Origin of the sequence: Criibacterium bergeronii (genome assembly GCF_001693775.2) — a bacterium.
Classification (GTDB): Bacteria; Bacillota; Clostridia; order Peptostreptococcales; family Filifactoraceae; genus Peptoanaerobacter; species Peptoanaerobacter bergeronii.
Genome location: NZ_MBEW02000010.1, coordinates 1 through 55922 on the forward strand (window position 1 = coordinate 1; position 55922 = coordinate 55922).

The window sequence follows — 55922 nt, forward strand, 5'->3', positions numbered from 1 at the left end:
CAGTAGGTGCAGGACTTGGAGCATGGGGCGTTATTAACCTGATGGAAGGTTATGGCAATGACAATCCAGGTGCAAATGCTCATGTACGGTAAGGAAGCAAGCAACCGAAAACAAGAGATAGACCGCCAGCACTACACTATTCCGAACCAAAGACCAAAAGATAAGCATTGTGGGAAAATCTAAACTTTTGGATTTTCCTACAATGCCGACTACGGCGGAATCCTTCCCACTCCTTATATCTTTATTTCCGTATACATTGAATTTGTATTTAGTAAATGCTATAATGTCCCTATTCAAATTATAAATGTGTTGAATTAGTTACATGTACATATTTTTTGTGCCGCATAAATACCCTGTTGAGGTTGTCGTTCTTTGTCCAGATGTGGAAACAATAAAAGGAAGGGAACGATACAGGGAGAAAACAGGCTATTCCGGCTTTACGGTTGAAACCTTATACGATACATTTATGCAGACAACACCACGGATCGGCTTTTGGCTGGACAATTCCAACCAAACACCACAGCAGACAGCAGAAACCATTCTGAACGCCAGAAAGTCGGTATGATTGTTACATATAAGGGGAAGAAAAATTTCTTTTAGGTACTTTCTTTCCTAAAACTAATGTGATATAATAGCATCATTCCAAAAAAGGAGTAAAAAATATGCGGCAAGGTATTCTTAAATAAAACTATAATCAAATAGTGGGAACAAAGGATTATGATAGTCCCTTTTGTGGGGGCTTGGTTTTTTGTACCCAATTTAAGAATACTTTTGCCTTATCAATTTTGACATATCCGAAAAACAGCAATCACAAACAGGTGTATGCTGTATATGTGTATGTCCGCAAATTATAATCCCCAGTGGTAAAAGTATTTTACTGCTGGGGATTTTTATGCCCTTTTGGGGCTGTAAAAGGAGGACAATCACATGAAAATAATCAATATTGGAATTCTCGCCCATGTAGACGCAGGAAAAACAACATTGACGGAAAGCCTGCTGTACACCAGTGGAGCGATTGCGGAACAAGGAAACGTGGATAAAGGAACTACAAGAACAGACACTATGATTTTGGAACGGCAGCGCGGAATTACCATTCAGACAGCGGTTACTTCTTTTTGCTGGAATGATTATAAAATCAATATCGTGGACACTCCCGGTCATATGGATTTTTTAACCGAAGCATACCGCTCTTTATCTGTCCTTGACGGAGCTGTTTTAGTCATTTCGGCAAAAGACGGCGTACAGGCACAAACCCGTATATTATTCCATGCGCTTCAGAAAATGGACATTCCGACAATTATCTTTATAAATAAGATAGACCAAAATGGGATCGACCTGCGGCGTGTTTACCAAAGCATTAAAGATAAACTTACCAGTGATATGATTGTCATGCAGGAGGTTTCCCTGTCGCCAAAGATAACCATGACCGATATTTCTGATTTGGACAAATGGGATATGATTATTTCCGGAAGCGATGAACTATTAGAACGATATGTTGCAGAGGATTCTTTGGATATACAGGAATTACAATATGAAAAGTGCAAAAGAACCAGATGCTGCTCTTTGTTTCCTGTTTATCATGGGAGTGCAAAAGACAATTTAGGAACAGAAAAACTGATTGAAGCGATTACAGAAACTTTCATTACAGAAACAGACGATATTCAGTCTGAATTATGTGGATATGTTTTTAAGGTTGAGTATACAGAGCGGAAAAAACGGCTTTCTTATTTACGCCTGTATCATGGGACGCTCCATTTACGGGATACCCTGCTGCTGTCAAAAAAGGAAAAAATAAAGATTACAGAAATGTGTATTCCGTCAAATGGTGAAATCGTCCCGGTTGACCATGCCTGTCCGGGAGAAATTGTTATTTTAGCTGATGATACTTTGAAACTGAACGACATTCTGGGAAATGAAAAACTCCTGCCTCACAAAACACGGATTGATAATCCCATGCCATTACTTCGGACAACGGTAGAGCCGCAAAAGCCGGAGCAAAGGGAAGCCCTGTTAAATGCCCTCACAGAGATTGCTGATACAGACCCTCTTTTGCATTTTGACATTGATACTGTTACACATGAGATTATATTATCTTTTTTGGGAAAAGTACAGTTAGAAGTTATTTGTTCGCTATTAGAAGAAAAATATCATGTGGGCGTGGCTATGAAAGAGCCTTCGGTTATTTATCTGGAAAGACCGCAAAAAAAAGCGAGCTACACGATTCATATTGAAGTGCCGCCGAATCCGTTTTGGGCATCTATTGGTTTGACTGTAACACCGCTTCCTGTTGGAAGCGGAACACAATATAAAAGCGAGGTATCTCTCGGCTATTTAAACCAAAGTTTTCAAAATGCCGTCATGGAGGGTGTGCGTTATGGAATGGAGCAGGGCTTATATGGCTGGGGAGTGACAGACTGCCAAATTTGTTTTGATTATGGAGTTTATTACAGCCCGGTCAGCACCCCCGCTGATTTTCGTTTTCTTGCGCCTGTCGTGTTGGAGCAGGCATTGAAAAAAGCAGGAACACAACTGTTGGAACCATACCTTTCCTTTACCCTTTTTGCACCGCAGGAATATCTTTCACGGGCTTATAATGACGCACCAAAGTATTGCGCAATCATTGAATCAACCAGACTTGAAAAAGATGAAGTTATTTTTAAGGGGGAAATCCCTGCCCGTTGTATTGGTGAATATAGAAATGATTTGAATTTTTATACAAATGGAAGAAGTGTCTGCATTACAGAATTAAAAGGGTATCAGGAAACTTCCGGCGAGCCTGTGTTTCAGCCACGCCGCCCGAACAGCCGTTTAGACAAGATCCGGCATATGTTTCAGAAGATAATGTAACATCTTGCGCAATGCAAACGTTCATTGCTGGCTATTGCGAAATATCATTGATAAAATCAGCATCAGAGAGGAGGAACCATTTTGAACCAGAAACAGACGGATATTACAACAGGAAAGCAAATACGTCATCTGCGAACACAATCGGGAATGACACAGGAAGAACTGGCTGGGAAATTGAATGTTACCCGGCAGGCGCTATCGAATTGGGAGAGAGATGTTAATGAACCCGATTTAAATACGTTGAAAAAAATTTGTTTTCTTTTTGGAGTCCACATGGACGATTTTGCGAAGGAGGTAATAACAAAAATGGAAACATGTGAAAAAAAGAGAAACGACAATTTAATAAGTATGATATGGCAATTGGACTTTTTTATGGTGTCGGGATATTTCTTGGCATTGGTATTTTCTTTGTTGGCGGTTTTATGACAATGTCGGGTGCAGGGTGGGGAGCATCACTATTTGGCGGTGGCTGTTTTTCTCTTGTATTTGGCTTGATATGCCATGCAGTTATTACATTGAGAAGAAATGACAAATGATGACATATCCTGCTTTCTAGTCTTTTCGGTCATATCGCGTAAAAAAGCCGCTGCTTTTGGCTTTCCAATAGCGGCGGCAAAGGGAAATATCCTTTGAATACCTTACAGAAGAAAAGTTTTGCAGCATTATAAAAATAAAAGCCTATACCATTTTGGAAAGAAAAGATACATAATAGTCAAGACGGCAACAATCAGAAGTTATGGAGGGTAACAATGGAATATAGTAAGGAAGATTTAATGGAAGCAAAAAGGCAAATTTTGGGAGTGGGAGAGAACATGGGAACAGAGGAAAGCAAAAAGATCTGGGAGAAAAACGCACAATTTTGGGATGATGCAATGGGTGACGAATCCAATGAATTTCACAGAGAGGTAGTACGTCCCAAAGTAACGGAACTTCTCTCTCCTGATCCTTCGGATTACATTTTGGATATTGCGTGCGGCAATGGAAATTATTCTTCGTATCTTGCACAGAGAGGCGCTTCGGTCGTCGCTTTTGATTACAGCAAAAAAATGATAGAATTGGCTAAAAGACGGCGATCACAATATGCAAAACAAATTGAGTTTTGCGTAGCGGATGCGACCAATAGAGAAAGCTTATTAGGATTAAAAAGAAATCGAGCCTTTACGAAAGCAGTTTCTAATATGGCAATTATGGATATTACGGATATTGAACCGCTTTTTATGGCTGTTTATGAACTATTGGAGGAAAACGGGATTTTTGTCTTTGCAACGCAGCACCCTTGTTTTATCACATTGACTGAAAAATATATGACACCGCACAGTTACTATGATATAGCGATCGAAGGGCAGCCGGAGGAGCAGATTTATTATCATCGTTCCATACAAGATATTTTTAACCTTTGTTTCAGAGCTGGATTTGTCATTGATGGATTTTATGAAGAATGTTTCAAAAACAATAAAGAAATTCCTATGGTAATGATAGTAAGGCTTAAAAAGGTAAAACGTGATAGCTTAAAATAAATTCAAGTTTGCCGGATAAATAGCAAACCCGGCCGAGCCAGTCAACGGTCAAGATGAACGGGCTTCGCCCGCCGTTGACAGCCCCGCCCGGTTTTGCAGTTAGGCAGTCAAGGAGCGACAGCCTAAAGTGCTGCCGCCCCTTACTATCATAAAAAGCAACTACTAACCAGCCACAGCCCTTTTGGGAGGAAAGGGGGATTTTCCATGACCTGTACAGAAGAATATCGGGAACATATCGAGTACACTTTCCATGCCTTTTGCAAAGTCGTTATCCGAAATGCAACGATCAACGCAGCGAGGACACGGAGCAGGAAGCACAAAAGAGAAATATCCCTTGAATACCTCACAGACGAAAAGCACTACCCTTTAGGCACGACAGATGAATATTTCCAAGCCCCGGAGCCGGACGAGGAATACATACTTACCCTTTGCGGCGATACGGTCATTTTCAGCAGCGGTTTACTTGCGGAAGCCCTGTCACGGCTGGACGAACGGGAGCGGGAAATGATTTACCTGTCCTTTTTCAAGCGTATTCCACAGCACGAAATTGGCAGACAGTACGGGCGCAGCCGCAGCACAGCGGGCTACCATATCCGAAAAGCCCTACGGCAGCTCCAAGCGGAAATGGAGGGAATGGCATATGAGAAATAATAGGCTTCTCCCCTATGAAACAATCGTCCAAGCCGCCAGCGGGGAGCCGGAAGCGGTGGGAACTGTATTGCAGTATTACCGCCGCCGCATACAATGTGCCGCCCGTGTGAATGGACGGGTAGACCAAGATACAGAGGACTACATCACCCAGACGCTTCTCACAGCTATTTTCAAGTTCCGCTTTGGGAGATAGCCCTACCGCCTACAACTGAATAACCGCCGCTTCGCCGGCAACCAGAAAGCAGTAAATCTATTCAACAGATTTGCTGCTTTTTTTCGTTCCTGTTTGGCATTTTTGAAAATCCCCAGTATGAAAAAACAAAAGGGAAAATAGCCGCCGCAGTTGGCAAAATCCCTTACTTATCCGTAGAGGGTATCAAAGAAAAAAATACTGCCATTGTCCGCCTATTCCGGCTTGCGTGGTGTTGTAGGGAATAGAGGGGAAATTCTAAAAATCTCCGTCCATTTTGCTTTGCGTGGTGTTGTAGGTAGTGAAAGGAAAATTTTCAAGATAAGCCGGAATAGCGGGTAGCAAAGCCCTTTTGAAACGTTTTGTTAGCGGAAAGGACGGGAGCCGGGGAACGCCGGAGTTTTTCAGAGCAAGATTCTACCGAGGTGCCAAAATTCGCTCTCCGCTTATTTTTGCCCCTGCGGGAATCTTGTTGGGGAGTGCCTTCCCCAAACCCTGCTATGCGCCCTGTCGGGCGAGAAAGGAGGTCACAGACCATGCGAAAGAAATACAATACGCCCCACCGCCGTCATGTGGTAAAGACCCGCATGACCGATGAAGAATACGCCGACTTCACCGGGCGGCTGGCGGCTTATGAAATCAGCCAGTCCGAGTTTATCCGGCAAGCCATACGGAAAGCGACCATACGCCCCATTGTCACCGTTTCCCCGGTCAATGACGGGCTGCTTGCCGCCCTCTCCAAGCTCACGGCAGAGTACGGGAAAATCGGCGGCAACTTAAACCAGATTGCCCGGAGCCTGAACGAATACGGAAGCCCCTACCGGGGGCTGGAAAAGGAAGTGCGGGGAGCCGCCGCCGACCTTGCCGCCTTGAAGTTTGAAGTCTTGCAGAAAGTAGGTGAAGCCGTTGGCGATACTCAAACATATCAGCTCTAAAAATGCCAACTACGGGGACGCTGAAAAATACCTCACATTCGAGCATGACGAGTTTACCATGAAGCCCACCCTTGACGCAGACGGGCGGCTCATACCGAGGGTAGACTACCGCATATCCTCTCTGAATTGTGGCGGGGAGGATTTTGCCGTTGCCTGTATGCGCTCCAATCTCCGCTACGGCAAGAACCAGAAACGGGAGGACGTAAAGAGCCACCACTACATCATCAGCTTTGACCCACGGGACGGCCCGGACAACGGCTTGACCGTTGATCGGGCGCAGGAGCTGGGCGAGAAGTTCTGCGCCGAGCATTTCCCCGGACACCAGGCCCTTGTCTGCACCCACCCGGACGGACACAGCCACACCGAAAATATCCATGTGCATATCGTCATTAACAGTCTGCGGATTGCGGAGGTTCCCATGCTGCCCCACATGGACAGGCCAGCGGACAGGAAAGCAGGCTGCAAGCACCGCTGTACGGACGCAGCTATGAACTATCTGAAAGCCGAAGTCATGGAGATGTGCCACAGCGAGGGGCTTTACCAGATAGACCTTTTGAACGGCAGCAAAGAACGCATTACCGAGCGTGAGTATTGGGCGCAGAAGAAAGGACAGGCTGCCCTTGACAGAGCCAACGCCCCTATTGCTGCGGACGGTATCGCGCCCCGGCAGACCAAGTTTGAAACGGATAAGGCGAAGCTGCGCCGGACTATCCGGGAAGCCCTTGCCGCTGCTTCCGGCTTTGATGAGTTTGCCGCCCTGCTTCTCCGGCATGGTGTGACTGTCAAGGAGAGCCGGGGGCGGCTAAGTTACCTCACGCCGGACAGGACGAAGCCAATTACCGCCCGGAAGCTGGGGGACGATTTTGACCGGGCTGCTGTCCTCTCCGTTTTGGAGCAGAACGCCGCCAGAGCCGCCGAAAAACCCGCAGCCATAGCGGAATACCCCGGCAGTATCAAAGACCGCTTACGGACGAAAAAAGAAGCGAAAAACGCCCCGAACAATGACGCTGTACAGCGCATGGTAGACATAGCCGCCAAGCGAGCCGAGGGGAAAGGACGGGGCTATGAGAAGTGGGCGACCATGCACAACCTCAAACAGATGTCGGCTACCCTCATGCTCTACCAGCAGTATGGCTTTTCTTCCCCGGACGAGCTGGACGCTGCCATTTCCGCAGCCAACACCGCCACGCAGGAGAGCCTTGCCGGACTGAAAGGGCTGGAAGCCGCTATCCGGGAGAAAAAGGAATTGCAGCGCAACCTTTTGGGCTATATCGGCACGAAGCCCGCCCGTGACGGTCTGAAAGCGCAGAAATCGGAGAAAGCCCGGAGAGCCTACCGGGAACAGCACGAAAGCGATTTTATCATAGCGGACACAGCCGCCCGTTATTTCCGGGAGCATGGAATAACCAAGCTGCCAGCCAGCAAAGCCCTGCAAAGGGAGATTGAGCAGCTTACCGTCCAGAAGAACGCCGGATATAACGACTACCGGGAGAAACGCCAGCGGGCGCAGGAGCTTCAGACAGTCAGACGCAATATCGACCAGATTTTAAGGGGCGCACCGAGCCAGCAGAAAAAGCGTGAACAGGAGCGTTAAAGACCGCCCCGAAATGATACCGAAACCCTACAAAAATACAGGTATGATATGAACCCTTACCGCAATACTCCCCGACTTCCAAACGGGGCTTACAGGGCAGAAAAAGCCCGAAAATGATACCGAGAACATACAGAAAATGCCCCCTATCCCGCTACACCGATAGGAACGGCAGAAAGGAGCTTACCATTGCCGAGAATGAGCAAGAAGCGGCGGCTGGAATGGTCTTTCTTCCTCAACCACCGCAACCGTATCACTTACAACGACCTATGCCGGGGCTGCACCCGTGACTGCAAACAGAGCTTCCGGGCGGTTATCATACTATGCCCTCGCTATTATTCCAAACGCTGGAAAAAGGAGGACGCAGCCTATGGCAGATAACCGCAAATATTACTACCTCAAGCTGAAAGAGAGCTATTTTGACGATGATGCAATCGTTCTGCTGGAAAGTATGCAGGACGGCGTTATCTATTCCAACATTCTCTTGAAGCTGTACTTGAAATCGCTGAAAAACGGCGGGAAATTGCAGCTTGACGAGAATATCCCCTACACCGCCCAGATGATTGCGACCATTACCCGCCAGCAGGTAGGTACCGTAGAGAGAGCTTTGAAAATCTTTATGAAGCTGGGGCTTGTGGAGCCTTTGCCAAGCGGCGCACTCTACATGAGCAACATTGAGCTTTTAATCGGCCAGTCCTCTACCGAGGGGGAGCGCAAGCGCAGGGCGCGGCTGGCTTTGCAGGAACAAAAAGCCCTGCCGCAGACAGGGGCGGACAAATGTCCACCATATCGAGCGGACATTTGTCCACCAGAGATAGAGATAGAGAAAGAGATAGATATAGAAATAGAAAAAGAGAGAGAGTTAGAAACGGGACACCCCGCCCCCGCCGCCTATGGCAGATACCACAATGTCATTCTTTCCGATACGGAGCTTGACGGGCTGAAAACAGAGCTTCCCGGCAAGTGGGAGTATTACATTGACCGCCTATCCTGCCATATCGCTTCCAGCGGGAGGAAATACAAGAGCCATGCAGCCACGATTTTCAAGTGGGCGCAGGAGGACGCAGCCAAGAAAGCCCCGAAAAAGGGCATACCCGATTATACCTGTAAGGAGGGCGAGAGCTTATGACGAATGGATTTGATGAAATGATTTTGAATATGACCGACACCACGCCGGAGCCGGAGGACTACACCGGCGAGGACGGGCTTTTATACTGCGGGAAGTGCCACAAGCCCAAAGAGGGCTATTTCCCCAAAGAAACCGCCGCATGGCTGGGGCGTGACCGCCACCCGGCAGAATGTGACTGCCAGCGGGCAGAGCGTGAGGAACGGGAAGCCGCAGAGAAACAGCGCAGTCACCTTGAAACTGTCGAGCGGTTGAAGCGGCGGGGCTTTACAGACCCGGCTATGCAGGGCTGGACGTTTGAGAACGACAACGGCAAGTGCCCGCAAATGGAACACGCCCATTTCTATGTGGAGAACTGGGAAACCATGAAAGAGCGCAACATTGGCTATCTGCTATGGGGCGGCGTTGGCACAGGCAAGAGCTATTTTGCGGGCTGTATCGCAAATGCCCTTATGGAGCGTGAAATCCCCGTGTGCATGACAAACTTTGCATTGATATTGGGTGACCTTGCCGCCAGCTTTGAGGGCAGGAATGAATATATCTCCCGACTTTGCAGCTTCCCGCTGCTTATCCTTGACGATTTTGGAATGGAACGGGGAACGGAATACGGCTTAGAGCAGGTCTACAACGTGATTGACAGCCGTTACCGCAGCGGCAGGCCGCTGATCGTCACGACTAATCTCACGCTGGAGGACTTGCAGCACCCGGAGGACACCGCCCACGCCCGCATTTATGACCGTCTGATTGAAATGTGTTCTCCTGTCCGCTTTACCGGGAGCAACTTCCGAAAAGCCACGGCGCAGGAGAAAATGGGACAACTGAAAAAGCTGATGAACAGAAAGGAGAGCCGCCTATGACCAACACCCCAAAGAATGACCGCAGCACCCGCCGCCCGGATTGCGTGACGGAAATCCGCATAGGTAATTCTGTCCTTGTCGTTTCCGGCTATTTCAAGCAGGACACCACCGCCACCGCCGCCGATAAAATGCTGAAAGTGCTGGAAGCGGAAGCTGCTACACAAAAATCGGCAATTTGACGGGACGTAAAGAAGCAGAAAGGACTGTACAGCCAGCCCCGGCGTGTGGTATGATAGTCATACGGAATAGTGGGGCTGGCTGTCGGAAATGGAGGACACTATGTTAAGACAGACCACCCGAAACCTTATTACCGCCCTTTATCCGAGATTATCCCACGAGGACGAGCTGCAAGGTGAGAGCAATTCTATTTCAAACCAGAAGCGTATTCTTGAAACCTATGCGAAGCAGAACGGCTTTTCCAATCTGCAATGGTACACAGATGACGGTTATTCTGGGGCGAACTTTGCTGGGGTTAGATAGCGATACTTTTTACATCTACCATGTTGCGGCGGTCATGGTTGACAACTTGCGTCGGCTCCTGCTCGGTATCAACCTGTCCGACAAAGCTATAATGGATTTCGATTTTCCGGGTGTTGGTTTCCCGGTCTAATTCATGTATCAAAATACGGTCGATAAACTCATGGACGTTTTCATAGGTCAATTCCTGTATGTCGCTGTATTTCCCGACAATCTGAATAAACCTTGATATATCCCTTTTTCGCTCGGTAACGGTTGCGATCTGCTGTTGTAACTCGTCTATCCTTGCGGCAAGGGATTTCTTTTCGTCCTCATAGCCGGAAGTTAGAAACACAAACCGTTCATCTGTCAGTCTGCCTAATGCGTTGTCCTCATACAGCTTGCGGAAAAGCGTGTCAAGTTCGGTCATACGCGCCTGTGCTTTGAAAAGTTCCTTTTGCTGCTGCGCTAATGCCTTTCTCGCTTCCATGTCGCCGTACTCGGTAGCTTTACAGATAAAGTCCTGTTCGTGTTCCTTAACATACCGCAAAACCCGCCGCATATCTTCCAGCACTAAATCAAGAAGTACGTTTTTGCGGATATAATGAGAGGTACACTCGCTGCCTGTCCTTGCCCTGTTGCGCCATGCGCCGCAAGAATAGGAAAACTTGCGCGGCTCGATATTTACGCCCTGTTGGTAATACATCTTATGTCTGCAACCAGCGCAAAACAGCAAGCCGGAAAAAATATCAATCTCCGCTGCTTTTGTCGGGCGGTGGCGGGTAGCAATCCGCTTTTGCGCAAGTTCAAAGGTTTCCTCGTCAACAAGCGGCTCATGGGTGTTTGGGAAGAAATAGCGTTGTTCTTCTTCGTTCTTCCGGGTCTTTTTCGACTTGTAGGATACCTTGTGAGTTTTCGCGGTTATGGTATGCCCTAAATATTCCTGCCTTGCTAATATGTCATAGAGCGTTTTGTCCGGCCAAGTATAGGGGGCGATCATTGCCCGCTGATACCGCGCCTGTCCTGTACGCTGATAGCGCAACGCTCCAATCGTCAAGACTTTGTTTTCCGCAAGCCATTTTTGGATTTCGCACATACGCACGCCGCTAACAAACATAGCGAAAACCTGTTTGACAATCGGCGCGGTTTCCGGGTCGGGTATAAGGTGGTGGCGGTTGTTCGGGTCTGGGATATAGCCGTATGGATATTCCCCGTTGACGCGCTCGCCTTTTTGCGCCTGTGCCTGTTTAACTGCGCGGATTTTCTTGCTTGTGTCGCGGGCGTAAAACTCGTTAAACCAGTTCCGCAAGGGGGTAAACTCGTTATCCTCCCGCGCTGTGTCAACTCCGTCGTTGATCGCGATATAGCGTACTCCGTTTTCGGGAAATACAATCTCTATGAGTTCGCCCGTTTTCAGATAGTTTCTGCCAAGACGGGAAAGGTCTTTGGTAATGACCGTCGCCACTCGTCCGGCTTCCACTTCCTGCAACATCGCTTGCAGCCCCTCGCGCTCAAAACTCACGCCGGAAAATCCGTCGTCCACAAAAAACTTTGTGTTCAAAAAATGGTGTTCGTCCGCATAGCGTTGAAGTATCATTTTTTGGTGCTGTATGCTTCCGCTTTCTCCGGCTTGCATATCCTCTTGACTTAAACGGCAGTAAAGGGCGGTGATTTTATTCGACTGTAACATTAGTCCTCCTTTCCGACAGCCGAATAAACAGGTATAATGTGTTGCTATCATTATACCATATCCCGCCGCCTAATGCACTACTCGGACGCTAAAAATCCCGGATTTCCGGGCTTTTTCTGCAAATCCTTTACAATGAGTTTCTCAATCTTTTTATGGATTGTATCGGTTGCCTTTTCACTCGGCAACGCTTGAACAAGATAGGTGATTTTCCCTATTTTGCGTTCGGTTGTAATTGTCTGTTTTTTATCCATTAGAAAAACCTCCTTTTCCTGTATGGATAAACTATATTCGTCAAAAGGCAAAAACGGGCGGTTGTTAGCTGCAACCTCACGGGAGTTTCACCCCGGCCCATGCTTATGGGTGCGCCGCGCAATACTTTGAGGGTGTTCAACGCGGGAGTATCATTGTGCCGCCTTGTATGTCGTCGCCCACAAGCTGCTAAACCTGTTTTACGGCGCGGTAGTTCTCGCTCGGCTTTTCCCCTATGGGGAAAAGCTGTCATGGCGTACCCGCCGACTGGCTCGGTACAGACGGAATGTACCCGTTTGCCTGTTATGCTGCGCACCAAAGGCCGCTTTCTTTGTCAAAGAACAATAGGCTTTGTCGGCCTGCAAAAGCACATCAACAGCGGATATGCTTTTGCGGAACGACAAATAGCCCATAACGGGAAGCGTGGAAAGGGGACACGCTCCCCGCATGGGCTAAAAGATTATCCTACATGAAAAGCAAGGGTGCGGGTAATAAGGCGCACTTGCAGCCTGTTACGCATTTCCTCGTCCACATAGGAATAGGTATTGCCCGCGTCGTCTTTCAGCGTGCGGGTACAAAGTTTCGCTATGTAACCCTCGTAGTGCTTCAAGATCGCGCACATGGCGGTTGTGTCGCCGTTTGCCGCTGCGGAAATGACAGGGAACGGCAACAGATTTTCAGACTTCCTAACGGTATTCATCATCTGCTTTTCCCTCCAAATACTGTTTGATTTTCGCAAGCGCGGATTTCCTGTGCCGGAAAACCGTCGTGCGTACAACATTCAGCAGTTCGCCAATTTCCGCGTCGCTCATATCCAAGAAGTAGGACAAAAGGATAATGTCGCGTTTCCTTTCGGGCAAAGCGTTAAGGGCTTCGGCAAGCAGTTCATTTTTGACGAGTACATCAAAGCCGGACACTTGAAAACGGAAATAATCGCTTTCGTATTCGTCCGTTGTGAAAAGCTGCGCGAGTTCGCTTTCGCTCAAATCCGAAAAAGTAACTTCGCGTGCTGCGCGTTTCGCAAGAGTGCGGCGGTGGCTTTTCGCTTCGCCGACCAAAGTTTTCTTTGCTAATGCGTCGTACTGATGTTGTATTCTTTCCTTGTCGGAAGAAGATAGCTCCATAGAGTTCACCTCCTTCCCGCGTGGAGTAGAGGACGGGAGTTAAGGGCTTGTCCTCTCTGCCCCTTTCGCTCCGTACCCGTTCGGGAGATGGCTCTTGAGTGCGCTTTTCAGAAAAAAGTTGAAAAAAGCAAAATGCGCCCGTCCGCAAGACGCGGACGGGCGCAAAGGAAATGTAAGCAGTAGCTAAATGTATTGACAGTTCACATTCATAGCCGGAATATCCCGCTTGCGGAGCATAGCTTTTTTTGACCGCAAAGCATTAGGCGGGTTACAGTAAATAAAAATGGACACGGCGATACCTCCCCGATACCGCCGTATCCTTAAAAAAGGGCGACTTTAATACACTACCCGCAATCCATTCTATAATAGGGAACAGCGGCTTTTGCGCAATATTAAATAAAAAAGCCGATAACACATAGGTTTTTTGACCTAATGCGTTATCGGCTCTGCGTCTATGCGTCTGGCACTTTTAATCATTTTTTTTTGAATTTATTATATGTGTTAGCTAACTGTCCACAAGCCGCGTTAATCTCTCTGCCATGAGAAACTCTCATAGTAACTTCAAGTCCTGCTTGCTCTAATTGATGTTTGAATGCAACTATTTCCCGTTTCTGTGGTGCTTTAATTCTTGAATTGCTTGTTGGGTTGTATTGTAACACGTTAATCATAACTTTTTTGCCCCGAAACCATTTTGCAAGTTGTCTTACATCTGAGGGCCGGTCATTTATACCCGGTAAAAGCAAATACGCAAAGACAATTTTGCGATTATGCCTTTCAGAATAGGATAAGGCTTGCTTAACAACATCTTCAATAGCATATATGCGCATGTGAGGAATAATACGATTTCTTGCAGATTGTGTTGCTGCGTGTAAAGATATTGTCAACTGAATTTTAAGATGTTCCTCGCGCAATTTTTTTAATTGATCGACCGGACCAACTGTTGATATGGTAATGCCGTCGGTTGGAAAGTTGAGCCCATATCTATCTCGGAGAATATGGATTGCTTTTATCAAGTTGTCATAATTGAATAAAGGCTCTCCCATACCCATAAAAACGATACGGTTTACTTTTCGACGCAACAATATAATCTGTTGTACGATTTCTGACGATGTTAGATTACGAACAAAGCCATTTCGCCCGGACTCACAAAAAATACAACCAACAGGACAACCGACTTGTGTGCTCACGCAAACAGTTCCACCATCTCGCCGCTTGATAAAAACCGTTTCAATGTATTTGTTGTCTTTCAGTTCGTAAACATACTTTTCAGTATCACTGCTTTTGCAAATATTTTTTACCAACATTGATAGATTTTTTTTGCGTGGTAATTGCTTATATAATTCTTCATATAAGGCTTTTGCTTCATTCTCGCCAATAACTTCCGACATTTCTTTGTAAGTAAATCCGTATGGATCATTCCGTACTTCCGCAGGCGTATATTTAGGTAAACGTTTCATTTTTATATCCTTTCTTCTAAATAATAAAAGTTTGTTTTTCTGTATTTTTGATTACAATCTCTAATTTTTCTACATCAATGATATGCGTCAATTTGCATTTAGGGCAGAAAAGAGGAAAATCTTTTAATACAGTATTATGAAATACTTGAACTCTCGTCTTTCCGTTACAAATCGGACATTTTATCCAATATTTTTTAAGCATTATATTTCACTCGTCCTTTTTACACAAAAAAATGCAGGTCAATCCTCAACATGAGCATTGACCTGCATTTATAATGCACAGAGCAGTACAACAAAACTAAGGCATAGCTTGCACTATGTCTATACTATATCTATACGTCGTTAGTTTTTTGTATAGCATCCGCAAAATAAGCATGACAAAAAAGCCCATGTTGAAAATGGGAAAATCCTTTTTTTCAATGCTTATCTAATACGCATGCTATGCAACATAAACGCCGCCTCCTTTTACATAAATTTTATTTTATCAGAAAATCAGTCTACTGTCAATACACAACAGGAAGTATTTAACCTAATGATATGAATTGTGTGGACATATCCAAAAAGAAAGGTGAACTGTAAAATGTAACAGGGTGAATGAAAATGGCAAAAAGACCCGTACCATTGTACGACTTTAAGGCTTTCGGGGCAGCTATAAAAGCCGCGAGAAATGAATACGGCGAGAGCCGCAAAAAGGTAAGCGACGAGTTATATATTTCCCCGCGCTACCTTGCGAATATCGAGAACAAGGGACAACAGCCGAGTTTACAGGTATTCTATGACCTTGTAACCCGGTATCATATTTCGGTAGATCAATTTTTCTTCCCGAACAGCAATGCGGAGAAATCCACCGGGCGGCGGCAGCTTGACGCGCTGCTGGACGGTATGAGCGATAAAGGCATACGGATTGTAACCGCAACAGCAAGGGAGATAACGGAAGTCGAAAAAGCAGAGGATTAACCTCACAATATGAGAAATCGGGAGATTGCAGCGCATGGCGGCTGCAATCTTTTTTTGCGTCCAAAATCAAAGGAACGCGCAACAAATACCGCCTTTCGGTGGGGGTATGGAGTAGATAGCAAGCACAGCAAACGAGTACCCGTTTGCGGAAAATGCTTGTTGGGATAATCCCAAACCCTTATACCGAAAGGCGGTGCGGAAATGGAAAACCGAAAGAGAAATATACAGATGAAGTTTTACGTTACGGAAGAAGAAAAGCGGCTGATCGACGAGAAGATGAAGCAGCTTCCCATAAAGCAGTATGGGGCATACTTCCGTAAAATGGCGATAGACGGGTATATTCTTGTCGTTGACCGAAGCGACACAAAAGCATATATCCGGGAACTGCAAGCGGTGAGCCGGAACATCAACCAAATTGCAAAACGCGCCAATGCGACGGGGACGGTTTACAGGCAGGATATAGAGGACATTAAAAAGGCGGTGGACGAGATATGGCGGTTACAAAGACGCACCCTATTAAATCAACCTTAAAGGCTGCGATAGACTATATCTTAAATCCCGAAAAGACAGACGGGAAGCTGCTTGCGTCCTCTTTCGGCTGCGGGCTGGAAACCGCCGATATTGAGTTTGCATGGACGCGGGAAGCTGCCGGAGATCGCGGCACACATTTAGGGCGGCACTTGATACAATCCTTTGCGGTGGGAGAAACCACACCGGAAGAAGCGCACAAAATCGGCATGGAACTTGCCGGGGCGGTATTAGGCGGCAAGTATGAGTTTGTTTTGACAACTCACGTCGATAAAGACCATCTGCATAATCACTTGATTTTCAACGCGGTTAGCTTCGTTGACTACAAAAAGTACCATTCCAACAAGCAAAGCTATCACTTTATCCGGCGCACCAGCGACAGGATATGTAAAGAGCATGGGCTATCCGTCGTCGTACCGGGACAGGACAAGGGAAAAAGCTATGCAGAATACACCGCCGAAAAGCAAGGGACAAGCTACAAAGCAAAGCTGAAAACGGCGATAGATACTCTCATTCCCCAAGTGAAAGATTTTGACGAACTGCTGCGCCGCTTGCAGGAAATGGGGTATGAAATCAAACAGGGCAAATACATTTCCTTTCGCGCTGCCGGACAGGAACGGTTTACCCGCACAAAGACGCTCGGCGCGGCCTATACGGAAGAAGCGATAAAGGAGCGTATCAAGGGCGTGTATGTTGCCAAAACAAAAACGCTGCGGGAAGATAAGAAAATCCGGCTTGTCGTCGATCTTGAAAACAGTATCAAAGCCCAACAGTCGGCGGGCTATGAACGGTGGGCAAAAATCCATAATCTGAAACAGGCTGCTAAAAGCATGAACTTCCTAACCGAAAACAAGATTGAGTATTATAGCGAACTTGAAAGCAAGATAGCCGATATTATGACCGCTCATGACGCGGCGGCAAAGGCGGTTAAGGAAGTGGAACAGCGTATGTCTGATTTGTCGCTGCTTATCAAGCACACCACCACATACCGACAGTTAAAACCGATTTACGATGAATACCGAAAATCGCCGGACAAGGAAAAGTATCTGCGGGGGCATGAAAGCGAAATTATCCTGTTTGAAGCTGCGGCAAGGGCATTAAAGGAAATGCAGATAAAGAAGCTGCCCGATCTCGCCGCGCTGCGCAAGGAGTATAGAAGCTTAAACGACAGGAAAACCAAATTGTATGAAGATTATCGGCAAGCCAAGAAGCAAATGCAGGAATACGGCGTTGTCAAAAAGAACGTCGATAGTATTCTTTACCCGTCCCAAAGCAGGGCGCGGGAGCAGGAGCGATAAGGCGCAAAACATGGGGTGGCAAGTGGAATGTTAAGGGCTGAAAACGCCTGTGTTTCTGCGGCTTCCAGCGCATGAAAACGACATAGACGATAAAGTATATTCAAACCCGCAAAAACGGCTTTCTAATTGTCCACGCAAGGACAAAAAAAGAACAGGGGCGCGGTGCCGGAAATCGGCAACCGCGCCCCTGTTCTCTATGGGCTATTCCTCGTCGGTCAAGATAAACTCCCTTTCGGAAAACTCGCTGTCCGTCATGGCTTGCAGCTTGTTCACCGCTGCGGCGGCAAGCTGGCGCATATCCTCGTCCATGTAGGGCATGGCGGCAAGGATATTTTCAAGCGTTGTTTCCCGGCTGTCCTCGGCGTAGATCGCAACAATGTTTTCTTCCTCAATGGTAAAGCGGGTATTCATGCTATCAAACCTCCAAATCCTTTTTATGCTCTTTCTGTTTATCTTTCGGCTGCTGCGCCGCCTGTTTCTTGTATTCGTCCAGCTTCTTCAAAATGGACGGTTTTTTCTGCGGCTGTTCCCGTTTCTCGGCTTTTACCGCTTTTGCAAGGTCGGTAACGGAAATCGCTTCCCCCGCCTTTGCCCGCTGCTCAAAATCTGCAACGGTGGGCGTTTGCGGCGTATTGTTGATAAGCCCGTCAAAATTGTTGTCGTTCTGCTCTATGGTGTCCTCGACGTGCTTTAAGGGATTATCCCGCTGCGGCTGCTCGGCGGCTATGGCATAAGCCTGTGTGCCATTCCCCATAATGAGATACTTCCCGTCCTCCGACGCATGGTGAAAACCAAATCCCGCCGCTTCGATCTGTTCACGGCTCATATCGGTAATATGAAAATTGCCCCTCGGCGTTCTAACGGTTTCACCCGTCAAAAGGCTGTCGGGGGTCGCTTCCGGCTGCTGCTTTTCAAGCTGCCCGTCCTTGTAGGAATATCCTTGCGCCGCGATTGCTTCAAGGGTCTTGCCCGTAACGTCGCCATAAATCCGCTTGTCTGCGTCAACCAGCATTTGCAAAGTGTCTTGTACGGTGTCGGACAAGGCTTGCTGCTGTTCGGGCGGCAGCTTGTCAAATACGGGGGTCTGCTGCTCCTGCAAAAACTCCGGCACTTGCTGAAAACCGATACTGTCTACATAGTGGGCGGTGTCCTCGTCGTTCTGATGAAGCACAACAATGTCGGAAACGGAAAGGCTATGCCCCTTAAAGTCGGCGGGGTGGTCGATATTAAACCTTTCCCAAATGTCGCCCAGCGTCATATCCTTTGTAAGCGGTGCAGTATAGACGAGTTCATAATTTACCCGGTCAATGGTAAGTCCAGCCGCTTGCAGACGGTCATAAGGCTCAAAGCGCAAGTCCCTTGTTTCGTCCCCGCGCTTTAACTGATAAATGGAAAAGGTATCGCCCTGCTCCTGCTCGGCTTGCCGCTGCTGCTGCAACTCGGTAAAATGCCCCTCAATCTCGGTAATGAGTTCCTTTGCGGTGGTCTGTATTGTTTCAAGGGACGCTTTTAACTCGGTCATTTCCTTGCCGCTGCTCCAACCAGCCACATAGCCGAAAGAGTAATCGGAAGTATCAAGGCCGAAATGCTGGCAAACCGTATAAGCGACGCTTTCCGCTTCTACCTCGCAGGTATGGCGGTCAACGCGGTTTTGCTGCTCCGGCGGGGCGTTTAAGTCTACGTCGTGCAGCTTCGCATGGGCGATTTCGTGAATGGCGGTCTTTACCGCCTGTAATTCACTCACGCCCTCTTTGATTGCAATACGCTTGTCGGTCAAACTGAAATACCCATTTGCGCCATTTGTGATCTGCTCAAATGCAATCGGGACGGGGGACGCTTTTTCAAGGGCGGCGAAAAAATCCTCGTACTGCTCCACATCGGCAAGCAGCGGTTTAACGGAAAGGTCGGGAAACTCCTTGCCCTCGGTCTGCGAAATATCAAAGACGGTTATAACCTTAAAGGCGGGGACGGTGATTTCCTTTTCTTCCTTTACCACTTTTCCCTCGCGGTCAAGCATGGGCTTTCTCGTTTCGGGGTCGATTTTATCAACCAGCTTTTTCACCTTGTAGGGCGCGGGGGCAAAGATTTTAATGCCTTTCTCGCCTTTCTTTACATGGCGGTCAAACTCCTTTTCCCATTGACGGAAGCCCATTACCAAATTGCCGCCCTGCATAGCAATTAGGATAGTGTTATTCAAACTATAATCATGGAACTTTGACATAGCGGTTAGAAACTCTTTGTAGCGGTCGCTGTCAAAAATCGCCTGTACGCCCTGTTCCAAACGCGCGGTGATCTCCTTTACCTTTTCGGCGGGCTTTTCGGAAGTAAGGATAATGGGGACGACGGGGCGGGGCTGCTGCGGCTCTGCGGCCTGTGCGTCTGCTTGCTGCGTTTCGGCTGCGTCCATATAGGCTTTGTCCTGTTCGCCGCGCTCCGGCTGCGGGTAACTCATAATGCGGTATTCTTCCGGCACTTCGCGCCCCTCAAACTGCCGTTCCCACTCGTCGCCGCTTTCCACGATATAGCCGTACTCGGTAAACGCGCCTTTTTCCTGCGCGGCAGCGTTCCTGCCAAAAGTAGAAAGGTCAATGCCGCCTTTCCATTCTTCGGGCATTTGTACCATGCCGGATTGATTTAAGTAATAGTCGCCCAAATCGTGGTAGTTATGTACTTCGGGGATATGGACGTAAAAATCCACGTTGTAGGTGAAGTCAATTACCTGTCCAATATTTGCAAGCCCGTTTTTCTGCTGCAAAGCTGCGTTCAGCTTGCCAACCTCGGCGGGGTCAAGCTGTTCGAGCCGCGCCGCAAGAAAATTGAGTTCGTCCACGTCGGCGGCGCATACCATTTCATAAGGCAAGGCAATATGTTTCTCCGGGTCGTCGGAATAGCCGCGAATGGAAAAATCCTGCGGGTTGTCGGCGGTAATGCCGACGTTCCGCATAGCTTCGTGCAACTGCTCCTTTGTGGCGGGCATATCCAACCAATAGCCGCCGGGGTCGCCCGCGTCAAAGCGGCTGCGGTTGCCTATCATAATAGAAAACTGTTCGCTCATGTGTTCACGCTCCTTTTCCTGCCCGGTATTTTCGGGGATAGCTGCCGCCTGTTGCTGCTGCGGGGGTTCTTCGCCCTCTATGGTGTAGTCCGGCATGAGCATACCGTTTACTTTGAAATAGTCGGCGTACTCCTGCGGGATAGGCGGGGAGATTTCCGTAAACAAGCGGTCATACGCTTTGATACGCCCATTCAGATACTTTTCCATAGCTGCCTTGTCGGTGAAAACCTTTCTATCTTGTCCGGCAATCTTCGCTTGGGTTCTGCTTGGGCTGTTGGTGCGCACGCTCCATGTAAGCGTCCATGAATACGGGATAGATTTCTGCGCTTCTTTGTCGTAGCGGGTATTCTCGTAAATGTAGTAATTCATCTGATATACCCGATTGCTGCGAATATGGCGGTTATGCTCGGTGGTCTGCCACTCGTTAGCGGTGTGCTGGACGTGCGGCGTTCTCACATATTCAAGTGTTTTATCCAGCAAAAGCGTTCTTCCCGCCTGTTCTTCCCATGCGGCGGCGCGTTCTTTAAGGTCGTCAAAAATCGCCTGTTCTGCCGCCGCGCTTTCGCTGCGCATGGAAAGTAGCTGCGCAATCGGCAAGGAAGCATAAGGGGCAATCTCCCTGTCCTTTGCTTCAAAATATATCCGGCGTTCTATCCGCATGGTTTCGGCGGCTTCTAATTTGTCATGGTCGTATGAGGAATACGGCATATTCTTTCATCACGTCCTTTCTCGGTCATATAAGGGTTTGGGACTATCCCAACAAGCAAAATGCCCGCGCTCTCTATGGGAAGCGCGGGCATTTCTCGCAAACGGGTACTCGTTTGCTGTGCTTGCTATGTAGTTGTTTTTATCCGTAAACGCCTGTTTCTCTCGCTTTGGGCTTTCTGTCTGCGGCGTATCTTTGCCGCGCAATCGGGGCAGTATTTCGCCCGGTTGCTGCCCGCCGCAAACGTGCTGCCGCATACCGCGCAACGCTTCAAATCGGTTTCCCCGCTGCGGGTGATCTGTTCGCAAAGCTGCCTGTCGGCGGGTAATACCGCTTCGCGGAAATAGCGGCATAGCAGCGAATAGCTGATACTCTGCACACAAACGCAAGTTTCCCCGTCGTCCAGCAGCAGACAATTCCCGCAATCGTTGTTTGCACAAGCGGCGCGGGTCATTTTCTTTACGGCGCGGTATTGCTTTTCATCAAGCCTTATCATTTTCGGTTCTGCTCGACGCGGAAGTTTACATACTTGCCGCCTGTGTCGGCAAGCAGCACAACTCCGTCAAAGGTCTTTCCCGTCTTGGTCGAGTACATACCTTTGATTTTTACCTTTCCGTCTTTCAAAAGGGCGGCGGCAATCGCCTTTGTGAAAGCCTTTTTGCGCTGCTCAAAAAAGCGGTCATTCTTCCACATCACAAAGCTGCAAGCCCTGTCGGAGCAGTAAAAGTTTTTCTTGCCCTCGTAAACCGCCGCGCCGCAACGGGGGCAAGTGCCGATTGCTTCCCGCTGCGGGGTAAACAGCTTCGCTTTATCCTCGGAAATCGCGGAATAGGTCTTGACAAGCCCCGCTGTCATTTCCTCAATCCCGCGCATGAAGTCGGCGGGGCTGTCGCTGCCCTTTGCAATCCCGGTAAGGCGCGTTTCCCATTCTGCCGTAAGCTGCGGGGACGTAAGGCTGTCGGGCAGAATAGCGACAAGGTTATACCCGTCCTTTGTGGGGATTAGCTTTTTGCCCTTGCGCTCGGCAAAGCCCGCGCTAATGAGTTTTTCAATGATACCCGCCCGCGTCGCGGTGGTGCCTAACCCTTTGCGCTCCGCGTCCTCCGGCGTGTCCTCCTTTCCCGCACTCTCCATAGCCGAAAGTAACGTATCTTCGGTAAATGCCTTTGGGGGCTGCGTGTAACGTTCGGAGATCTCCGCTGCCGGATTGTCAAAGGTCTGCCCCTCGGCAAGCGGGGGTAAAACCGCTTCCGGCTCTGCGTCCTCGTCCTGTTCCCCGGACGCGGCGCGGGATAGTCTTTCAATCTCGCGCCAACCCTCGCAAAGCGTCGTCCTGCCCTTTGCGGTAAAGGTATAGCCGCCGCAAGTGAAAACCGCCGTAACCGCTTCATACTCATAGGGCGCGGCAACGGCGCAAAGCAGTTTTGCGCACACAAGGGTCATTAGCTTTTTCTCACTTTCGGCAAGGGAAGAAAAGCCCGTTTTCACAAACTCCGCTGTCGGCAAAATGGCGTGATGGTCGGTTACTTTGCTGTTGTCGCAAATCCTCGCAAGGTCGGCTTGCAGCTTCACGCCCTGCATAAAGGGGAGAGCAGCGCAAAGGCCGGTGATAAGTTCCTTTGTGCTGCCCTCCATATCGGAAGTGATATATTTGCTGTCGGTGCGGGGATAGGTCAAAAGCCGTTTTTCATAAAGGGCTTGCGCATAGTCAAGGGTCTGTTTCGCCGTAAACCCATACAAACGGTTTGCTTCCCGCTGCAAGGCGGTGAGGTCAAACAGTTTCGGCGGGGCTGCGGTCTTTTTCTCTTTTTTAAGGGAAGTACAAACGGCCTGCGATTTCTCGCAAGCCGCTTTCATCTGCCGCGCCGCCGCTTCGTCGTCCTGCCTTTCGGAAAGGGCGGCAACGCCGCCAACGTCCAGCCGGACGACATGATATTTCTCTTTCTTAAAGCTGCTGATTGCATAGTCGCGGTTTACCAGCATAGCAAGGGTGGGCGTTTGCACTCTGCCGACATTCAATGTTTTATGGTAGAGGATAGAGAAAAGGCGGGTCGCGTTAATGCCAATGAGCCAATCGGCCTTTGCTCTGCAAAGCGCGGATTGATAGAGGTTGTCATAGCCGCGCCCGTCTTTGAGATTTGAAAAGCCCTCGCGGATTGCACTTGCTTCCATGCTGCTAATCCAAAGGCGGGAAAAGGGCTTTTTGCAATTCGCCTGTTCATAGACAAAGCGGAAAATGAGTTCCCCCTCGCGCCCGCTGTCGCAAGCATTGATAATCTCGGTAACGTCGCTGCGGTGCATAAGGTCTTTGAGAATGGAAAACTGCTGCTCCTTGCCGCTGGCAACAATAAACTGCCACTCCTGCGGGACAATGGGAAGATCGTCGTACTTCCATTTACGGAATTGTTCATTGTAGGTCGCCGCGTCTGCAAGGCTAATCAAATGCCCGATACACCACGACACAAGGTAGCCGCCGCCCTCAAAATATCCGCTGCGCTTTTCATTCGCGCCCATAACGGCGGCAATCGCCGCCCCGACGCTCGGTTTTTCTGCAATTACAAGTTTCATAGATTATCGTCCTCCTGCTCGGTCTGTTCGGTTTCGACTACTTCCGTTTCCTCGTCGTCCTCGTCAAAATCAAGGTCGTCAAGGCTGCTGCTGCCTTTCGCCGCGTCCTTTTTGGGCTTCAAAATCTTAAAGTAGTAGAACGCGCCGCCGCCCGCTGCGGCAACAAGCAGCACGACAAGCAGAATACCCATGCCGCCGCCTTTTTCTTCTTCCGGCGGCTGCTCGGTTTCTTCCGGCTCCGGCTCGGCTTCCACACCCGCGCACTCGCTCATGTTGACGCTGCAAACCGGGCAAGCGGTGTTGACGCTTCCGGCAACGCATTTATCGGTGCAGCTACAAACGGGGGCTTCGGTCTGCCCGTCCTCCATAAGGGCGGTTAAATCCGCTTCGTCCACTTGGTTAAGGAAATGGACGGTATTTTCCCCGTCCTCGGCGCGGTCAATGATGATGTAAAAATAGTTGCCACTTTTGGTAACGACGGTGATAAACTGCTTGTCGCCGGACGCTTCACCCGTTATATCGTCCACAAGGGACATATTCCCGTCCGGGGTAAGGGGCTGCGGCTCATAGCCGCCCGTCGTTTCTTCCGGCTCGGTTTCCGGCGCGGGGGTTTCCTCGGTTACGGGGGTAGGCGTGTCGTCGCTTTCATCGCCACCGCCCGCATAAGCGGTAACAGAAAAGCCGCACATGATAACCAGTGCGGCAAGCAATACGGTAAACTTTCGGATTATCTTTTTATTCTTCATTGTCGTTGTCCTCCTGTTCGGCGGGGTAAGTGGCTTCCGGCTGCGGCAAGGTGATTTCGCCGCTGGCGTAAGCGGAGAGGAACGCGGCAAGCTGCGTCCCGTCAAGGTGTACCGCCTTTACCATTTGCACGATCTGCGCGTTTTCTTCCTCGACTTTCTGCGCTTCAAGGTCTTTCAGCTTCTTTTGCTGTTCAAGGATTTTTGCCCTCGTTTTCTCAATATCCCTTTCGATACGGTCAAGTTTCGTGTTCGCCATAGTCATTTACTCCTTTCCAAACTGTTCTTTCCATGAATAGCTGCGCCCCAATCCCTTAACGGTTTTAAGATAGGGCATAGCGTTTTCTTCCAAAGTCGCCGCCCGGTTAAATAGATCGGGATAGTGTTCTTTGAGATATAAAATCTCTTGTTTCTTCATGCTCGGACAAAAGAAACAGGACGATTTACCCGGCTGCGGCAATCCTGCCGCTTTGATTTCCCGGATACAATCGTCCCTGTTCCAGCCCCATTCTTCAATGAGGGGGTAGCGGTTATGATATTTTTTGTCGGCTTCGTTGTACTTGCGGGAATGTTCATACCGTTTCACTTCTCCCGCGTCATAGCCGATATAGCGGTTGACTTTCTCGCCGCGCTGCCATACTTCGCGGCAAGGCGCATAGTGGTTGCAAAACTTTTCCTGCGGTGCGATTTTGTGTTTCTGCGAACAACGCTTATGCCCGTAGGCAATCGACGGGAGCGTATGAGAGCGCAAGCACTCGGTTTCAAGAGATAGGCGGTTGCCGTAGCGGTCAACATACTGCACAACGGTAATCTGCGGCATACCGTGTTCCGCAAGCCATTGATTGATTATCTCGATAAATTGATAGGTATGCGGGTGTTCCGCGCCCGTATCGGCAAAGGTGATAAGGTCAATCGGGATTTTGTGCTTGTATAGGCCAATAAGTAAGGCGGCACTATTCGTGCCGCCGCCAAAAGATACAATATTCATTTTTCAACTCCTTTTAATTGTAATTTAACCGCCCGTAGGCGTAAAAGTGGGATTGCCAATAGCTGGTGTCCAGCTTTGAATACTGGATAGGGTCGCCACAATGCAGCATGACGGGGCTTCCGTCCCCGTCCTCGCCCACATAAATCCCCACATGGGAAACGCCGGGGGTGTCGTATGTACCCGTAAAGAACACCAAATCCCCCGGCTGCGGGTTAGAAACAGGGGTTGAGATGTTGTAAAGCCCTTGCGCCCCAAGTCTGCCCGTATTGTATAGGCCGCTGTTCGTCAACACATAACTCACAAAGCCGCTGCAATCAAAAGAGGTTTCCGGGGTGCTGCCGCCCCACACATAGGGAAAACCGACGTATTTATCTGCTTCCTCCATGAGCCGCGCAAACTTTTCATCGGAACCCAGCAGCGCGGCGGGTACTTCATAATCGGCGGGCGGGTTTTCATAGTATTTAGACACATAGCCGGATTGCGGGAAAAGGTCGGGTCTGTTTCCCAGCGACGACATATACATAGCGTACATGGATAGCTGTTCTTCGCCCATGATGTAAACGGGGACATGGGAGAGGTTGAAGTTTTCCAAATCCACATGAAGAATGTAATAGTTATAGGGGACTTCAACCGTATAGGGGTTGCCCTCGCTGTCCGTCCTTGTTTCGGTGCGGTAGCGTACCTGTACTTCTTCCTCGACCGTCAAGATATACTGTTTCTCAAAGAGCATTTCAAGGGTGCTTTGCACTTCATCGAGTGTAAACACGCCCTCATGCCACGCGGAAAGGATAGAAATTAGCACATAGGGGTCATGCTCGATCTCGTCCGCGTTTACCCGGTATTCGTCATAGCCGGGGTATTCGCTTTCGATATTGTCCAGCATATCTTGTAACTCGGCTTCCATAGCGGCATACGCGCTTTCCGCGCCCGTTATATCCGCGTCCTCGGAGAGATAGGACGACGCAATCAAGCCGCTGCCGCTGTTGCCGCCAAAGAGGGAGCAAGAGGACAGCCCGCCGAAAAGCAGCAGCACGATAAAGGCAATCCCGCCCACAATCAAGCAGCCTTTCCAATGCCGGACAACAAAGAACGTCGCCCGTTTGGTTTCCTGCGCGGTTTTCTTCGCCGCCTTTGCGGTGGCTTCAGCGGTTTTTTTCGCTTTGCCGCCCGCTTTCAGCGTTTTTGCATACTGCTTTTTAATGCGCTGCTTCTGCCAAAAACGGGAAATGGGGTTGGAGTGCGCAAGCGCGGGGTTATCGTGCAACGCCTTTTGATAGAGAAAATCTGCGTTTGCCTTTACCGCTTGTTTTTCCGCTGCCGCCGCTGCCCGGTAGGGTTTCAGCTTATGGCGGCGTATGCCGCCCTTAACTGCCCGCGCCGCCATGCCGCCCGCTTTCTCTCCGGCAAGTTCTACCCGGTGCCCGCTTTCCACACCGACGTTTTCTTTCTCTACCTCGTAGATTTTCCCATGTACGGTACTGTTTAACTCCTGTGCCGGACGGGATAAGGGGTTATGCCGCAACTTGCCGTTTGGGGGCTTATCCGTCTTTTCAAAGGAAAGGCGCGTCTTTGCCTTGCCTTTCGCTTCGTCAAAAACGCGCTCTTTCTTGATTTTGGTCTGCTTGGGGATAGCCGCCCGCGCTGCGTCTAAACAGTCTGCCGCCTTATCCGATTTCTTGATCGCTTTTTGAAGTTCCGGCGTTGCCCGTTCCGCTTCGGAAAACTGCAAGCGGGAAGAATGGGTTTTAGGCTGCGTCGCGTCAAGGGCTTTTTTCTCCGCGCCTTTTGCTGCGTGTCGCTCAATCTCTGCGCCGATATGCTGCACAACCTTTTCCGCTGCCACCCCTGCGGGGGCTGAATAGTTTTCTTCCTGCGGCCTTTCGCTGATACTGGACGTTTCGCCCGTCGTGAGGTTTTCCGCAACCGCACCGTCGCGGGTCATTTTTTGCGTTACCTTGTCGGGGGCTTTCAGTTCCTTGCTCAATCTTCATCACCTCCAATCCGCTGTTTTGCAAGTTCGCAATAGTCGGGGTTTAACTCAATGCCGATATAGCGGCGGTTAAGCCGTTTTGCTACCATGCCCGTCGTGCCGCTGCCGAAAAAGGGGTCAAGGACAATCCCGCCGATGGGACAGCCCGCCAAAATGCACGTTTCCGCAAGTTTCGGCGGGAACGCTGCGAAATGCCCGCCATGATAGCCGACATTGTTAATCTGCCAAACGTTGCGGCGGCTGCGGACGGGAGAAATCAACTCGTCGGCGTATGCGCCCTTTTCGCGGGGGCGGTTGATTTTCTGCGGTTGGTTTTGCCCCGGAACAGTAACGTTATACTTATTTCCTTTGCTAACTCCGCTTTTCAGCCGCCCCGCCGTTGTGGGGGCTATCGGCTCGGCTACTGCTTGCCAATCGTAATAATACTTCTTTGACTTGGTAAGCAGAAACACATATTCATAGCAGCGGGTCGGCCTGTCCCGCGTGCTTTCCGGCATGGGGTTTGTTTTGTGCCAAATGATAGAACTGCGCAAATACCAACCGTCGCCCCGCAAGGCGAGGGCTACAAGCCACGGAATACCAATTAAATCTTTGGGCTTGCAGCCGGGGGCGCGGTGGTTAAACGCCACTTGCTGCCCGTTCCTGCCTTTGGGGTATTTGGGGTCTTGGTGGTCGGCTTTGCTGCCTGTGCCGCAATAAGTGTCCGCGATATTCAGCCAACAAGTACCCTCCGGCGTAAGCACCCGCTTTACCTCATGGAATACCGCCGTAATACGGGAAACATATTCCTCCGGCGTTGCTTCCCGTCCGATCTGCCCGTCTGCGCCGTAGTCCCGCAAGGCATAGTAGGGTGGGGACGTTACGCAACAATCAACTGCATTTTCCGGCAAGGTTTGAAGCACCTGCAAGCTGTCGCCGCAATAGATTTTGTCCATTTCTATCCTCATGCCGACACCTCGCCGGGTTTGGTCGTCATTACACGATAGAGTTCCGTATCTTGCGGGAAACGGTCAATAAAGGGCAAAATCACGTTGCCATAGAAGATAAGCCCCTCGCCCGCGTCGGAATGGGTTACATAGGTCATTTGCTGCTGCGAAATGTTAAGCTGCTTTGCAAGGATTTCCCTGTCGCCCTGGGCTTGGTTGAGCATATACACAAAATCGCTGTTTTCAAAAATGTTCTCCACCTCGCGGGACGATAACAAATCTTTCACGTTTTGGGTGATACCTGTCGGAATACCGCCCCATTTTCTAAAACGCTTCCAAATCTCAACGCTGTACGCTGCGGTCTGTTCCTCTTTGAGCAGCAAATGAAACTCGTCGATATAGTACCGCGTCGCCTTGCCTTCGCTGCGGTTTATGGTAACTCTGTTCCAAACTTGATCTTGGACAATGAGCATACCGAGTTTTCGTAGCTGGGTGCCGAGTTCTTTAATATCAAAGCAGACAAGGCGGTTGTGAATGTCAACGTTTGTTTGGTGGTTAAACACGTTCAAACTGCCATTTACATAGAGTTCCAATGCCGACGCGATACGCTGCGCTTCCTTTTCCGGCTGCTTCTTGATTTCATTGTAGAGGTCGCCCAAAATCGGCATATTCTCCGGCTTCGGGTCTGCAAGGTAGCTGCGGTACACGCTGATAACGGCGCGGTCAATCAAAGTCTTTTCAACCGCTTCCAGCCCGTTTTTGCCGCCCATAATCAACTCGCAAAAGGAAAGGATAAAATCGCTCTTTAAGGCTATGGGCGTGTCGCCCTCGCTGTAATTGAGGTTTATATCCATCGGGTTAATGTACTGCGTGCTGTTCTGCGAAACCTTGATAACCTGCCCTTTCAGCCGTTCCACAAGGGGGTAATATTCCGCTTCCGGGTCGCAAATGATAATATCGTCTGCGGTAATGAGAAAAGCGTTGGTGATCTCGCGCTTTGCCGAAAAACTCTTGCCGCTGCCGGGTGTGCCGAGTATCAAGCCGTTAGGGTTCTTCAGCCTTTTCCTGTCGCACAAAATCATGTTATTCGATAATGCGTTTAAGCCGTAATACAACGCTTCGCCGCTTTGGAACAGCTCTTGTACCGTAAAGGGGACGAAAATGGCGGTGCTGGAAGTCGTCAAGCCCCGCTGGATTTGGATTAGGTTTTCGCCCAATGGGATAGAGGACATAAGCCCCTGTTCCTGCCGGTAGTCAAGGCGGGTGAGCATACAGTTGTATTTCTGTGCGATACTTGCGGCCTGAAATACGTCGTTGTCCAATTTCTGCTTTGTGTCTGCCACATTCAAAACTAACAGCGTAAGCAAAAACATTCGCTCGTTCCGGCTCTGCAAATCCCGCAAAAGGTTTTTCGCTTCGCCGCCGTAGGTGGCAAGGTCGGACGGAATTATATCCATATCGTAGCCGCTGCGGATTGCCTTTTTCTGTTCCTCGATTTTCATACGGTCAAGGTCGGTGATTTTCCGCTTGATCGTCTTGATCGCTTCGTTGTGGTCGATACTCTGAATGTGCAGATTGACGACAATCCCGTTTTCCGCTTCCATGAAGTCGGCAAGCATACGGTCTGAAAGTTCCGGCGCGGCAATCTGCAAAAAGGAAACCGCGCCAAACTTCCCGCCCATTTGAAACATTCGCCCGTCGCCAAAACGGAAAGAGGACGGGGCAATAAAGTCTTTGACGGAAAGGCCGCTTACGGGTAGCCATTCCCACGCAAAGTTGAAGCGTTCCCCGTCCGGGTGGAAAAGCCCATGCAGCACTTCAAGCCGCTGCTTCCCGTCCAATACCCGCGCCGCCGCGCCGATCACCTTAAAATGGTTGAGGGTGTCCGTTTCGATACGGGCAAGCCGCGCCCGCGCCGATTTAATATCTTTTGCTTCAATGGTAAAGGTGAGAAACTTTGTCTTGATAAGCCCGTTGTTGCCGCGTTCAAGCTGTGTTTGCAGCATTTCGGTGTATTCGGCTCTGATACTGTCAAAGTCGTCATTCTGTGGGGCAATCGTGATACTGCTCTTGAAATCCTCCTTGTTCGCATGGCGGCTGATTAAGGAAAGCTGCACACTGATAGAAGCGTCAAAAGAGTTATACATATCGCAAAGGGCTTCAAAAATGGCGGTCTTGTCGTCCGGCTGCGCAAGCTGATAGTTAATATCTTCAAACTCAATGCACTTGGAATACCGCCCGTTTGCAAGGCGGCAAATCCCGTCCTTATACATTCGTTCAAACGGTATGCTGTCCTGCGCCGTATGGGGCTTCCCGTCGCCCTTTGACTGCCGGATAAGCGCGTCGATCTGTTTCTTTTCCTGCCGCGTAAGTTTACGCTTTTTGTTTTGGGTCTTTCCCTTTTCCTTTGACAATCGCCCGTACCTCCTTATCTAATCGCTCCTGCCGCGCAAGGGCGGTATAAAAATTGTTGGTCTGATAAGGTCGCTCTTTGGGGCGAAGAAACTTCACTTCCACAAATTGCCGTATAATCACTTCCAGCGGTTGCCCGTTCTTCTCGTACATAGCGAGTAGGAACATGGGCAGCATGGCAAGCACCATGCACAAAGCCGCCGTTGTCGTTCCCGCGCTGTCCTTTGTCAAAAAGAATAGCGGTAGCCCGATAGCCACCGCCGCGCCGAAACAGAGTAATTGTCTTTTGGTAAGGTTGAACATTACCTTGCTCTTGATTTTGGTTAAATCCTTTGGGACGGTTACATACGCCATTTCAAACCTCCTTTCCGGCAAACCGTATGTCGCTTTTGATTTCATTTCCCCATACGTCCCAACCAGGGGTATGCTGCCTTGCAAACAGTTCAATACGCGGTAGGTCGCCCATAAGGGCAAGTATCTTTTCCCGCGTTATATCCGGCTTTTTGCTGTGCTGCTCAACAGGGGAAATAATAAATTGATGTACCTTGTTTGATTGTCGCTTCGGGTGTCCTTTGGTAGCAAGCAAGCAGATTTCCGCATTTCCTCGCGTCCAAAAGCCCAAGCCATAAAACCAAGTGGGCGATTTCCGATTTTGCTTTAACCATACAAAGGCAACGGATTTATAGGTAAATCCCCAAGCCTTGATTAACTGCAACGCTTCTTTAAGCTGCGGGAACGTCGCCCATAGGAATAAAATACAGTCCTTATCCGCAATTTCTTTGACGGGTAAAGCGCAAAGTTCCTCAATACTCATAGTGGGATAGTGCTTTTCCGCTGCGCCCTGTACCTTGCTTCTCGCGTATCTCCAAGGGGGATCGGCGTAAATGATTTTGTATTTCTTCATCTGCACCCCCTTAATGCGCGCTGAATACGGATTTTGCAAGGCTTCCCGTTTTGAAAAGCGTAAAACACAAGAGGACGGTATAGCCCATGCAAGACCAGATCGCGCCGGATATGTCATCGGTTGCTGCGATTGTCTGTATCAAAACCGCATAAATACCGACGCACACAAGAATTAGAAAAGCCTGAAAACCGAGGGCAAGCAAGGATTTTAAGTAGTTCTGTCCCATGCCGCCCCATTCACGATTTACCATTGTCGCAACGGGGATAGGGGCGATACTCGTTACAAGGTATATTTCAATCATGCGCCCGTACACCACCAGCATGATACAGATAGACAACGCTTTCATGGTAAGCCCCACAAAGAGTGATTGAAACCATAGCCCCAAAAGCCCGCCGACGCTCATAGCGTCCAGCTTTGCTTCTATATCGGTGATAACGGTTGCAATATCTATGCTTGTGTCGGATATGATAACGCCCGCGCTGTCGTTGACGACGCTCTGTGTAATGTCAAATACGCCCATGACGATGTTCCAAGTATTTGTTACCAGCAGCACCGCAACAAAGGTTTTGAAAATCCACTTGAAGAAAATCCAAGTGTCGAGATCGTGCAGATTGTTTTTCTCAATTACAAGCTGGATTAGTTCGTAGCACATGACAAAGGTAATGATAACGCCCGCAATCGGCACAATGACGTTTTCCGATAGGCTGCGTATCATATTGAATATGCCCGCGTTCCACCCGGCGGGGGTTGTGCCGACTTGCGTTGCGATTTCTCCAACCTCTGTATTTACGCTGTCGAACAGCCCGGAGAGATTAGAGAGTATTCCGTCTGTCAAAATGCCGCGAAACCAATCTTCAATCATCTGCCATATCAAAAGCTAATCCCTCCTTTCCCGCGCCCTCCCGCGTGAAGCGGGAGAGCGCGGCGGGTAGTGTTAGTTTGTGGCATTATCCAAACAGGCCGGAGAGCAGCGGGACAAGGGTAAGGCCGATAAGGGCAACGCCGCCGCCCGCCATCAACTGTTTCATGCCCTGCGACTTCGCGCCGGGGTTATCGTTGCCGTACCCCTCCATGAGGTTAATGCCGCCCCAAATGCCAAGTCCTGCGCCAAGCGCGATTACCAAAGTCTGCAATACGTCAACTGCGCTGTTGAAAAAATCCATATAAACCTCGCTTTCTGCCGCTAAAACGGCTCAAAAAATGTTGTTGGAAATAAAAATGCCGCCGTTTTTATTCGGCGGCTGCGTCCTCGTCGGACAAATCTATTTCGTATATGTCAAAGGGTTCGTCGGGCTTTACGATTGCCGGACGGGTGGACATATACCGTTCAACGTCAAAAGCGTTTTTCTTGTCGAAGTCGGAAAGGTATTTGTAGTTCGGGTGCTGCGTTATATCGTACTTATCGCTGAAAAAGGGGCGCACGCCGCGCAACTGCAAAATACATTTTCCTCCGTCCATAACTGCGATTTCGTCCTGTGTCATCAACTCCTTTCCCAATTTCTGATAATTGAGGCCATGAGAAACCTGCGTGCCGCGATTTTCGGAAGTGTTGAAACTGTCGATTGTTTCACGTCCCAAGTTCTCCGAAATATCCTTTGCATTTTTCCCGCGCCCTCCCAAAAACAAGGTGCTGTCGGCATTGTCAAGTATGATTTCTGCCGCGTCCTTGTAAATGGCTTTTAGCTGGCTCTGCGATTGCAGAATGATAGAAGCCGAGATTTCCCGGCTGCGGATTGTGGCAATCAATTTTTCAAACTGCGGGATTTGTCCAATGTTTGCAAACTCGTCTAACAGGCAGCGAACATGAACCGGCAGCTTGCCGCCGTATTCGTCGTCGGCCTTGTCGCACAAGAGATTAAATAACTGCGATTGCAGCATAGCGATAACAAAATTAAACGTGCTGTCCGTATCGCTCATAATCAAAAACAAAGCTGTTTTTCTGTCGCCTAACGTGTCAAGTTCTAATTCGTCGTAGGACATAAGATCGCGCAATTCCTTTATATCAAAAGGAGCGAGCCTCGCACCGCAAGAAATGAGGATTGATTTTGCGGTTTTGCCCGCCGCCAATTTATATTTTCGGTACTGCTTCACCGCGAAATGGTCGGGGTCGCGTTCTTCCAAGTCGGCAAACAGCAAATCGACGGGGCTTTGATATTCCTCGTCGTCCTCGCGGGCTTCGCTGGCGTTGATAAGTTCCAACAGGGTAATAAAGTTCATTTCCTCGGCGGGGGCTTCGTACCAGATGTAGCCCACCAACGCGCAATACAAAAGCCGTTCTGCCTTTACCCAAAAATCCTCCGCGCTTTTTTCTCCCTCACCTTTGGTATTCGCTATCAACGTATTTACCAGCTTCAAAATATCTTTCTCGCTGCGGATATACACAAAGGGGTTGTAGTGCATAGATTTTTTGAAGTTAATCGTATTCAGTACCTTAATGCGGTAGCCCGCCCGTTGCAGCAGCTTCCCGCACTCAATCAAAACCGTACCTTTCGGGTCGGTTAAGACGTAAGAGGAATGAAGCTGCATTAGATTAGGTTTGACAAAAAATCTTGTTTTTCCGCTGCCGCTGCCGCCGATCACGACGACGTTCTTATTTCTCGCGTACTTCGGCTGCTTCGGGCGGCTGTTCATGGTAAGCCGTTCCGTCTGCGTCAAAATGATGTTGTTTTGGAAATCCGGGTCTATGTAGGGCTTTATATCTTCGGCGTTTCCCCATCGGGCAGAGCCGTACTCCGCGCCCTTGCGGTATTTCTTCGCGTTTTTCCCTTTGACATAGACTATCAAGCGGATAATCACCGCACCGACAATGCCGACAAGCAAATCCAACGGGTAAACGCTCGGCAAGGCGTTTTCAAAGGCTGCGGAAAATCCTTGTGTGATATTCAGTATCTTTGCAGAAATATCCGCGCCGGGGGCAAGCCGCACCGCCTGTCCGACTTTATCAAAGAGATAGACAAAGAACACATAGGGGATATTCGGAAGTATCAGCTTTTTGTAGTTGATCTGCTTCATATCTCGCGCCCCCTGTCCATTTTCTTTACCTTGTCGCGGGCGGCGTTAAGCTGCTTCGCCTTGTCCTTTGCAGCGGCAAGGGCTTTGCGGATAGAGGGCTTTTTCTCCCGGTTCAGCTTCTTTGCGGAAAACTCTTGAAACGCTGCGGTCATAACGTCCGCGTCCCGGCCTTTGAAAAACACAAGGTAACGGGTCTGCTCGCCCTTAACCTTTTTTAGCGAAAAATCTATGTTGTATTTCTTCGCCGTACTCTCAAAGGCTTTAATATTGCTGTCGGTGATCTCGATGTTGGAAACACCCGCGTTCTGCTTCATAAGCTGCCGCATGGTCTGTTTCCCATGCGCGGGTTTGCTTTTCTGCTCCAAAAACTTTTGGATTGCTTTCTGTAACGCCTGTTCGGTAAGCCGCGCCGCGCCTTTTCCCACTTTGACGTATAGGGCAATCGTTTTTTGGGTTACTTCCTCCTGCAAGGTATCAACTCCTTTCCCGGTAAAGTGCGGCTATGCTCATTCGCCGCCGTATAAGTCGTGATTGACAAGGGCGGTATAGTAGCTGTCAATGGTACTCGGCGCGTTGAACAGCACCGCTTTTAGATACTGCTTGATGTTGCGCACTTTGGTTGTGTTCTCCCTCATGCAATCCAAAACAAACTCAATATGGCTGCTGTTCAGCTTCAAAAACTTGGATTTCACCAATTCGGCGGGGTAGTCGTCCCCGGCAATACGGATTGTCTTTCGGGCTGTGCAGACGGTTTCCAGCATAAGGTCAACAATCTCGTCCAAACGGTCTTTGTCAATTTTGCAGTTTTGAATGAGATGGTCGTATTCGATATTGTCCTTGATAATCTCCCTGTAAATCTCTACTGCGCTATTGCTTTTCGCTTCCGTTCTTTTCCTTTCCGGCGGCGTAGCCGCTTCGCCATGCGCAAAGGGCAAGGGGTTTAGGGAATGGAAAGGAATGGAATCGGTACTTGATAAATCAGTAATTGATTGTTCTTTACTTAATATATCTTTATTTAATTGCGTTGGATTTTCCAACGTAGGTTTTTCCTGCGTAGGTTTTTCCAACGTTGGATTATCCAATGTTGGATTTTCCAATGTAGGTAAATCCAATATAGGCGGCTGTCCGCCGCTGGTAGCTGCTTCCGGCTCTCGCGGCTGCGGCTGCTCGTATATGACGTAATCTGCGCCCCGCAAGCGTCCCTTTTCGTCGCGCTCCCGGCTGCGCACGATATATCCGGCTTTTTCGAGTTCCTTTACCGCTTCGCGGATTGCGTCGATCTTCTCCCGGTTGATATGGGATAAGCCCGCAAGGGTATAATCCCAATCTTCGGGCAGCGAAAGCATTTGCGACAACAAGCCCTTTGCCTTTAAGGACAATTCCTTGTTTCGCAAGTGGTGGTTGCTCATAACGGTATATCCCGTATTTCGCTCCACTCTGAAAACTGCCATATTTCCTCACTTCCTCTCTTGGTATGCGTGGACAATTAGAAAGCCGTTTTCGGCTGTTTTGGTATTGCAATATGCCCTTTGCCGTTTTCGCGTCTGCAAAGCCGCATGGCACAAGGGCTTTTGCCCGTCTATTTGTCCATGCTGGCGTGCGTTTTCCGCGTCCTTTTGCCGGGGCAATAGGGACACTCTTTGAAAACGCAAAACTCATATTTCCACCCGGGGCGGTAGAAACGGCAAGTGCCGCAATCTTCATCATCTCCGGCACAACCGGATTGATAGCGGTCAAATCCCGGCTTCTGCTGCATGAGCAATTCAAACGCCCGCTGCTTGCCCTTTGTGAAATACATTCCGGCTGCACCTCCTTTCCTGCGGGCATAAAAAAACGGCGTTACTTTCTCCCCCAAAGGGGTTAAGGTAACGCCGTTTGTGTGCGTATTCAGTTTTTAACACATTCCCTGTCTATCCGCTGTCCGCAAAACCATTGATTTTATTAGCTTTTTGCCGCTATCGCTATCACACCTCATTATTCCAAAGACCCGGTTTTCAAGCCATGCTTGCGGACATTGAAGCCGGAAAAGTCGGCACCGTTATCGTCAAGGATATGTCACGGTTAGGGCGAAACTATCTGCAAGTGGGAATGTATACGGAAATGATTTTCCCACAGAAAGGCGTCCGCTTTATCGCTATCAATGACGGAGTGGACAGCGCACAGGGCGACAATGATTTTGCCCCTCTGCGGAACATTTTTAACGAATGGCTGGTGAGAGATACGAGCAAGAAAATCAAAGCAGTAAAACGGTCTAAGGGTATGAGCGGGAAGCCCGTCACGAGCAAACCCGTATACGGCTACTTTATGGACGAGGACGAAAATTTTATCATTGACGGGGAAGCCGCCCCTGTTGTGCGGCAGATTTACAGCTTGTGCCTTGCCGGGAACGGGCCGACCAAGATAGCCCGTATGCTCACAGAGCAGGAGATCCCCACGCCGGGAACGCTGGAATACCGTCGGACGGGAAGCACCCGCCGCTACCACCCCGGCTATGAGTGCAAGTGGGCGACCAATACCGTGGTACATATCCTTGAAAACAGGGAGTACACGGGCTGTCTGGTAAACTTCAAGACGGAGAAGCCGTCCTACAAGACCAAGCACAGCGTAGAGAACCCCATTGAGAAACAGGCGATTTTCGAGAACCACCATGAGCCTATCATTGACACCCAGATGTGGGAGCGTGTGCAGGAGTTACGCAAGCAGCGCAAACGCCCGAACCGCTATGATGAAGTGGGCTTATTCTCCGGCATACTCTTTTGTGCCGACTGCGGCAGCGTCCTTTACCAGCAGCGTTACCAGAACGCCACCCGCAAGCAGGATTGTTATATCTGCGGGAGCTACAAGAAGCGTACCCGTGACTGTACGGCGCACTTTATCCGCACCGACCTGTTGACCGCCGGAGTGACCGACAATCTGCGGAAAGTCACCAGCTATGCAGCGAAGCACGAAGCCCGGTTTATGAAGCTGCTGATCGAGCAGAACGAGGACGGGGGCAAGCGCAGGAACGCCGCAAGGAAAAAGGAGCTGGAAGCCGCCGAGAAGCGTATCAGCGAGTTATCCGCTATCTTCAAGCGGCTGTATGAGGACAGCGTGACCGGGCGCATTTCAGACGAGCGTTTCACGGAGCTGTCGGCAGACTATGAAGCCGAGCAGAAAGAACTGAAAGAGAGAGCCGCCGCTATCCGGGCAGAGCTTTCCAAAGCGCAGGAAGCCACGGTAAACGCAGAAAAGTTTATGAATGTTGTCCGCAAGTACACCAGCTTTGAAGAACTTACCCCTACCCTTTTGCGTGAGTTTGTGGAGAAAATCGTTGTGCATGAGTGCAGCTATGACGAGAACGGCACACGCAGACAGGACATTGATATTTATTACTCTTTCGTTGGCAAGGTAGACCTGCCCGAATGACCGCCCGACCTATCCGGCGCAATGCGCAAACGCCGGATAGGAACGGCAAAATTTTTTACACTTCTACTACTTCTTTATCACACATCAGCAAAGTCGCAGGGAATAAAGCAATTTATGGCAAAATAAGGACGGAATAACACAACATATTCTCTAAAACAAATTACTAAATCAATTTAAGATTGAACGAAATCAATATTTATGCTATAATTAAATAAATCTAATGAATAGAAAAAGAGGGATATTATGGCACTTAACTATAAACCATTATGGATACAGTTAGCAAAAAAAGGACTAAAGAAAACAGATGTAATAGCTATGGCAGGACTTACAACAAATGTTATGGCACAAATGGGCAAGGATAAACCAATTACATTCAAGAATTTAGAAAGAATATGTAAGGCTTTATCATGCACACCTAATGATATTATTAGTTTTGAAGATGATTTTAGTGACGAGGAATAGAAAATGACTTTAAGGACAGAAAATCAAGTTAGGGATTATGCAAAAGAAATATTAGGCTTTGATGAAATTGAAGAAAACATCAATCAAGGTACTGGACAAATAACCACTTTTAATCAATTAGGCTTTAAGGAATATTCAGATAAGCCAGATGGTTGGTATTTGCCTAAAAATATGAATGATGTAGCAATAATCCTTGAAACAAAATCAGAAGAAAGAGATATTAGCAAACAAATTTTTATTGATGAGCTAATAAAAAATATAGACATAATTTCAAGCAAATATAAAAAGACAATTGGAATTTTGTACAATGGCAAAGAAATCGCTATATATAAAAATAAGGAACTCATAAGAGTAGCTAATAAACTTCAACATATGCAATAATATATTGATTTGTTTAAAGAAAATTATATAGATAAAAACAAAATTTTCACTCTAACAAAAAGAATAAATGGTATGGATAAAATAAATGGTACAATTTAAAATCGAACATATAGGAACGCTTTGAAACGCTCACAGAGCAGGTGAAACAGGCATAGGGTATCACGGAACAGATAAAGATGGAAAACGCCTTAGAATGGACTGGACGAATGAATAACATACGAGCGTGTGCATGAGAGATTCTAGAAGTAGAAATGATCTTTGCGTAAATACAGAAAAGTAGCAGAGCTTAAAACTCTGTTGCTTTTTTAGTTTTACCTCTTGACAAATAGTACGGTTATGGACTATAATGATTTAGTACGGATATAGACTAAATGTGAGGAGGATATTATGATAAAAAATATTCAATTTATGGAACAACTAAATCAATACTATACAACATGGCAGGAATGGAACTGTATGTATGAAGAATGGGCAAAGACAAATGGACTATCTGCCAACAGTCTGTTAGTGCTTTCTGCGATTTATAATAGTAAGGAAGAATGCACACAGAAAAAAATCAGTCAAAGATGGTTGGTTCCCAAGCAGACAGTGAACATGATTTTGAAAGATTTTGAAAAACAGGGCTTGGTCGAATTGTCTCCTATGCGGACAGACAAAAGGCGCAAGACAATCTGCTTTACACCAAAGGGAAAAGAATATGCAAAAACCATTTTGTCTAAACTTCGAAAAGTGGAAATGAATGCAATTGATGAGATGGGGATAGAACGTATGAAGCGATTTAATGAAGATGCCGCCTTGTTTGTAAAGCTACTCGGAAAAGCAGAGGGAAAAAATAATGAAATATAAGCATGACATTAGAATTTTTTTCAATATGTAATTCCCTCCGTATTATCTTTTGCATTATCTGGAGTATATGCGATTGTTGATGGTTTTTTTGTCGGAAACAGTATGGGAGATATAGGCGTTTCCGCTATAAACATAGCATATCCCCTTGTGGCAGTCATTCAATCTCTGGGAACGGGAATTGGAATGGGAGGAGCAATTTATTATTCAATCAGCAGAGCCGAAAAAAAGGAGGCACGAGCAAAAGCGTTTACTGCGGGAGCTGTGTGGCTGTTAATTGTCACAAGTGTTTTTGTAACAATCACATTTTTCTTTTTGAGCAGTTTCCTTTTAAGGCTGTTAGGAGCAGGAAATCAGCTTCTTTCTTTGGGAGAGGACTATATTTCTATTATTGCGTTAGGCGCAGGTTTACAGATTATAGGAACTGGTTTAGTTCCGTTCATCCGTAATCACGGCGGCTCGTCTTATGCAATGTTTTCTATGATTGCAGGGTTTGTGACAAACATAATTTTAGATTATCTGTTCGTATGGGTATTAGGGCAAGGTCTTTCGGGTGCAGCATGGGCTACGGTTATCGGACAGGGTGTTACCATGTTGTCAGCACTTGTCTATTTGTTGTGGAAAAAACAGTTTACGCTGAAGATTGCATTTGGAGATATAGGTAAAGTATCATTATCCATTATAAAGGTTGGGATTGCTCCTTTTGGACTTGCTATGACACCCAACTTATCCCTGATTATTATTAATCGTTTTTCCGTATTCTATGGGGGAGAGCAAGCAATTGCAACCTATGCTTCTATTGGCTACGTTATGAGTATTATTTATCTGATTTTACAGGGAGTTGGAGATGGCAGCCAGCCGATTATGAGCAAATATTACGGCGAAAAGGCGTTTGATAGACTGAAAAACATAATGAGATTAGCAAATGGATCTGGGATACTCCTTTCTGTAATAGGCTGTGTGATTATGTATGTGGCAAGAGCAGATATTGGCTTATTATTCGGCACATCAAATGAAGTGAATGCAGAAATCCAAAAAACCATACCCATATTTTTAATTTCTGTACCATTTGTTTCTATTAACCGTATTACAACTGCAAGTTTTTATGCAACAGAAAAAAGTATATTTTCTTATATTTTGTCTTTTGTAGAGCCGATATTTATGCTAATTCTAATGCTTATTTTACCGACTTTATTCGGCGGTCAGATAATGATTTGGTGGAGTACAGTGTTCGCACGAATTTTATCTGCCATTTTGGCATTGATATTAAAACAACATGCCTATGAAAAAGAAATTTTAGTATCAGCAAATAATGAATATTGATAAAAAGTGAGAGGCTATGTAAAATATACAAAACCAATGGTTGTTATGCCTTGTCTGCGGCAATAAAACCTGTACTATGATACGGGAAGATACGGAATTAAAAAACTTTCCTTTCTACTGTCCGAAATGTAAGCGGGAAACAATCATCAATATTCAGGATATGGAAATCACACTTGCAGACAGTAAATAATTATGTAACCCGCCGCTATAGATAACACCATACATGTGGAAGCTATAGCGTTGATACAAAAGATGTAAATTTAGAAATCCTGCATTTTAAGCAGTTTTTTAAGCATTTTGTCTTTGATAAAGATGAAGAAGGATACGTCAAAAAGACCCAAAAAAACTACATGGACGTAAGAGTAGTTTTGCAACTGGTATGAGGAGACACAAAGAAAAATTTAATAAGATAAACTCATTTTGTACTTTCTACAAGAGTGGCTTAAAAAGCTGCTCTTTTTTTCTAGTAAGTGAGTATATATAAATTTAAAATATAACTAATAATACAAAATCTGATTTCCTGAAAGCAGAAGTCCAGGCTTCCGAAAATCGGAATTCAAGAACTCCGAATAACAGATTTCTAGAAATCCGAAAATCGGAGAGTAACTATAATAATATTAGTAATATTGAGTTAAGAAAGAATAATTTTAGAAAGGGAGTAAGGATTTGTTACATCCTTTTTTAAAAATGGAAAACTCATAAGTCAACTTTACACATTCGCTTTTATAACATATAATAAAAGCATAAATGAGAGGAGGCGAACTATGGATACACTTAAGAATTATATACAAGAAAATTTAGTAATCACCAACAAAGAAGCAGAAGAACTTGGATATACTAGGCATAATCTATCAGAATTAACAAAGAGCGGACAATTAGAAAGATTAAGACCGGGACTATATCAATTAAAAGGAAAAGTAATAGACGATTTTGTTCTAATATCATCAAATAGTAATCGAATTATATTTTCCCATCAAACAGCCCTCTACCTCCACGACCTATCCGATAGAACTCCAAATGTATTTCATATATCTGTACCCCAAGGCTACAATGCAAGCCATATTAAAAATAGATATAAAGACTTACAAGTTCACTATGTAAAGAAAGATTTATACGAACTAGGAAAGACAGAAATAAAATCACCACAAGGCAACCTTATTCCAGTTTACGATATAGATCGAACAATTTGTGATATCATAATCGACAGAGAAAAAATAGATAAGCAAATTTTTACAGAAGCCATAAAAAGATACTTTAAATCACAAAATAAAAATCTAAGACGACTCATAAAATACAGTAGACTATTTAAAATAGAAGATGAAATTAGGAAATATATGGAGGTATTATCGAAGATTTAATTTTCAAAGGTTGTATTGAAGGAGATGAACAAAATCTTATTGAGACACATAAAAGAATTAACATTATAACGTTTGTAGTAGATGCATTAAATTAGCAGAAAAAACCAAAGAATTTGAAAATGGAGCTATCATATATTGCACAAGGAAAGTCCGCAAAGAAAAAATTTTATTAGTGATTGAAAACTATATAAAAGAAATGGTTTAAACTTATATAAAGTAATATGATTATAATATCAAGGACGAAGAAGCAATAAAAAATCAACATTATAAGAATATACAAATTTTTAAGGAGACGAGTAAATATGGAATGGGATGAATTTATTGATAAAGTAAAATTTATATTAAAAAGATTTAATAAAGAATTTAATATAGATTATAGCGAAGATAGTATTAGCTATACTGTGGGTGAAAAAAGTTATGAATTTAGTAAATCTGACTATAATAATATTACCAATGATGCAATGAAATCGGATTTGTCGCAATTTACAGTTTTAACTAATAATAGCTATGAAGTTATTATTTATCAAACAAATAAAATGGTTCGAAGACTATTGCCATATAAACTTGAGGAACGAATAGTATCTACTAATATTAAAGACTCCATGAATAATATTGAATATAAATTTCAAGAAATATCAGATGTAATGGTATGGAATATTATTAAAGAAATAGACTTGGAAAGTTTAAAAAGAACTTTTATGATTTTTCCTCCTAGATTGCGAGGAGATGAAGGCGAAAATTTATTTAATTTATTAAGAGTTTGTTTTAGAAATCCTTATTCACTAATTGTTTCATATAAAAAAGATATTGATAAAAATAAACTTAATGATTATATTAATTCATTTTTATTTAACTTTTGCTATAACTATGGATATTCCTTCAGGATTATGAATAGCTTAGATGAATTATTAAATATTAGGTATAGGAATAAAAATAGCTCTTACAAAAGCGAAGAGTTAGATGCACCAAGATTATTATATAAACAAGATTTAACAGAACAGTACCATATGGCAGTCTCTTCAGAAGATCCGTTTGTACAATTCATAGGATTTTATCACATTATGGAATATTTTTATGAAGAAATATATAAAGAAGGTGTTGTTAATAATGTTAAGGAAATATTGTTAGATCCGGGATTTTCTACAAAAAGAAAAAAAGATATAATGAAACTTGTAGATTTAATTAATAAAAAGAGAACTGAAAGTACAGTAGGAAGTGAATTGGAAGCACTGGAATTAACATTAAGAAAGTATATAGATATTGAAAAGATAATAGAAAAATTGAATGAAATTGATGAAGATATTATAGAATACTATAAAAACAATAAGGTTAATTTTTCAAATGGAGATGCAATAGATTTAATAGGAGACAAAAAACATATATTTAAGAAGTTGGCTAATAGAGTATATAAAACTAGAAATTCACTTGTTCACAGCAAGTCAAATGAAGTTAGATTGAATGAAAGAGGAATTTATAAACCTTTTAAAGACTCTAAAGCCTTATTAAAGGAAATACCATTACTTAAATGATATCAGAAGAGATTATTATAAAATCAGCGAGTGAATTATAGTATAATAAAATTAAAAGAAGATACATAAGACTAAAAGGTCTTGTATCTTCTTTTATAGAAGGTCAAATTGGTAGTGGGTCTGTGAAAAGTTTTGTGTATCAGCCCTCCTAATAGGATGTATTTTTGTAATTGCCATACTAATCACCAGAACTTTCTTTTGATTTATTAAGAAGCAGGGAATGGATCTGCCATATTTCTCTTGATAATTTTTCTATCTGTTTATTCATTGTTTCAATTTCATTTTTGTAAATAACACCAGTTGTATTAGTTGCTTTTGCAATCTGGTTTATATTATTTGTTGCATTTGAAAGCAGCCACTGTAAGTTTCTAAATGGTTCTAAATCCACAACATAAATCTCTTTTTCCAATACACATTTTCTAAGAAAGTGAGACATAGTTTTGCAATTAGCAAGTTTCATTTTCTTTTCAAAAACTTCTTTTTCTTCTTTGGTTAGTTTTATTTCTATTCTTTCATTTCTAAATCTATTTGCCATTTTATTCTCCTTTATGAAATATATTTCGGGGTCTTAGGGTAATCCCTAACAAGGTAAAAATTAGCAGTAGACTTCAACCAATCGCTAACTATATTAGCTCTTGGGAAGTCCTTGCATATCACCTACCAAACACTCAAGTAAACTTTCGCGTGGTTAGGTGCGTAAAAAAATGGAGCATACCTTAAAGGTTTACTCCATTAATTTTTGGTTCTAAAATATCCACTGAGGAGATGACTCCCCAACGGATATTTTAGAACCAATCTAAACAGCTCTTTTGTAGGGCTGTTTCTTCTTTGCTCCAGAATGATATAATGTATTATAAGATACGTATTGATTAATATATTCCCACATACGAGGCTTTTGAGAAATATTAAATTTTATCCATAATGACCGCTCTAGCCACGTTGAAGCAGCAATTCTGATGACGTATTGTGGTTTGGACAAGGAATAATAGGAGTCAACCACAACATGTAGTGGTTTGAGTACGAAAATTGGGTCAAAAACAGGCTAAAAAATACCGTTTTTTGACCCTTTTAAATAGGGCATTTGACAGATGACATTTGATGTTTCGGGATTAAAAATCCATAGGGTGAGGTAGATTAGCACAGAACTTTATTGAATAGAGAAATTAAAAGTGATATAATCAGTTGCATAAGGAGGAGTTAAATATGTGTACATGTATTGCAGTAGTAGATATTACTTTATCTCATTTATAATGAAAAAAATTAAAGGAGGTAAAGGTATGGGTATGTTTTCTATATTTGTTATTGAGAGATTTCATTATCAACCAAACCAAAAATAATTGGTTATAATGAGCTCTTAAGATTAGTTCATTATAACCGGCAAGGAGAAGGTTATAATGAAACAGAAAAACCCGAAAAATACGCAAAATTTCATTACATCTAAAAAGCATGTAAAGGAAATATTAAAATATACGAATATCAATAAACAAGATAAAATAATAGAAATTGGGTCAGGAAAAGGACATTTTACCAAGGAACTTGTGGAAATGAGTCAACGGGTGAATGCTATAGAGATTGATGAAGGTTTATGTCATGCCACGAAAAAAGCAGTTGAACCTTTTCAGAATATAAAAGTTATTCATGAGGATATTTTGAAGTTTAGCTTTCCTAAAAATACAGACTATAAAATATTTGGTAATATTCCCTACAATATTAGTACTGATATTGTAAAAAAGATTGCTTTTGATAGTCAAGCGAAATATAGCTACCTTATTGTAGAGAGGGGATTTGCTAAAAGGTTGCAAAATACCCAACGAGCTTTAGGTTTGCTGTTAATGGTGGAAATGGATATAAAAATTCTTAAAAAAGTGCCACGAGCATATTTTCACCCTAAGCCTAATGTAGATTCTGTATTGATTGTACTTGAAAGGCATAAACCATTTATTTTAAAGAAGGACTACAAAAAGTATAGATTTTTCGTTTATAAATGGGTAAACAGGGAATATCATGTTCTTTTTACTAAAAATCAATTAAGACAGGTGCTGAAGCATGCGAATGTTACTGATCTTGATAAATTATCCAATGAACAATTTTTGTCTGTTTTCAATAGTTACAAATTATTTCAATAAATTAAAAATAATTAAGCGTTCTCTAACTTTAAGAGAACGCTTAATCTTATTACATTGAAAAATACATTCTATTATTTTCAATTATTATGATATAACATAACTATCATTTTACTTATTTGCATATTTGCACGAAAATATAGTTATCGACGACTATTCTGATAATAGCAACTAATATAGTCAATGATAACTCAAAATTTATTGATATAGTAGGTATATGTGCAACTAATTAGGGAAGATTTTAGCTTGCCATTTCTGAAACAGCTAAAACAAGTATTGCGTAAAGAATGCGCCAGTCTTCCCATGGACTTAAAATGCTTGCTTGGGGCACACATAAAACCCCTTGAACAATCTATTGACAGAGTTGAAGGACTGTCGGAGATTCTAAGACGAAGTAATCCTAAAATGGCCCTATGCCATACTGATATTCATAATTGGAACTTGATGCAACGGGATGAGCAGTTAGTTCTAATTGACTGGGAAGGCTTGAAATTGGCTCCAGTAAAAGCTGATCTCATGTTTTTTGTTGATAAGCCATATTATGATGTATTTATGAACATATACCTGAAATTACACAAAGATTTTTTAATCAATACGGATGCTTTGTTATTCTATCATATTAGACGTAAACTAGAAGATATATGGGAGTTTATTGAACAACTTTTATATGACAATCAAGAGGATAAGGAAAGAAATGAAACTATAAAAGTTCTTGATGGTGAACTGAATAACTTAGTGTTTTGAAAAAAGAATAACGTATTATTAAGCTAAATAATATTGGAGAAGAAAATGAATAAACAAGAATTATATCAAATTGCTTTCAGTATAATTAATCATAAAAAGTTACGGAACTTTGGAACTTCAGGGCATGTTGCGTGCGCGTTGGAGACAAATAGCGGTAACATCTTTACAGGAATATGCATTGACTTGCCCTGTTCTATTGGCTTATGCGCTGAACAGTCAGCTATTGCTGAAATGGTAAAGAACAATGAAACTGCAATCAAAAGGATTATCGCTGTATTTGAAGATGGGAGTATACTTCCACCATGTGGAAGGTGCAGAGAGTTTATTGCACAGATAGATAATCAAAATATAGAGACCCAAATTGTATTACCTGAAATGGAAGAAGTGTTGCTGAAAGATTTATTACCAGAAAGGTGGGATGGCAAATGGAACTGAAAAAGATAACTAGCAGGGTCTTTTATTATCCACATCAACCAGAAACTGATAGGCCTATGTTGGCATACTTAAATGGAGACAAAATTGCACTTGCCATTGATGCAGGAAATTCAGCAGACCATGTTGATGAATTTTATAAATCCCTAGAAATCGAGGACCTAAAGAAGCCAGATTTTACTGTCATCACTCATTGGCACTGGGACCATACCTTTGGAATGCATAAAATTCACGGATTGTCCATTGCACACCATAAAACCAACGAGTTTTTGAAACAGGAAAGAGCCAAACTATCTGACAGTGCATATATAAAATTTTTGATAAATGATGATGAGTGCCTAGCTAGAGAATATGTAGATAATAAAAGAATTATTGCCGTTCTATCGGATATCCAATTTGAAAAAGAGCTTACCCTTAATCTCGGTGGAATAACCGCAATGATTTTTCATACGGTTTCACCCCATTCGGAAGATACGGTGCTTATCTATATTCCTGAGGAAAAAATATTGTTCTTGGGAGATTCAACAAGCGAGGATTTCTACAATGATGGGTATATGGATAAAGAAAAATTAATGTCATTAACAAATTTGATAGAAAGTTTCGACTGTAAGTATTGTATTTTAAGTCATGCAGAGCCTCTAACTAAATCAGATTTATTAGATTACTTAAAATCCATTCTAAAATAATAATCCATGAGGTGTATTGATATGTTCCCGTCTACCGATAGCCCCAAAAACGCAGTGGATATGTTCCCGAGAACGGACACACTCAAATGACATTCATTCTATCCTCTCAAGCCATGTTGTAATATGGGCAGACAAAAAAATAGAAGCGACAAAACAAGTTGTATTAAAACACTAAGCTGAAAAACGATTAGAAAAAATCTAGTCGTTTTTTTATTTTAAGGAAGGAAATATTATGACAAGTAAAAGATTAAGTATTGAAGAACAGATCGAAAAGAAAGAAGAAAGCATCAAGCAATTACAAAATCAGAAAAGACAGTTGAAGAAAAAACTTAATGAACAAGAAAGAAAAGCAAGAAACAAAAGACTTATAGAAAAAGGAGCGGTGTTTGAAAGTATTTTTGAAGAAAGTACTGATTTAACAAAAGATGAATTTTATAAGTTAATAAAAATGTTAAATGATGAAGAAATAAGATTAAACATAATGGAAATTTTAGAAGAAAGAATAGATGATAATGTAGAAAAATCATCTAAAGATGAAATAACATAATTGTCCCTTGGTTACAAGGGCGCAATTATACACCCTAAAGGGTGCTTGCGTCCTGCGGAGCCAAACCCTTGCAGGGAGCAACAACCATTCGCTTTTTAAAAGTCAAGGGTAAATAAACTCGCTAACGCTCGCCCTTGACTTTTAAAATTTGAAATGAACAAAACAATTAAGCCGACATACTGAAACAACAAAAATTAATTCAGTAGTCGGCTTTTTCTATTCTATCATTTCAAAACGCTCATTCAGAAAGTGGATATAGAAAATCTATTAAGCCTCCACCTAAAACAACAAAAAAAGAAAGGAAGTGATAAAAATGGCAGACAGTTTTCATTTTTCAGTAAACATAATATCAAGAGGAAAAGGAAAAAGTGCAGTAGCAAGTGCAGCATATATAAGTGGAGAAAAAATAAAAAATGAATGGGACGGAGTAACCCATGACTATACAAGAAAAGAAAAAGTATTAGTAAAAAATATAATATTGCCTGATCATATACCAAAAGAATTTAATGATAGGTCTACCTTATGGAATAAAGTAGAAATGGCAGAAAAAAATTCTAATGCACAACTAGCAAGACAATTCATAATAGGACTACCAAAAGAATTATCTTTAAGTGAAAATAAAAACCTAGTCGAAAGATTTATAAAAGAAAATCTAACATCACAAGGAATGATAGTAGATTATGCAATTCATGATGAGAGTCAAGATAAAAATGGAAATATCCATTGTCATATAATGACCATAATGCGACCCATAAACGAAAAAGGAGAGTTCTTAGCAAAGTCAAAAAAAGAATATATCCTAGATGAAAAAGGAGAAAAAGTATTAAACAAAAATGGAAAACCTAAGACAAGAAAAGTAGAACTAACAAGCTGGAATGATAAAGGCAATGTAGAAAAATGGAGAGAAAATTTTTCAGACCTTTGCAATGAATATCTAGCAAAAAACAAGATAGAAAAAAGAGTAGACCATAGGAGTTTTAAAAGACAAAATTCAGATTATCTACCGACAATCCATTTAGGATCAGCAGCATGTGCAATGGAAAGAAAGGGAATAGAAACTGACAAGGGAAACTATAATAGAGAAATAAGAAAATATAACGAACTTGTAAAAACAATAAAAGAAGAGATAAAAACATTAAAGGGTTGGATAGGAAATTTATTAGATAACCTAACTACTGCTTATGAAAAATTTAAGGATATAGAAAGAGATAAGGTAATAGACAACCCTAAACTTTTCAATCTAACAAATTATCTATTAACTTATTCAGAAATTCAAAAAGAAAAAAGTAAATATCTAAAAGGATATGCTAAAACCAATAAAGAAAAGTATGACTTTAAAAAGCTAACGAGTGCATATAGTTATTTAAGAAAAAATAATATAGAAACCATAGGTCAGTTACAAACAAAAATAGAAAGCTTAAAGTCCAATAGTTACAAACTAAATAAAAAAGCAAAGACAATTCATAAAGAAATGGAAGATGTAGAAAAGAAAATTCTATACTATGAAATATACAAAGCCAAAAAAGGAGTTTATGAAGAATATCAAAAGAAAAACATATTCACCAAAGACGCATTCTATAATAAACATAAGAAAGATATAGACCAATATAAAGTAGTAAGCGAGAAATTAAAAAAACTCCTATCAGATAAGGAAAAACTAAGTCCTAAAAAGTGGAATGAAGAAAAAAATCTTTTAATGGGAAAGCTTGAAGAAATAAATAAAGAAAAAGACAAAATAAAAGATGAATACCAGGAAATTAATCATATAAAATATTCAGTAGATTTTGTAAACAAAGAACTTGGCATAGATTTATCCATAGAAATAGATAAGTTAATAAAACAAGGTGAAAAACCAAGTGTAATAGCACAAATTAAAAAATTCCAAGACCAAGTTAATAAAGATAATGAATACAGAGAAATGATGAAAAACAAGAAAATGGATCAAGAAAGATAAGACCTGGTAAAAATATCTTATCCAAGCTATAATATGACCAAACAACTAAAGGTAGATCTAGGAGGTAATAGAGATGAATAAAAGGCAAGAGCTAATAGATGAACTCATAAAAGCAAATGAAGATGGAACATACAAAACATATAAAAGCACAGAAGAAATAAAAGCAATGAACAATGAAGAAATACAGATTATATATTCCAACATGAAAAACTATCTATCAGACAAAAGAACACACATAAACTACTAAAGGTGGAAAAGCAAAATAAGAGCATAAAAACAAGAAAAGGTACAAATACCTAAGTAAGCTATAAAAACATCTAAATAAAGCATTCCACCACCAAGAACAATAAAATAAAAACAATCAAAGGGAAGTATAGAAAAATTAAAGCCTATACTTCCCTTTTTTTAATTCAAACAAAGGAGAGAAAACATGATAAACGAAGAAATAAGCAAAGAAGCAGGTCAAGCAGCACAAACCATAATAACATACACAATAAAGGCAGCAAAAGAATCAATCAACTTAGAAAAAGAAATAAGAAAAAAGATGAATGAAACTTTAGAAAAAGCAAACGGAAACCTCAAAAGTCTTATGGGCGATGAAATAAAAATAAAAGACCTATATAAAAAAGGACAACTAGAAAATATAAGCATAGATCAAAGCGACCTCAAAGACTTAAAAAAAGAACTAAACAAACTTGGAGTAAGTTTTTCAGTAATGAAAAACAAAGAAACCCAAAACTATGAAATATTCTTCCAAGCCAAAGACATAAAAGTAATGGAATATGCCTTTAAGCAAGTCATAGCCAAAGAAAATAAAAAAGAAAAAGAAAGTATCCTAAAACAAATAAAGAAATATAAAGACCTATCCAAGAACAAGGATAAGACAAAAGAAAAAGTCAAAAGAAAAGTAAAAGAAAAAGTAAAACCAAGCAAAAAAGATATGACCAGAGAAATCTAAGGGAGTAACGTAAAGTTACACCCTTAAATAACCATAATAACAAGACTTCCGAAAAGCAGAAGTCCAGAATTTCGATTATCGAAAATCAAGAAAGGAGCAGATATGGTAACAAACAAAAGATATTATTGGATAAAATTGAAAGAAGAATTTTTCACAGATAAAATAAACAGAGGACATTGTCCTTAATGAGTCCAACCCATGTCCGACAAGAGATAGAGATAGAGAAAGATATAGAGTTAGATAAAGAGAGAGAGGGAGAGATAGAAAAGATTTAACATTTTTGGTATAATTATAGAAATTAGACTTTGAAAATATGATGGAGAATTAGCTTACATTCTGTAAGCTAAATGAAATAAAGAGAAAATGGCTACAAGTTGTAGCCCCAAAAATATATAGGAGGTGAATTTTGTGGCAGAACAAAACAAGGAAATTGTAGTTATAGATGAAACTACAATTAAAAGTAAGATTTACTATATACGAAATCAAAAGGTTATGCTTGATTTTGAGCTTGCTGAAATATATGGGTATGAAACAAGAGCTTTTAATCAACAGGTAAAAAGAAATAATGAAAAATTTGATGATGATTTTATGTTCCAATTAACCGATGAAGAAGTATATGAACTTTCAAGATCACAAAATGTGACCTTGAAGAGAGGAACAGGTAGAGGAAGTAATATAAAGTATAATCCATATGCCTTTACAGAACAGGGAATATATATGCTCATGACTGTATTGAGGGGAGAACTTGCAGTTAAACAGAGCAAGGCTTTAATACGAATGTTTAAGCAAATGAAAGACTTTATTATTGAAAATCAAGATTTTATCGGTTCAAAAGAATTAGTACAAATTGCCATTCAAACCAACCAAAACACAAAAGATATTGCAGTAATAAAATCTCAAATGGCTACTAAAGAAGATTTGAAAAAGGTAATGGACAATTTTATAGACCCGGAAACATATAAACATTTCCTCTTGATGAATGGAGATAAGATAGAAGCTGATGTTGCCTATACAAAAATATATAAATCAGCAAAGAAAAGCATTTATGTAATAGATAACTATATCGGACTTAAAACATTAGAACTTTTAAGAGCTGCAAGAGATAAGACTCAAATCGTAGTCTTTAGTGATAATGTCAAGAACAAGGATATGCTTACAAAAAACATCTTAGATGATTTTAGAAAAGACTATCCTAATATAGACCTGAAACTGAAGATAGCAGGTAAAAAATATCACGATAGATATATAGCAATAGACTTTGGAACAGAAAATGAAGCCTTTTATCTTTGCGGAGCTTCGTCAAAGGATGCGGGAAATAAAATATCAAGTATTACCAAGATAGAAGAATCTTCTAAAGATATGTACCATGATATGTTTAGTAAGATGTTAAATAATAAAGACTTAAAAATTTAATATATAATTATGTTAAATCATAACAATACGCAAGGCGGTAGAAGTAAAAACTATCGTCTTTTTTTATTTGAAGAAAGGTAGGAGAGCATGGCAGATAAAAGAATGTTTTCACTAAAGATAGTGGATAGCGACTTATTTTTGGATATGCCACTAAGTAGTCAATGCCTGTATTTTCATCTATCAATGAGGGCAGATGATGATGGTTTTGTAAATAATCCTAAGAAGATCATCAAAATTATCGGAGCTAATGAAGATGACCTGAAAATACTTATTGCCAAAGGCTTTGTAATAGTCTTTGATCAGGGAATTATCGTCATTACTCATTGGAAGATAAATAACTTTATTAGAAAAGACAGATATAAGCCAACAATGTATATAGAGCAGAAACAGCAGCTTTATCAAACGGAAAATGGAGCATATATTTCAGAAGAAAAAGTTGGTTGTCATCTGGTTAACCAAAGGTTGTCAAGTGGTCAACCCAGTATAGGTAAGGGTAGATTAGATAAGGTTAGTATAGATAAGGGGAGAGAAGAACAGTCCACCCCCATCTTTTATGGAGAATTCAAAAATGTAAGGTTAAGCAAAGAAGAATATAAAAATCTAAAAGAAAAACTAAACTCACACACAGAAATAATGATAAATAAACTATCAAGATACATGGAAAGCAGTGGTAAGACCTATCAAAACCACTATGCGACAATCTTAAAATGGTATGAAGAAGACAAAGAAAAACTAAGACATCAAGGAGGGAATAAAAAAATGAACTATGAAGTAGGCGAATCTTTATAGATAAAAAGAGGTGGAAAGGCATTATTAAAGACTTTAAGTCTAAAAAGGTATAAAAGTATGCCAGAGATAATAAAAAGATAAATATGACACTTAAAAGGCGATTAGAAAATTAAAAATCTAATCGCCTTTTTTTATTGCATGAAAGGATAAGTTATGACAAAAAGACAAACAAAATACATTGTAAAAAGAAATTATGATAATAGAAGAACAGATACAGACGCTTTTCTAAGACTAATAAAAAAATCAAGCAAATTAAACAAGACCAATGAAATTGAGTATAGCAAATATAATATTGATAGTAATAAAAAAGAGTGCTATAATAAAAATAGTTTTAGAGAAAGTTGTGTTATTTCTGAAAACTCAAACAAGGAGGAATAGGAAATGATACAAACAAATTCAAATCACTTTTCATTCAAAGCTGCAATTTATTGCAGACTATCTAAAGATGATGAGCAGAAAGGAGAGAGTGCCAGCATACAAAACCAAAAGGAACTTTTAGAAAACTATGTAAAATCAAGGGGTTGGAGTATTTACGATGTATATATAGATGATGGATATACTGGATTAAATACAAATAGACCATCATTTCAAAGACTAATTAGAGATATTGAAAATAAGAAAGTGGATATAGTTATAACTAAGGACTTATCAAGGCTTGGAAGAAACTATTTGCAGACTGGATACTATACAGAAAATTTCTTCCCAAAGAACAATGTCAGATATATAGCTTTAAATGATGGAGTAGATACCTTTCAAGAAAACAACGAAATAGTTCCTTTTAAAAATGTTTTAAACGAGTTTTATTCAAGAGATGTTTCTAAAAAGATGAAATCTGCCTATATGACAAGAGCAAGGCAAGGGAAATTTATTGGTTGTCTTGCTCCAATAGGATATAGGAAAGACAAAGATGATCCACATAAATTAGTAATCGATGATGAAACTTCATGGATTGTTGAAAAAATTTTTGATCTTGCTTTTAGTGGTTATGGAGTACAAGCAATTAGGAGAAGACTTTTTGAAGAAAAAATACCTACACCTACCTGGTGGAATAGAAAAAAAGGACTTAGAAATAAAAAAACTAAGTTAGAAATGACCGTAGATGGTGGAGAGTATTGGTGGGACTGCACAACCCTAAAAGAAATTATTGAAAACCCAGTTTATATTGGTCATATTGCTAGTCAAAAAGTTAATTATAAATTCAAAGTAGGTTGGTTATCCGATAAACCTAAAGAGGAATGGATAATAGTAGAAAATACACACGAACCAATTATTTCTGAAGATATTTATAATATAGCAAATGAAAAATTAAAGAGCAGGAGAAGACCATTTAAAAATGGAGAAGAAAGCATATTTGCAGGCATTGTGAAATGTCCCGATTGTGGAAAATCTTTAAATCTTGGAAGAAACAAATCGAAAAAAAGAGAAAAGTTACTCACTTGTAACACTTATAGAAGATATGGAAAGTCATTATGTAGTCAACATAGAATTTATTACGATACTCTTTATGAGATAGTGCTTAAAGATATTAGGAAAAATGCAGAAATAGCATTGAAAGACGAAAAAGAAATCATAAAAGCACTTGAAAAATCACGAGAAGTTGATAATGAAGAAGAACAAAAATTTATTATGGATAAGATTTACGAAGATCAGATAAGAGTAGAAGACTTAACTAAAAAGATTGAAAGACTATATGATGACTGGCTCGATAACAAGATAAGTGAAAGTAACTTCCAAAAAATTCTTGAAAAATCACAAAACGAACAAGATTATCTAAATCAAAGAATAGAAGATAATAAAAAATTGATTGTTAAAGAAGATCTTGAAGATATTAATGTCAAAAAATGGATTGAACTCATAAAAAAACATAGGGATATAAAGAAGCTGGACAAAGAAACCTTAAACGAACTCATCTCAAAAATCTATGTTCACGAAAAAGAAGTAGTGAATGGAGAAATCACCCAAACAATTGATATTTACTACAATTTCATAGGAAATACAGACACATTACAAGTATTTTACAATCTCTAATTAGGCATAAAGCAGCTTATGGCTGGAGGCGGTATCGTCTTAATCGGATTAAAGCTCATTCCACTACTTGCCAATGTACTCAAGTAAGAAGAAAAGGAGAAATTAAATGTTTGGAATATTCGACAAGATAGAGGAGTTTTTCAAAGATCTTCTACTGGGCGGTATCCAAG

General features: G+C 43.4%; 59 protein-coding genes and 3 pseudogenes. 37 read left to right on the forward strand and 25 right to left on the reverse strand.

All coding sequences use genetic code 11. From position 1 onward, the window contains the following. The 12 genes and pseudogenes from BBG48_RS05890 to BBG48_RS05960 form a co-directional block, all read left to right on the forward strand. Window positions 1-80, forward strand: a pseudogene (locus tag BBG48_RS05890) (Maff2 family mobile element protein); the annotation flags it as partial. An 847-nt stretch (window positions 81-927) separates the two neighbouring features. Continuing rightward, a complete protein-coding gene (gene tet(32) / locus BBG48_RS05900; RefSeq protein WP_002602099.1) occupies window positions 928-2847 on the forward strand; it encodes a tetracycline resistance ribosomal protection protein Tet(32) in 1920 nt (639 codons plus the stop codon). Window positions 2848-2928: 81 nt separating this feature from the next. Further along, entirely contained in the window at window positions 2929-3273 is a 345-nt protein-coding gene (locus BBG48_RS05905) for a helix-turn-helix domain-containing protein (RefSeq protein ID WP_002602098.1), read from the forward strand. Between the two features lie 323 nt (window positions 3274-3596). Beyond that, window positions 3597-4364 (forward strand): class I SAM-dependent methyltransferase, encoded by a 768-nt coding sequence (locus BBG48_RS05910; RefSeq protein WP_002602097.1) that lies wholly within the window; start codon window positions 3597-3599, stop codon window positions 4362-4364. 204 nt (window positions 4365-4568) lie between these two features. Continuing rightward, window positions 4569-5015, forward strand: coding sequence for an RNA polymerase sigma factor (locus tag BBG48_RS05915; RefSeq protein WP_002602096.1), 447 nt, complete (start codon window positions 4569-4571; stop codon window positions 5013-5015). Further along, complete coding sequence (locus tag BBG48_RS05920) at window positions 5005-5208, forward strand: helix-turn-helix domain-containing protein (protein ID WP_002602095.1); 204 nt, start codon at window positions 5005-5007, stop codon at window positions 5206-5208. Before BBG48_RS05915 ends, BBG48_RS05920 begins: the two co-directional genes overlap by 11 nt. 533 nt (window positions 5209-5741) lie before the next feature. Beyond that, complete coding sequence (locus BBG48_RS05925; protein ID WP_002602094.1) at window positions 5742-6140, forward strand: plasmid mobilization protein; 399 nt, start codon at window positions 5742-5744, stop codon at window positions 6138-6140. Further along, window positions 6103-7734: a relaxase/mobilization nuclease domain-containing protein gene (locus BBG48_RS05930; RefSeq protein WP_008754314.1), complete on the forward strand. Its 1632-nt coding sequence runs from the start codon at window positions 6103-6105 to the stop codon at window positions 7732-7734. Before BBG48_RS05925 ends, BBG48_RS05930 begins: the two co-directional genes overlap by 38 nt. Window positions 7735-8101: 367 nt before the next feature. After that, window positions 8102-8860 carry a phage replisome organizer N-terminal domain-containing protein gene (locus BBG48_RS05945; protein ID WP_002605636.1) on the forward strand — a complete coding sequence of 253 codons (759 nt, stop codon included), beginning with the start codon at window positions 8102-8104 and terminating at the stop codon, window positions 8858-8860. Further along, on the forward strand, window positions 8857-9714 hold the full coding sequence (locus BBG48_RS05950; RefSeq protein WP_002605635.1) for an ATP-binding protein: 858 nt from the start codon (window positions 8857-8859) through the stop codon (window positions 9712-9714). Before BBG48_RS05945 ends, BBG48_RS05950 begins: the two co-directional genes overlap by 4 nt. Continuing rightward, window positions 9711-9893: a transposon-encoded TnpW family protein gene (locus tag BBG48_RS05955; RefSeq protein ID WP_002605634.1), complete on the forward strand. Its 183-nt coding sequence runs from the start codon at window positions 9711-9713 to the stop codon at window positions 9891-9893. Before BBG48_RS05950 ends, BBG48_RS05955 begins: the two co-directional genes overlap by 4 nt. 100 nt (window positions 9894-9993) lie before the next feature. Beyond that, window positions 9994-10179, forward strand: a pseudogene (locus BBG48_RS05960) (recombinase family protein); the annotation flags it as partial. 7 nt (window positions 10180-10186) lie between these two features. Here the strand turns inward: BBG48_RS05960 and BBG48_RS05965 are convergent. From BBG48_RS05965 to BBG48_RS05995, 6 genes are all read right to left on the reverse strand, one after another. Further along, entirely contained in the window at window positions 10187-11860 is a 1674-nt protein-coding gene (locus tag BBG48_RS05965; RefSeq protein ID WP_002604471.1) for a recombinase family protein, read from the reverse strand. A 77-nt stretch (window positions 11861-11937) separates the two neighbouring features. Further along, on the reverse strand, window positions 11938-12111 hold the full coding sequence (locus tag BBG48_RS05970) for a transposon-encoded TnpW family protein (RefSeq protein WP_002604472.1): 174 nt from the start codon (window positions 12109-12111) through the stop codon (window positions 11938-11940). Between the two features lie 458 nt (window positions 12112-12569). Next, window positions 12570-12812 carry a helix-turn-helix domain-containing protein gene (locus BBG48_RS05980; protein ID WP_002604473.1) on the reverse strand — a complete coding sequence of 81 codons (243 nt, stop codon included), beginning with the start codon at window positions 12810-12812 and terminating at the stop codon, window positions 12570-12572. After that, entirely contained in the window at window positions 12796-13233 is a 438-nt protein-coding gene (locus tag BBG48_RS05985) for a sigma-70 family RNA polymerase sigma factor (RefSeq protein ID WP_002604474.1), read from the reverse strand. Before BBG48_RS05985 ends, BBG48_RS05980 begins: the two co-directional genes overlap by 17 nt. 473 nt (window positions 13234-13706) lie before the next feature. Beyond that, on the reverse strand, window positions 13707-14690 hold the full coding sequence (gene rlmN, locus BBG48_RS05990; RefSeq protein ID WP_002584956.1) for a 23S rRNA (adenine(2503)-C(2))-methyltransferase RlmN: 984 nt from the start codon (window positions 14688-14690) through the stop codon (window positions 13707-13709). A gap of 16 nt (window positions 14691-14706) precedes the next feature. Then, window positions 14707-14892 (reverse strand): cysteine-rich KTR domain-containing protein, encoded by a 186-nt coding sequence (locus tag BBG48_RS05995; protein ID WP_003431289.1) that lies wholly within the window; start codon window positions 14890-14892, stop codon window positions 14707-14709. A gap of 398 nt (window positions 14893-15290) precedes the next feature. Here BBG48_RS05995 and BBG48_RS06000 point away from each other — a divergent pair, with 398 nt between their 5' ends. From BBG48_RS06000 to BBG48_RS06010, 3 genes are all read left to right on the forward strand, one after another. Next, window positions 15291-15647 (forward strand): helix-turn-helix transcriptional regulator, encoded by a 357-nt coding sequence (locus tag BBG48_RS06000; RefSeq protein WP_002584957.1) that lies wholly within the window; start codon window positions 15291-15293, stop codon window positions 15645-15647. A gap of 201 nt (window positions 15648-15848) precedes the next feature. Continuing rightward, window positions 15849-16178, forward strand: a complete 330-nt coding sequence (locus BBG48_RS06005; RefSeq protein WP_002584958.1) for a plasmid mobilization protein — start codon at window positions 15849-15851, stop codon at window positions 16176-16178. Continuing rightward, window positions 16139-17473 carry a relaxase/mobilization nuclease domain-containing protein gene (locus BBG48_RS06010; RefSeq protein WP_002584959.1) on the forward strand — a complete coding sequence of 445 codons (1335 nt, stop codon included), beginning with the start codon at window positions 16139-16141 and terminating at the stop codon, window positions 17471-17473. The genes BBG48_RS06005 and BBG48_RS06010 overlap by 40 nt, the downstream gene beginning before the upstream one ends. A 201-nt stretch (window positions 17474-17674) precedes the next feature. Here the strand turns inward: BBG48_RS06010 and BBG48_RS06015 are convergent, their stop codons facing one another. The 18 genes from BBG48_RS06015 to BBG48_RS06100 all read right to left on the reverse strand — a co-directional run bounded on the left by BBG48_RS06015 (window position 17675) and on the right by BBG48_RS06100 (window position 36533). Then, a complete protein-coding gene (locus tag BBG48_RS06015) occupies window positions 17675-17884 on the reverse strand; it encodes a transposon-transfer assisting family protein (RefSeq protein WP_002584960.1) in 210 nt (69 codons plus the stop codon). Window positions 17885-17888: 4 nt separating this feature from the next. Then, window positions 17889-21236, reverse strand: coding sequence for a YodL domain-containing protein (locus tag BBG48_RS06020; RefSeq protein ID WP_002584961.1), 3348 nt, complete (start codon window positions 21234-21236; stop codon window positions 17889-17891). Window positions 21237-21361: 125 nt separating this feature from the next. Then, complete coding sequence (locus BBG48_RS06025) at window positions 21362-21730, reverse strand: cysteine-rich VLP domain-containing protein (RefSeq protein WP_002584962.1); 369 nt, start codon at window positions 21728-21730, stop codon at window positions 21362-21364. Further along, window positions 21727-23802, reverse strand: coding sequence for a type IA DNA topoisomerase (locus tag BBG48_RS06030; protein WP_002584963.1), 2076 nt, complete (start codon window positions 23800-23802; stop codon window positions 21727-21729). The genes BBG48_RS06025 and BBG48_RS06030 overlap by 4 nt, the downstream gene beginning before the upstream one ends. Continuing rightward, window positions 23799-24548 (reverse strand): DUF4366 domain-containing protein, encoded by a 750-nt coding sequence (locus BBG48_RS06035; protein ID WP_002584964.1) that lies wholly within the window; start codon window positions 24546-24548, stop codon window positions 23799-23801. Before BBG48_RS06035 ends, BBG48_RS06030 begins: the two co-directional genes overlap by 4 nt. Then, complete coding sequence (locus BBG48_RS06040) at window positions 24538-24804, reverse strand: DUF4315 family protein (RefSeq protein WP_002584965.1); 267 nt, start codon at window positions 24802-24804, stop codon at window positions 24538-24540. Before BBG48_RS06040 ends, BBG48_RS06035 begins: the two co-directional genes overlap by 11 nt. 6 nt (window positions 24805-24810) lie before the next feature. Further along, on the reverse strand, window positions 24811-25533 hold the full coding sequence (locus BBG48_RS06045) for a phosphoadenosine phosphosulfate reductase domain-containing protein (protein ID WP_002604475.1): 723 nt from the start codon (window positions 25531-25533) through the stop codon (window positions 24811-24813). A gap of 13 nt (window positions 25534-25546) precedes the next feature. Then, window positions 25547-27517, reverse strand: a complete 1971-nt coding sequence (locus BBG48_RS06050) for a C40 family peptidase (protein WP_002604476.1) — start codon at window positions 27515-27517, stop codon at window positions 25547-25549. Further along, window positions 27514-28470: a DNA-methyltransferase gene (locus BBG48_RS06055; RefSeq protein WP_002604477.1), complete on the reverse strand. Its 957-nt coding sequence runs from the start codon at window positions 28468-28470 to the stop codon at window positions 27514-27516. Before BBG48_RS06055 ends, BBG48_RS06050 begins: the two co-directional genes overlap by 4 nt. Beyond that, window positions 28467-30863: a VirB4-like conjugal transfer ATPase, CD1110 family gene (locus BBG48_RS06060; RefSeq protein WP_002604478.1), complete on the reverse strand. Its 2397-nt coding sequence runs from the start codon at window positions 30861-30863 to the stop codon at window positions 28467-28469. Before BBG48_RS06060 ends, BBG48_RS06055 begins: the two co-directional genes overlap by 4 nt. Beyond that, a complete protein-coding gene (locus tag BBG48_RS06065; protein WP_002604479.1) occupies window positions 30823-31215 on the reverse strand; it encodes a PrgI family protein in 393 nt (130 codons plus the stop codon). The genes BBG48_RS06060 and BBG48_RS06065 overlap by 41 nt, the downstream gene beginning before the upstream one ends. Window position 31216: 1 nt before the next feature. Next, entirely contained in the window at window positions 31217-31765 is a 549-nt protein-coding gene (locus tag BBG48_RS06070; RefSeq protein ID WP_002604480.1) for an MT-A70 family methyltransferase, read from the reverse strand. Between the two features lie 10 nt (window positions 31766-31775). Beyond that, entirely contained in the window at window positions 31776-32639 is an 864-nt protein-coding gene (locus BBG48_RS06075; RefSeq protein WP_002604481.1) for a VirB6/TrbL-like conjugal transfer protein, CD1112 family, read from the reverse strand. 73 nt (window positions 32640-32712) lie between these two features. After that, window positions 32713-32928 (reverse strand): Maff2 family mobile element protein, encoded by a 216-nt coding sequence (locus BBG48_RS06080; protein WP_002604482.1) that lies wholly within the window; start codon window positions 32926-32928, stop codon window positions 32713-32715. A 67-nt stretch (window positions 32929-32995) separates the two neighbouring features. After that, window positions 32996-34777 carry a VirD4-like conjugal transfer protein, CD1115 family gene (locus BBG48_RS06085; protein ID WP_002604483.1) on the reverse strand — a complete coding sequence of 594 codons (1782 nt, stop codon included), beginning with the start codon at window positions 34775-34777 and terminating at the stop codon, window positions 32996-32998. Then, window positions 34774-35247 (reverse strand): PcfB family protein, encoded by a 474-nt coding sequence (locus tag BBG48_RS06090; RefSeq protein ID WP_002604484.1) that lies wholly within the window; start codon window positions 35245-35247, stop codon window positions 34774-34776. The genes BBG48_RS06085 and BBG48_RS06090 overlap by 4 nt, the downstream gene beginning before the upstream one ends. Window positions 35248-35283: 36 nt before the next feature. Further along, the gene (locus BBG48_RS06095) at window positions 35284-36228 is read right to left on the reverse strand and encodes a DUF6017 domain-containing protein (RefSeq protein WP_002604485.1); all 945 of its coding nucleotides are present in this window, start codon (window positions 36226-36228) and stop codon (window positions 35284-35286) included. A gap of 128 nt (window positions 36229-36356) precedes the next feature. Further along, window positions 36357-36533, reverse strand: coding sequence for a hypothetical protein (locus tag BBG48_RS06100; RefSeq protein WP_243446752.1), 177 nt, complete (start codon window positions 36531-36533; stop codon window positions 36357-36359). Between the two features lie 119 nt (window positions 36534-36652). On the opposite strand from BBG48_RS06100, the gene BBG48_RS06105 reads away from it, so the two are divergent. The 8 genes from BBG48_RS06105 to BBG48_RS06145 all read left to right on the forward strand — a co-directional run bounded on the left by BBG48_RS06105 (window position 36653) and on the right by BBG48_RS06145 (window position 44078). Beyond that, window positions 36653-38182: a recombinase family protein gene (locus tag BBG48_RS06105; protein WP_456297790.1), complete on the forward strand. Its 1530-nt coding sequence runs from the start codon at window positions 36653-36655 to the stop codon at window positions 38180-38182. A gap of 243 nt (window positions 38183-38425) precedes the next feature. Further along, complete coding sequence (locus BBG48_RS06110; protein ID WP_068914283.1) at window positions 38426-38644, forward strand: helix-turn-helix domain-containing protein; 219 nt, start codon at window positions 38426-38428, stop codon at window positions 38642-38644. 3 nt (window positions 38645-38647) lie between these two features. Beyond that, the gene (locus BBG48_RS06115; protein ID WP_158527909.1) at window positions 38648-39025 is read left to right on the forward strand and encodes a hypothetical protein; all 378 of its coding nucleotides are present in this window, start codon (window positions 38648-38650) and stop codon (window positions 39023-39025) included. 387 nt (window positions 39026-39412) lie between these two features. Beyond that, window positions 39413-39871 (forward strand): MarR family winged helix-turn-helix transcriptional regulator, encoded by a 459-nt coding sequence (locus tag BBG48_RS06125; protein ID WP_060458578.1) that lies wholly within the window; start codon window positions 39413-39415, stop codon window positions 39869-39871. A 30-nt stretch (window positions 39872-39901) separates the two neighbouring features. Next, window positions 39902-41191 (forward strand): MATE family efflux transporter, encoded by a 1290-nt coding sequence (locus BBG48_RS06130; protein WP_068914284.1) that lies wholly within the window; start codon window positions 39902-39904, stop codon window positions 41189-41191. 40 nt (window positions 41192-41231) lie between these two features. After that, window positions 41232-41381, forward strand: a complete 150-nt coding sequence (locus BBG48_RS06135; protein ID WP_172975147.1) for a cysteine-rich KTR domain-containing protein — start codon at window positions 41232-41234, stop codon at window positions 41379-41381. Window positions 41382-41955: 574 nt separating this feature from the next. After that, window positions 41956-42549, forward strand: a complete 594-nt coding sequence (locus BBG48_RS06140) for a type IV toxin-antitoxin system AbiEi family antitoxin domain-containing protein (protein ID WP_068914285.1) — start codon at window positions 41956-41958, stop codon at window positions 42547-42549. Window positions 42550-42851: 302 nt separating this feature from the next. After that, entirely contained in the window at window positions 42852-44078 is a 1227-nt protein-coding gene (locus BBG48_RS06145; RefSeq protein WP_068914286.1) for a hypothetical protein, read from the forward strand. Window positions 44079-44256: 178 nt separating this feature from the next. Here the strand turns inward: BBG48_RS06145 and BBG48_RS06150 are convergent, their stop codons facing one another. After that, the gene (locus tag BBG48_RS06150; RefSeq protein ID WP_068914287.1) at window positions 44257-44613 is read right to left on the reverse strand and encodes a plasmid mobilization protein; all 357 of its coding nucleotides are present in this window, start codon (window positions 44611-44613) and stop codon (window positions 44257-44259) included. Window positions 44614-45355: 742 nt separating this feature from the next. Between BBG48_RS06150 and BBG48_RS11580 the strand changes: the two genes are divergently transcribed. From BBG48_RS11580 to BBG48_RS06220, 14 genes and pseudogenes are all read left to right on the forward strand, one after another. Then, window positions 45356-45415, forward strand: a complete 60-nt coding sequence (locus BBG48_RS11580) for an erythromycin resistance leader peptide (RefSeq protein ID WP_146743586.1) — start codon at window positions 45356-45358, stop codon at window positions 45413-45415. Between the two features lie 57 nt (window positions 45416-45472). Beyond that, on the forward strand, window positions 45473-46204 hold the full coding sequence (gene erm(A) / locus BBG48_RS06160) for a 23S rRNA (adenine(2058)-N(6))-methyltransferase Erm(A) (protein WP_000810833.1): 732 nt from the start codon (window positions 45473-45475) through the stop codon (window positions 46202-46204). Between the two features lie 216 nt (window positions 46205-46420). Beyond that, the gene (locus BBG48_RS06165; RefSeq protein WP_001176020.1) at window positions 46421-46945 is read left to right on the forward strand and encodes a phosphotransferase; all 525 of its coding nucleotides are present in this window, start codon (window positions 46421-46423) and stop codon (window positions 46943-46945) included. 45 nt (window positions 46946-46990) lie between these two features. Beyond that, window positions 46991-47380, forward strand: a complete 390-nt coding sequence (locus tag BBG48_RS06170) for a cytidine deaminase family protein (RefSeq protein ID WP_001041171.1) — start codon at window positions 46991-46993, stop codon at window positions 47378-47380. After that, on the forward strand, window positions 47371-48063 hold the full coding sequence (locus tag BBG48_RS06175; protein ID WP_019108018.1) for an MBL fold metallo-hydrolase: 693 nt from the start codon (window positions 47371-47373) through the stop codon (window positions 48061-48063). Before BBG48_RS06170 ends, BBG48_RS06175 begins: the two co-directional genes overlap by 10 nt. A gap of 232 nt (window positions 48064-48295) precedes the next feature. Next, the gene (locus BBG48_RS06180; RefSeq protein WP_020999720.1) at window positions 48296-48610 is read left to right on the forward strand and encodes a DUF3847 domain-containing protein; all 315 of its coding nucleotides are present in this window, start codon (window positions 48296-48298) and stop codon (window positions 48608-48610) included. 313 nt (window positions 48611-48923) lie between these two features. After that, on the forward strand, window positions 48924-50564 hold the full coding sequence (gene mobQ, locus BBG48_RS06185; RefSeq protein WP_068914288.1) for a MobQ family relaxase: 1641 nt from the start codon (window positions 48924-48926) through the stop codon (window positions 50562-50564). 73 nt (window positions 50565-50637) lie between these two features. After that, window positions 50638-50811 carry a hypothetical protein gene (locus BBG48_RS11145; RefSeq protein ID WP_001042635.1) on the forward strand — a complete coding sequence of 58 codons (174 nt, stop codon included), beginning with the start codon at window positions 50638-50640 and terminating at the stop codon, window positions 50809-50811. A 183-nt stretch (window positions 50812-50994) separates the two neighbouring features. Next, window positions 50995-51522 (forward strand): PcfB family protein, encoded by a 528-nt coding sequence (locus BBG48_RS06190; RefSeq protein WP_068914289.1) that lies wholly within the window; start codon window positions 50995-50997, stop codon window positions 51520-51522. Window positions 51523-51930: 408 nt separating this feature from the next. Beyond that, on the forward strand, window positions 51931-52935 hold the full coding sequence (locus tag BBG48_RS06200) for an ORF6N domain-containing protein (protein WP_068914290.1): 1005 nt from the start codon (window positions 51931-51933) through the stop codon (window positions 52933-52935). 87 nt (window positions 52936-53022) lie between these two features. Further along, window positions 53023-53724: a replisome organizer gene (locus BBG48_RS06205; protein ID WP_068914291.1), complete on the forward strand. Its 702-nt coding sequence runs from the start codon at window positions 53023-53025 to the stop codon at window positions 53722-53724. 153 nt (window positions 53725-53877) lie between these two features. Then, on the forward strand, window positions 53878-54102 hold the full coding sequence (locus tag BBG48_RS06210) for a hypothetical protein (RefSeq protein WP_068914292.1): 225 nt from the start codon (window positions 53878-53880) through the stop codon (window positions 54100-54102). Window positions 54103-54105: 3 nt separating this feature from the next. Next, window positions 54106-55752, forward strand: a complete 1647-nt coding sequence (locus BBG48_RS06215) for a recombinase family protein (protein ID WP_068914293.1) — start codon at window positions 54106-54108, stop codon at window positions 55750-55752. 3 nt (window positions 55753-55755) lie between these two features. Further along, window positions 55756-55839: pseudogene (locus tag BBG48_RS06220) on the forward strand (Maff2 family mobile element protein); the annotation flags it as partial. Window positions 55840-55922: the final 83 nt, after the last annotated feature.

Excerpts from the sequence above, each read along its gene's own strand:
- BBG48_RS05955 (WP_002605634.1), top strand. The coding sequence starts at position 9,711 with ATGACCAACACCCCAAAGAATGACCGCAGCACCCGCCGCCCGGATTGC.
- BBG48_RS05910 (WP_002602097.1), top strand. The coding sequence starts at position 3,597 with ATGGAATATAGTAAGGAAGATTTAATGGAAGCAAAAAGGCAAATTTTG.
- BBG48_RS06205 (WP_068914291.1), top strand. The coding sequence starts at position 53,023 with ATGGCAGATAAAAGAATGTTTTCACTAAAGATAGTGGATAGCGACTTA.
- BBG48_RS06085 (WP_002604483.1), bottom strand. The coding sequence starts at position 34,777 with ATGAAGCAGATCAACTACAAAAAGCTGATACTTCCGAATATCCCCTAT.
- BBG48_RS06110 (WP_068914283.1), top strand. The coding sequence starts at position 38,426 with ATGGCACTTAACTATAAACCATTATGGATACAGTTAGCAAAAAAAGGA.
- BBG48_RS06080 (WP_002604482.1), bottom strand. The coding sequence starts at position 32,928 with ATGGATTTTTTCAACAGCGCAGTTGACGTATTGCAGACTTTGGTAATC.
- BBG48_RS06045 (WP_002604475.1), bottom strand. The coding sequence starts at position 25,533 with ATGAATATTGTATCTTTTGGCGGCGGCACGAATAGTGCCGCCTTACTT.
- BBG48_RS05920 (WP_002602095.1), top strand. The coding sequence starts at position 5,005 with ATGAGAAATAATAGGCTTCTCCCCTATGAAACAATCGTCCAAGCCGCC.
- BBG48_RS06010 (WP_002584959.1), top strand. The coding sequence starts at position 16,139 with ATGGCGGTTACAAAGACGCACCCTATTAAATCAACCTTAAAGGCTGCG.
- BBG48_RS06020 (WP_002584961.1), bottom strand. The coding sequence starts at position 21,236 with ATGCCGTATTCCTCATACGACCATGACAAATTAGAAGCCGCCGAAACC.
- BBG48_RS06095 (WP_002604485.1), bottom strand. The coding sequence starts at position 36,228 with ATGGCAGTTTTCAGAGTGGAGCGAAATACGGGATATACCGTTATGAGC.
- BBG48_RS06190 (WP_068914289.1), top strand. The coding sequence starts at position 50,995 with ATGATAAACGAAGAAATAAGCAAAGAAGCAGGTCAAGCAGCACAAACC.
- BBG48_RS05965 (WP_002604471.1), bottom strand. The coding sequence starts at position 11,860 with ATGTTACAGTCGAATAAAATCACCGCCCTTTACTGCCGTTTAAGTCAA.
- BBG48_RS06025 (WP_002584962.1), bottom strand. The coding sequence starts at position 21,730 with ATGATAAGGCTTGATGAAAAGCAATACCGCGCCGTAAAGAAAATGACC.
- BBG48_RS05970 (WP_002604472.1), bottom strand. The coding sequence starts at position 12,111 with ATGGATAAAAAACAGACAATTACAACCGAACGCAAAATAGGGAAAATC.
- BBG48_RS06070 (WP_002604480.1), bottom strand. The coding sequence starts at position 31,765 with ATGAAGAAATACAAAATCATTTACGCCGATCCCCCTTGGAGATACGCG.
- BBG48_RS06055 (WP_002604477.1), bottom strand. The coding sequence starts at position 28,470 with ATGAGGATAGAAATGGACAAAATCTATTGCGGCGACAGCTTGCAGGTG.
- BBG48_RS06210 (WP_068914292.1), top strand. The coding sequence starts at position 53,878 with ATGACAAAAAGACAAACAAAATACATTGTAAAAAGAAATTATGATAAT.
- BBG48_RS05985 (WP_002604474.1), bottom strand. The coding sequence starts at position 13,233 with ATGGAGCTATCTTCTTCCGACAAGGAAAGAATACAACATCAGTACGAC.
- BBG48_RS06140 (WP_068914285.1), top strand. The coding sequence starts at position 41,956 with ATGGATACACTTAAGAATTATATACAAGAAAATTTAGTAATCACCAAC.
- BBG48_RS06150 (WP_068914287.1), bottom strand. The coding sequence starts at position 44,613 with ATGGCAAATAGATTTAGAAATGAAAGAATAGAAATAAAACTAACCAAA.
- BBG48_RS06015 (WP_002584960.1), bottom strand. The coding sequence starts at position 17,884 with ATGAATACCCGCTTTACCATTGAGGAAGAAAACATTGTTGCGATCTAC.
- BBG48_RS06005 (WP_002584958.1), top strand. The coding sequence starts at position 15,849 with ATGGAAAACCGAAAGAGAAATATACAGATGAAGTTTTACGTTACGGAA.
- BBG48_RS05925 (WP_002602094.1), top strand. The coding sequence starts at position 5,742 with ATGCGAAAGAAATACAATACGCCCCACCGCCGTCATGTGGTAAAGACC.
- BBG48_RS06125 (WP_060458578.1), top strand. The coding sequence starts at position 39,413 with ATGATAAAAAATATTCAATTTATGGAACAACTAAATCAATACTATACA.
- BBG48_RS06040 (WP_002584965.1), bottom strand. The coding sequence starts at position 24,804 with ATGGCGAACACGAAACTTGACCGTATCGAAAGGGATATTGAGAAAACG.
- BBG48_RS11145 (WP_001042635.1), top strand. The coding sequence starts at position 50,638 with ATGAATAAAAGGCAAGAGCTAATAGATGAACTCATAAAAGCAAATGAA.
- BBG48_RS06175 (WP_019108018.1), top strand. The coding sequence starts at position 47,371 with ATGGAACTGAAAAAGATAACTAGCAGGGTCTTTTATTATCCACATCAA.
- BBG48_RS06215 (WP_068914293.1), top strand. The coding sequence starts at position 54,106 with ATGATACAAACAAATTCAAATCACTTTTCATTCAAAGCTGCAATTTAT.
- BBG48_RS06170 (WP_001041171.1), top strand. The coding sequence starts at position 46,991 with ATGAATAAACAAGAATTATATCAAATTGCTTTCAGTATAATTAATCAT.
- BBG48_RS06145 (WP_068914286.1), top strand. The coding sequence starts at position 42,852 with ATGGAATGGGATGAATTTATTGATAAAGTAAAATTTATATTAAAAAGA.
- BBG48_RS06100 (WP_243446752.1), bottom strand. The coding sequence starts at position 36,533 with ATGCAGCAGAAGCCGGGATTTGACCGCTATCAATCCGGTTGTGCCGGA.
- BBG48_RS06035 (WP_002584964.1), bottom strand. The coding sequence starts at position 24,548 with ATGAAGAATAAAAAGATAATCCGAAAGTTTACCGTATTGCTTGCCGCA.
- BBG48_RS05980 (WP_002604473.1), bottom strand. The coding sequence starts at position 12,812 with ATGATGAATACCGTTAGGAAGTCTGAAAATCTGTTGCCGTTCCCTGTC.
- BBG48_RS06000 (WP_002584957.1), top strand. The coding sequence starts at position 15,291 with ATGGCAAAAAGACCCGTACCATTGTACGACTTTAAGGCTTTCGGGGCA.
- BBG48_RS06065 (WP_002604479.1), bottom strand. The coding sequence starts at position 31,215 with ATGGCGTATGTAACCGTCCCAAAGGATTTAACCAAAATCAAGAGCAAG.
- BBG48_RS05950 (WP_002605635.1), top strand. The coding sequence starts at position 8,857 with ATGACGAATGGATTTGATGAAATGATTTTGAATATGACCGACACCACG.
- mobQ (WP_068914288.1), top strand. The coding sequence starts at position 48,924 with ATGGCAGACAGTTTTCATTTTTCAGTAAACATAATATCAAGAGGAAAA.
- BBG48_RS05995 (WP_003431289.1), bottom strand. The coding sequence starts at position 14,892 with ATGCTTAAAAAATATTGGATAAAATGTCCGATTTGTAACGGAAAGACG.
- BBG48_RS06030 (WP_002584963.1), bottom strand. The coding sequence starts at position 23,802 with ATGAAACTTGTAATTGCAGAAAAACCGAGCGTCGGGGCGGCGATTGCC.
- BBG48_RS06115 (WP_158527909.1), top strand. The coding sequence starts at position 38,648 with ATGACTTTAAGGACAGAAAATCAAGTTAGGGATTATGCAAAAGAAATA.
- BBG48_RS05915 (WP_002602096.1), top strand. The coding sequence starts at position 4,569 with ATGACCTGTACAGAAGAATATCGGGAACATATCGAGTACACTTTCCAT.
- BBG48_RS06180 (WP_020999720.1), top strand. The coding sequence starts at position 48,296 with ATGACAAGTAAAAGATTAAGTATTGAAGAACAGATCGAAAAGAAAGAA.
- BBG48_RS05945 (WP_002605636.1), top strand. The coding sequence starts at position 8,102 with ATGGCAGATAACCGCAAATATTACTACCTCAAGCTGAAAGAGAGCTAT.
- rlmN (WP_002584956.1), bottom strand. The coding sequence starts at position 14,690 with ATGAAACGTTTACCTAAATATACGCCTGCGGAAGTACGGAATGATCCA.